This is a genomic window from Prauserella salsuginis, from assembly GCF_024648885.1.
Taxonomy (GTDB): domain Bacteria; phylum Actinomycetota; class Actinomycetes; order Mycobacteriales; family Pseudonocardiaceae; genus Prauserella; species Prauserella salsuginis.
On the sequence record NZ_JANBBF010000001.1, the window covers coordinates 1 to 57,671 of the forward strand.

Consider the following 57,671-nt stretch of genomic DNA (forward strand, 5'->3'; position numbering starts at 1 on the left):
GGTTATTGGTTGTGTGTATTGGGGGGTTGGGGTTTTTTATGTGCTGGTTGTTGCTGTTTTTCGGGGTGGTGGGTGATTGTTGGCGGGTCCGGTTTTTGTGTTTCTTCGGTGAGGAGTTTGTTGTGCGGTTGCAGGTGGCGTTGGATGTTGTGGATTTGCCGTCGGCGTTGACGTTGGCGCATCAGGTGTCTGAGCATGTGGACATTTTGGAGTTGGGTACGCCGTTGGTGAAGTCGGCGGGTATCGGTGCGGTGAGTGCGGTGAAGGCGGCGCATCCGGACAAGTTGGTGTTCGCGGATTTGAAGACTGCGGATGCGGGTGAGTTGGAGGCCGGGTTGGCGTTCGAGGCCGGTGCGGATCTGGTGACGGTGATGGGCACGGCTGATGACGACACGGTGCGGGGTGCGGTGGCTGCGGGCCTCAAGTACGGCAAGAGTGTGGTGGCGGACATGATCACGGTGGTGCAGGGCCGGGTGGATCGGATCCGTGAGGTGGCCAAGATGGGGGTGTCGTTCGTGGAGATCCATGCGGGTCTGGACGAGCAGGCGCGGCCGGGGTATTCGATCGAGACGTTGTTGGCTGATGGTCGTGAGGCCGGGGTGCCGTTCTCGATCGCTGGTGGTGTGGGTCCGGACACGATCGGTTCGGTGCGCGAGGCCGGTGCCACGGTGGCGGTGGCCGGTGGGGCGATCTACAACGCCCCGGACCCGGGCGCGGCCGCCCGCGAACTCCGCAAGCGCGCCAACGCCTGACCCACCACACCCACGTGCCCCCGGGCACCACAACCCGACATCCACGGCCTTCCGGCGGGTGGAGCCGTCCATCCGCCGGAAGTCTCGTGGCAACCGAATCGTGAAATGGATCCGCCGGTTTCACGAGGAAGCGAGTGGGAATTCCGCTCGATCGGTGAGGCGAGATTCGCGGGAAACGATCGCGTGGCGGGGTTCACGCCTGCCGCCTGTTTGTGGCAGTCAAGGAAAACCGAAATCAACAGGAGTGCGTTTCGATGGCAGCAAACGAGTCGGTCTCGGACCACCGGGTGACCCAATCAGCTGACGAGGTTGTTCGCTTGACCACCAAGCGGATCCCCGACGACTGGACCGAGCTGGACCAGCGCGCGGTGGAGACGGCTCGGGTGCTGGCGGCGGACGCCGTCGAGCAGTGCGGGAGCGGGCACCCCGGCACGGCGATGAGTCTCGCGCCCGCCGCGTACGCGCTGTTCCAGCGGGTCATGCGGCACGACCCCGCCGATGCGGAGTGGATCGGCAGGGACCGGTTCGTGCTGTCGGCCGGGCATTCGAGTCTCACCCTGTACATTCAGCTGTTCCTCTCCGGCTACGGTCTCGAGCTCGACGACCTGAAGGCGTTGCGCACGTGGGACTCGCTCACGCCGGGGCATCCCGAGTACGGGCACACCACGGGCGTCGAGACCACCACCGGGCCGCTCGGCCAGGGACTGGCCAACGCGGTCGGCATGGCCATGGCGTCCCGTCGTGAACGCGGGCTGTTCGACCCCGACGCCGAGCAGGGCACGAGCGTGTTCGACCATCAGATCTACGTGGTCGCCTCCGACGGCGACATCGAGGAGGGCGTCACGTCGGAGGCCTCGTCGCTGGCAGGCACCCAGCAGCTCGGCAACCTCACGGTGATCTACGACAGCAACGAGATCTCTATCGAGGACGACACGCACATCGCGTTGTCCGAGGACACCGCCAAGCGCTACGAGTCCTACGGCTGGCAGGTGCTCACGGTGCACGGCGGCGAGGACGTGGCCGGCTTCCTGGACGCAGTCGAACAGGCCGAGCGCGAGACCTCCAGGCCGACCCTGATCGTGCTCCGCACCGTGATCGGTTATCCAGCACCGACGAAGATGAACTCCGGAAAGGCGCACGGTGCGGCCCTGGGCGGCGAGGAACTGGCGGGGCTCAAGCGCACGGTCGGTTTCGACCCGGAGCGGAGCTTCCAGGTCGACGACGACGTGCTGCGCCACACCCGTGCGGTGGCCGAGCGGGGAAGGGCCGACCACGAGAAGTGGCAGCTCGAGTTCGACGCCTGGGCACGGAGCAATCCCGAGCGCAAGGCGCTGCTGGACCGCCTCGGCTCCCGCGAGCTGCCCGCCGGGTGGGCGGACGAGCTGCCGGTGTGGGAGCCCGACGAGCAGGGCGTCGCCACCCGTAAGGCGTCGGCCGCCGTGCTGGCGAAGCTCGGTGACGTGCTGCCGGAGCTGTGGGGCGGTTCGGCGGATCTGGCCGAGAGCAACAACACCACGATCAAGGGCGCGGACTCCTTCGGCCCGGAAGAGATCTCCACGAATGCCTGGAAGGCGCAGCCGTACGGCCGCACCCTGCACTTCGGCATCCGCGAGCACGCGATGGGTTCGATTCTCAACGGCATCGCACTGCACGGCGGAACCCGTCCGTACGGCGGCACTTTCCTGATCTTCAGTGACTACATGCGCCCTGCGGTTCGCCTGGCCGCGCTCATGCGGCTGCCTGTCGTCTACGTGTGGACGCACGATTCGATCGGCCTCGGCGAGGACGGCCCGACCCACCAGCCCGTCGAACAGCTGGCGTCGCTGCGCGCCATCCCCGGCCTGTCGATGGTGCGGCCTGCTGACGCGAACGAGACCGCGCATGCCTGGAAGGCCGTGCTGGAGGACACCGGAGGGCCGGCCGGACTGGCGCTGACCCGGCAGAATGTGCCGACCCTGGAAGGTACCTCGGCCGAGGGGGTCGCCCGCGGCGGTTACATACTGGCCGAGGCGTCCTCGGGCAGTCCCGACGTGGTGCTCGTCGGCACCGGCTCCGAGGTCCAGCTGGCGGTCGAAGCCAGGGACGTGCTTGAGGCCGACGGGGTGGCCACGCGGGTCGTGTCGATGCCGTGCGTGGAGTGGTTCGATCACCAGGACCGGTCGTACCGGGAGCAGGTTCTGCCTCCGTCGGTGCGTGCCAGGGTGGTCGTCGAGGCCGGAATCGCGCAGCCGTGGCACCGGTTCGCCGGGGACGCGGGCGAGGTCGTCTCGTTGGAGCACTTCGGTGCTTCGGCCGACTTCAAGACATTGTTCAGCGAGTTCGGCATCACGGCCGAGGCCGTGGTCGAGGCGGCACGGCGCAGCATGCGGTTGGCGCGCTCGAGCTGAGGTCCGGCGGACCCGGTCGCGGGACTCGCGGGCAGTATTCGTTATCCCAATCACGCGATAATGGTTGTAAATGCCGTGAACCTTGCTGCCCGCCGAGTCGGTGGCAGACCATTGTTATGGCTTTCTTGGCCGTCCGGACGACGGTTCTTGCCGATGACCCGTAATCCATACCAGGCAAGTGTCCGGTGAATGTTGTCCGGTTCCGAAAGTGGAGGGAAATTCCGTTGACGAAGTCGATGCCGAAGAAGCTTGATGACACTCTTTTCTCGGATGCGACACGTGCTGTCGTCGGTGAGGTGGACAGGGTAAGCGCGGCGGTGCAGTCCGCGGCGTGGATCCGTGCCGGTGCCCTGTTGCTCGAGGCGCCGGCGGTGTTCACCATCGGGACCGGACGGAGCGGACTCGCTCTGCAGATGGCCGCGATGCGGTTCATGCACCTTGGGCTCGCCACGCACGTCGTCGGCGAGACGACCGCTCCGGCTATCGGTGCGCGCGACGTCCTGGTCGCGGCCTCGGGTTCCGGGTCGACGAAGCGAGTGGTCCGGGCAGCTGAGACCGCTCGTGAGCAGGGCGCCGAGGTGGTCGCGCTGACCACGGCTCCGGAATCCGCGCTCGCCAGGGCCGCTACCGAGGTACTCGTGGTGCCTGCGGCGGACAAGCAGGACTTCGACGGGAACGCCTCCGTCCAGTACGGCGGCAGCCTGTTCGAGCAGTCGGTGCTGCTGGTCACCGATGCGCTGTTCCACGCTCTCTGGCAGACCAGCGGAACGCAGGCGCGCGAACTGTGGCGCCTCCACGCGAATCTCGAATGAGGGCATAATCGCCGATTTCGCCGCGATTCATCGTTTTCCGAAAGCGGACATGTGCGATTCGTTCGGACGGTGTGCGGCTCGGGCGATCTCGCTGTGCTGATTCTACCCGCAGGAACAGGAGACCATGATGCAGTCTCAGAATGAGATCACCCCGGTGAATCGTGGCGATATTCGAGCGCTGGAGTCCGTGGCGCTGGAGGCGACCCGGAGTGCGGCGGTCGCGAGCTACGAGTGGGTCGGCCGGTACGACCAGGATGCGGCCGACGCCGCGGCCACCAGGGCCATGCGGGAGGCGTTGGCCGGCGCGCCCGGGCGGGGGACCGTCGTGATCGGGGAGGGCGAGAAGGACGACGCCCCGATGCTGTTCAACGGTGAGGTAGTGGGCAACGGGTTCGGCCCCGAGTTCGACATCGCCGTCGATCCGCTCGAGGGAACCTCGTTCTGCGCGAAGGATCTTCCCGGTGCGCTGGCCACGATCGCGTTCGGGGAGCGGGGCACCCTGTGGTCGCCGGGGCCCGGGTTCTACATGGACAAGATCGTGGTGCCGCCGGAGGCGAAACACAGCATCGATCTCGACGACCCGCCGGAGCAGACGCTGGCCAACGTCGCGAAGGCTCTCGGCAAGCAGGTCGGTGAGCTTCGCGTCATGATCATGGACAAGCCGCGGCACAAGACACTGATCGAACGTGTGGTGCAGGCCGGTGCGTCGGTGCAAACGCCGGCGGGAGGCGATGTCGGAGGGAGTCTGGCGGTACTCCTGCCGACGCTCGACGTCGATCTGCTCCTCGGCGTCGGCGGCACCCCCGAAGGTGTCATGACGGCCGCGGCGGTCGGCGCGCTGGGCGGGGGCATGCTGGGTCGCCTGGCTCCCCAACGTGACGAGGAGGCCGATGCCATCCGCGCGGCGGGAATGTCGCTCGACCGCATCTACAGCTGCGACGAGCTCGTGGCCGGCGACGCCTTCTTCGTCGCCACAGGCGTCAGCGGGGGCACCCTTCTCGGGCGGCCACAGACCCGCGAAGGCGCGGCGACCGCCGAATCGCTCCTGATCTCGAGGAACCAGATTCGCCGCATCGCCCACACGACGTTCGACGAAGCCGCGGGTTAGGCCGCATCGGCTTCGCCGTGCAACCCGCCATATTCGATGACGACCAGGGAGCTTCGGTGACGCTGTATCTCGACGACCTCCGCGTTCGTCATCTCGGCGAGTGTCGTTACGATTCGCCGCTCTCCGAGATGCTCACGACGAAACAGACCTCTCCGCACTACGTCGCGGAGGGCGATCGGGTCCTGCTGGAGGACACCGTGTCCATGCTCGCCGGGCACGACGTTCCTCCGGAACAGGTCCCGAGTTTCGAAGCCGCGGGTCCCCGCAAGAAGATCTACTTCGACCCGTCGTCGGTCACCGCCGGAATCCTCACGTGCGGTGGACTGTGCCCGGGGCTCAACAACGTCATCCGAGGGCTCGTGCAGGAACTCGCCGTGCACTACAAGGTGAAGCGGATTCTCGGGTTCCGGAACGGACTGCGCGGCCTGACGTCCGAGCACCGCGACGACACGGTCGAGCTGACGCCGGAGCATGTTCGCGACATCCATAACGCGGGCGGCACCATCCTGGGCAGTTCGCGCGGCAACCAGGACCCCGACGAGATGGTCGACAGCCTCGTCGAACACGGTGTCGACGTCCTGTTCGTGATCGGTGGCGACGGAGGTATGCGGGCCGCGACGTGCCTCAGCAACGCGATCGAGGCGCGGGGACTGGACATCGCCGTCATCGGCGTGCCGAAGACGATCGACAACGACCTGCCTTTCACGGATCAGTCGTTCGGGTTCCAGAGCGCGTTCGCCAGCGCGATGGACTTCATCTCGTCGGTTTCGGTCGAAGCCGCGGCAAGTCCGAACGGTGTCGGACTCGTGAAACTGATGGGCCGGCACTCCGGGTTCATCGCCGCCTACGCCGCGTTGGCGGCCAACGGTGCCGACATCGTCCTGATCCCGGAGATCCCGTTCGCGCTCGACGGGCCAGAAGGGCTGTTGGCCTATGTCGAGCAGCACGTGCGGAAGAAGGGCTACGTCGTCATCGTGCTCGCCGAAGGGGCGGGCCAGGACCTGCTCGAGGACGCGGACCTGTCCCATCGGAACGGCAAGGCGACCGACGCGTCGGGAAACGTCAAGCTCGGCAAGATCGACGATCTGCTCAAGGAGCGCATCACCGACCACCTGACCGCGGTCGGCCTGGCCCCCACGATGCGGTACATCGACCCGAGCTACGCCATCCGCAGCGTCGTCGCGAACGCCTACGACAGCGTCTACTGCCTGCGGCTGGCCCACGCCGCGGCGCACGCGGCGATGGCGGGCAGGACCGAGGTGGCCGTCGCGCGCTGGCGGCGGCGTTTCGTGCACGTGCCGCTGTCGCTGATGACCAGCCGCCGGAACCAGGTCGATCCCGACGGTGACCTGTGGATGTCGGTACTCGAAACCACGTGCCAGCCTGCGGAGTTCGGGGTGCAGCGGGAGGGCGAGAAGGTCCCCTCCGGGTTCTGTTGACCCCGGGACGCGGTTCCACGGCGACGGTTCGGTCCGCCGAGCCGTCGCCGGCGGACGCAGGCACCGGCCGTTTGCGCTCGGTGCCGCGCCGTCGTGGTGCACGGTGACGTCGCGACGACGGCCGGACTGGTGACGGGCGCGTCAGGTGGGGAAGTGGCCGAGCTGGGCTGACAGCTCCATCGCCGCCTCCCGCATCGGGCCGATGATCTGCCGGATGCGCTGCCGGGAAAGGCGATACGACGGCCCGGAGGCGCTCATCGCCGCGATCACCGATCCGCCGTCGCCGTAGATCGGTACCGCCACGGCGTGCAGCCCGAGTTCGAACTCCTCGAAGCAGGCGGCGTACCCGTCGTCGGCGATCCGGCTGAGCTCGGCCGTCAGCTCGTCGGGTGCCGTCGTGGTGCGGGGCGTGTACTCCTCGAGGCGCCCGCGCAGCATGTCGCGCCGCTGCGCGGGCGGCATGTACGCCAGCAGTACCTTGCCGCTGGACGTCGCGTGCAGCGGTGTGCGCCTGCCGGTCCAGTTCTGTGCCGTGATCGACGCCGACCCGACGGCCTGGCTGATGTTGATCGCGATGCCGCCGTCGGCGACCGCGATGTTGACCGTCTCGCCGAGTGAGTCGGCCAGGCCCTGGCAGGTCTGGTTGCCCAGCTTGGCCAGGTCCATCCGGCTGGTCGCGGCGCCCGCGAGCCGGACGATCCCCAGTCCGATCTGGTACTTGCCCCGGTCGCTGACCTGCTCGACGAGGTTGCGCATCTCCAGCGCGGAGACGAGCCGCGACGCGGTGGACTTGTGCACGCCCAGTTCGTCGGCGATCTCGGTGATGCCGGCCTCGCCGTCCTTGGCGAGATGCTCGAGGATGCTCACCGCGCGGTCGACGGACTGCACCGGGCTCTTCGGCTCTTCGGGCTGGTCCGGTTCGGCGACGGGTTCGGGGCCGAGGCCGGTCCGGACCGGTTCGGCGGCGCCCAACGGAGAGTCATCGGAGTTCCGGGCGGCGGGAGGGGCAGCGTCGGAGTTCCGCATAACGCAACAGTAACTCTTACAGCGACGAGAATCGCCCCTTTCGGCGGTAGATGTGAGGTATCACCTTGTCGAGTCCGCCGCAGCCGCTCGCACGAGTAACCGTCCAGCGGCCCGTGGGCCATGTCGTTACGCCAGTCGGAGCAGTGACCGGATGCTGCGGACACGCCGAACCAGGGTCTCCCGCAGTCGCGGGGGACCACAGTGCGAATATGGGCGACATGAAGGCACGTGTGCTGGTCGTCGACGACGACCCCGCTCTCGCGGAGATGCTGACCATCGTGCTGCGCGGTGAGGGCTTCGAGACCGCGGTCGTGTCCGACGGTTCCCGCGCGCTGTCGGCGTTCCGCGAGATGAAGCCCGACCTGGTGCTGCTCGACCTCATGCTGCCCGGGATGAACGGCATCGACGTCTGCAAGGCCATCCGCGCCGAATCGGGCGTCCCGGTCGTCATGCTCACGGCCAAGAGCGACACGGTGGACATCGTGCTGGGCCTCGAATCCGGGGCCGACGACTACGTCGTCAAGCCGTTCAAGCCGAAGGAACTCGTCGCACGCGTGCGCGCCCGCCTGCGCCACAACGACGGGGAACCGGCCGAGTCGCTCGTCATCGGCGACCTCGCCATCGACGTGCCCGGTCACCAGGTGACCAGGGAGGGCGAGCCCATCTCGCTCACGCCGCTGGAGTTCGACCTGCTCGTGGCGCTCGCGCGCAAGCCGAGGCAGGTGTTCACCCGCGAGGTGTTGCTCGAGCAGGTGTGGGGTTACCGGCACGCGGCGGACACCCGGCTGGTCAACGTCCACGTGCAGCGGCTGCGGTCGAAGGTGGAGCGCGATCCGGAACACCCCGAGGTCGTGCTGACCGTGCGCGGTGTGGGCTACAAGGCGGGCCCACCATAATCGGCTCATGAGAGATCGCCTGACCGGACTCGGCGGGCTGCTGCTGGGGCTGGCCCGCCGCGTCGCGGCGTTCGGGCGGCGTAAGAGCACCGCGTTCAGCGAGCTGTGGCGGCATTCGCTGCAGTTCAGGGTCACGGTGTCGACGCTGGCGATGTCGGCCGCGGTCGTGTTCGTGCTCGGTATGGTGCTGCAGAATCAGATCACCGACCGGCTCATGACGACCAAGGAGGACGCAGCCACCGCCCAGCTCGACGCGGTGGTGCGCACCGTCGAGAGCGAACTCGTCGGGGACGCGGGCCAGGACGACGCCCTGCGCGAGCGGCTCACGAACGCGGTCAACCGCATCACGACCAGCTCGGTCGCGGCACAGGACGCGTCCAGCTCGGCAGCAGGCACGTTCGAACCCGTGCTCGCCGCGGGCGACCCGGAACGCCCCGCGAGCCGCACGATCTCCGCAGGGCCCTACGACAAGGTCTCCGACCGGCTGCGCGGGTTCGTCGAGAACAACACGCCGGCCAAGGAGTTCCACACCGCGGACGGCACGACGTACCTCGCGATCGGTGCGCCGATCACGACGACGACCCGCCCGCTCCAGGTCTACCTGCTGTTCCCGCTCACCTCGGAGCAGAACACGGTCGCGACGGTGCAGAACACACTGGTCGTGGGCAGTTTCGCGTTGCTCGCCCTGCTGGCGGGCATCACCAACATCGTGGTGCGGCAGGTCGTCCAGCCGGTGCGCAGGGCTGCCGGTGCGGCGGAACAGTTCGCGCACGGGGAGCTGGACCGCAGGCTCGAGGTCATCGGCGAGGACGATTTGTCGAAGCTGGCCGTCGCCTACAACGAGATGGCGGCGAGTATCCAGCGGCAGATCCGGCAGCTCGAGGAGTTCGGCGAGCTGCAACGTCGGTTCACCTCGGACGTCTCCCACGAGCTGCGCACCCCGCTGACCACGGTGCGGATGGCCGCGGACGTGCTGCACGCCTCGCGGGAACAGTTCCCCGCCGGGCTGGCGCGGTCGACCGAGCTGCTGACCGACGAACTCGACCGGTTCGAGCAGCTGCTGGCCGACCTGTTGGAGATCTCCCGGCTGGACGCCGGGGTGGAGGAGTTGTCGTCCGAACTCACCGACGTCCGGCCGATCGCGCAGCGCGCGGCCGAGCAGGTGAGCGGGCTCGCCGAGTCGATGGGCAGTCCGATCGAGGTCGACCTGCCCGACAGCCCGGTCGAGGCGGAGGTCGACGCCCGGCGTATCGAACGGATCCTGCGGAACCTGCTGGCCAACGCCGTCGACCACGGCGAGGGCAGGCCGGTTCGGCTGCGTCTCGCGGCGACGGAACCCGAGGTTCCCGCGGCGGCCGAGGCCGTGGACGACACCGCCGGCGAAGGCGGGGACGCCGCCGAGTCCCTCGGGCCCGCGGAGTGGCCGGGCGCCGTGGCCATCACGATCCGGGACCAGGGCGTCGGGCTGCGTCCAGGGGAATCCGAGCTGGTGTTCAACCGATTCTGGCGTGCGGACCCGTCCCGGAACCGGCGGACCGGAGGCACCGGCCTGGGGTTGGCCATCAGCCAGGAGGATGCGCGCCTGCACGGTGGCACACTCGATGCGTGGGGTGAGCCCGACCGCGGGTCGTGTTTCCGCCTCACCCTGCCTCGCAGGGTCGGCGGTGCGTACACCGCGAACCCGCTGCCCCTGCCGCCGGAGGACGCCCGCCCCGCGGCCGATGCCGAAGGGGACCGCGACGTCCGGACCGACCTGCGACCAGGGGAGACGGTGTGACGACTCAGGACTCGTGCGCTCGGGCGCGTCCGCGCCGGCTGCGCCCGTGGGCGGCACTGGGCATGGCCGCCCTGCTGGTGAGCGGTTGCGCCGCGATCCCGGCCGAATCGCAGCCGGAGGCCCTGCCGCAGCAGCAGCGGGGGCAGCAGACCGAGGCCGTTCCGGAACCGGCACCCGGACTGGACCCGTTGTCGGTCGTGCGGGAGTTCGTGGAGGCGAGCGCCGAGCCGGCCAGCGACTACGCGGCCGCGCGTGCCTACCTGTCGCAGCGGGCACGGAAGCAGTGGCAGCCCGACCAGTCCGTCGCCGTGATCGAGGACGAGTTCAGCACCGTCTTCGGCTCCGAAGACGAGTCGAGCGGACCCGCCACCACCCGGCCCGACGCGGAACCCGGCGAACGCCGCGAGGAGCGCGGCGGTGACGAGGCAGGCGAGGACTCGGGCGGCGACGGCCCGGACGGCGATCAGGGTGCCGCGCCGCGCAGCACACCCCGGCCGGCGGGTCCCAACGAGCAGGCCCCGACGGCCACGACGTCGCCCCCGGACGGATCGACGGCCTCGCCGCCGCCGGACGAACAAATGGTCACGGTCCGCGGCGGGCACGTCGGCAGGCTGGCCGCCGACAGTTCGTTCATCCCCGCCGACGACGCCGTCGAGCAGAACGTGCGCCTGCGCAAGGAGAACGGGGAGTGGCGGATCATCGATCCGCCGCAGAGCGTGCTGATCACGGTCTCGGACTTCGACGAGACCTACTTCCGTGTGCCGGTGTACTTCTTCGCCCCGGAGTCGAACGTGCTGGTGCCCGACCTTCGGTACGTCGTGGCCAGCCCGCAGTCGGGGCTGCCTGCGCGGGTGGTGGACCTGTTGCTGGCCGGCCCGTCGGACGGGCTGACCGGAGCGGTCCGCAACCCGCTGGGCGACACCGCTTCACTCAAGACGAACGTGACGACCACGCGGGATGGTGCGCTGGCCGTACCGCTCACCGGGGTCGAGGACAAGAGCGACCACGACCGGGAACTCATCGTGGCGCAGCTCGTGCGGTCGCTGCAGACGGTCACGACGAGCCGGGTCAGGCTGCTGTCGAACGGCAGCCCGCTCGTGGAGGACCACCGCGACTGGCGACCAGGTGAGCTGCCGTCCTACCAGGCGGCGGCGACGCCGAGCTCCGACCTGCCCGGTCTCATGACCTCCGGTGGCAAGGTCTTCTCGCTGGGCAACGGGGCTCCGATCCCGGGGCCCGCGGGGTCGGGCAACGCCCAGGTGCAGAGCGCGGCCCAGTCGCTCGGCGGGGACCAGCTGGCCGTCGTCGAACAGGCCGACCGCGGGGTGCGGCTGCGGATAGGGCCGTACGGTTCGCGAGGACAGGCCGTCGAACTCGATGCGCGCTCGATGACCCGGCCGACGTGGGTGCCTGCGACCACGCGCAGCGAACAGTCGCGCGAGGTGTGGACCGTCACCGGCGGTGACCGGGTGGTGCAGGTCGTCACCGACGCCGAGGGCCGGTGGGTCACGCAGTCGGTGAACTCGGCCGAGATCAACCCGATCGGTGACATCGACGAGCTGCGGTTGTCACGCGACGGCACGCGGGCCGCGATGGTCATCGGCGGGAAGGTCGTCGTCGCGGCGGTCGTGCGGGATGCCGACAGCCGGGCGTCGGTGTCGTTGCGTTCGCCGCGGGTGCTCCAGGGCAATGAGCTCGACGACGCGGTCGCACTGGACTGGACGGGGCAGGACGCCCTCGCGGTCGCCACCCAGTCGGAGTCGAGTCCCGTGGTGCGCGTGCCGGTCGACGGGCTGCGGCTCGACCAGTTCAACAGTTCGAACCTCATCGCGCCGATGCGCGGCATCACCGCCGCCCCGGGGCGGCCCACGGTCGTCGCCGACGCGACGGGGCTGTGGACGGCGAGCGACCTCGGCGACGTGTGGCGTCCGCACGATCAGCGTTCGGCGTCAGCGGTGCCGTTCTACCCCGGGTGACGTCCACCCGCTGCGCCCGGGAACCGGCGAGGAACGGGCCGCGGCGGTGGCCCGCAGGCGCCGGAAATGTCGGGCCAGAGCGGCATGCTGCCGGACGTGACGAAACGAGGGATGGCCGCGGGCGCCGCGGCGCTGCTGGACCTGGTGCTGCCGGAGAGCTGTGCGGGCTGTGATGCACCGGGGCAGGCGTGCTGCGGGTCGTGCCTCGCCGCGTTCGGCGCCCCGCGGCCCGTTGCCGTCGACGATTCCGGCGCGTCGGGCGGGCCCACGTATGCGCTCGCGCGGCACGCCGACGTCGCCAGGACGCTCGTCGTGGCGCACAAGGAACGCGGCAGGCGAAGCCTGACCCGCCCGCTGGGCAGCGCCCTCGCCGCAGCCGTGCCGCACCTGCCGGGGGCGAGGCCCGACGCCGCAGGCACCTGGTGGCTGGTCCCGGCGCCGTCCCGGCCCAGCGCCGCCCGCGCCCGGGGCGGTTCACACGTGCTGGCCCTCGCGAGGGCGGGCGCGGCTGTACTGAGCGAGGCGGGCCTGCCGGCCGCGGTCGCACCGGCGCTCCGGCTCGCAGTGGGGGCGCGTGACGCCGTCGGGCTCGACCGTGCCCAGCGCACGGCGAACCTCGCGGGCAGGCTCCGGGTCACGGCGGCGGGCGCGCCGCCGCCCGGCGTTCCGGTGGTGTTGCTGGACGACGTCGTCACCACCGGGGCGACCCTGGGCGCATGCCGTACCGCGCTACGGCGGGCCGGAATCGAACCCTGTGCGGCGCTGACCCTGACGGCGGCCTGATTCGCACGGCCGGTTCGGTGCGGCCGGTTCCTGCGGCCCGGCGCACCCGGTGTGCGTGGCCGGCGGTACCGCTCACCGCAAAGGTCGCGCGATCGGGTGAGTCGGAACCGTGGCGGCCGGCTGTTCGTTGTCCCGGTATGAGCAACCTCCCCGTCACCATCCGCCAGGCGCTCATGTGCTCGTCGTGCGGCGGTCGGGTGTCGTTCACTCCGATGTTGCTCCGATCGAGTCCGGACAAGGGCTTGCATGCCGGTTCGCGGTTTCGGAACGTGACCGTGGTTCACCGTCCGACGTCCCCCGCACCGGGGGCTGTTCTCCGAGCCGGAACCGGGCTAATGTGCACCGCTAACAGCAATTCCCGGCAGCAGGGAGGTGGCCAGTAAATGTCCCTGGCGCCGGCGGAAAGCTGAAATCCCCGAAATTGATCAACACGTCTCATGAATGAGGCATGATCGATTTCTTCTCCCCGGTGCCGGTGTTCGCTGCAATGGACTCGCATTCTGCGAGGGAGGTCGCGTATGGATATCGTCGTCAAGGGCCGCAACGTGGAGGTCCCGGAGCACTACCGGCAGCACGTGAGTGAGAAGCTGGACCGGCTCGAACGATACGACCGCAAAGTCATCCGCTACGAGGTGGAGCTTTTCCACGAGCGCAATCGACGCCAATCCAAGAACTGCCAGCGTGTGGAAATCACGGGTAGGGGTAAGGGACCTGCCATGCGTGCGGAGGCAAGCGCGGGCGATTTCTACGCCGCGCTCGACGCCGCGGTGAGTAAGCTCGAGAATCGGATGCGTCGGGCACACGACCGTAGAAAGGTGCATTACGGACGGCGCGTTCCGGAATCCGTTGCAGAGGCCACCGCGGGCGGGGCCGACGGCCGGTCCGGCGGCGCTACGACCGCCGTCATGGAGGCACCCATGGAGACCGAGGACATGAACGGCGCGGTCATGTCGTCGGCAGCGGACACCGTCAGCGCGGACGGCGCCATCAGGCTCCCGTCCCAGCGGCTCGACGACGGCTTCGACGATCTGGCGATCGACGACCGAGGCGATATCGGTGACGACCACGAACCCGGCCGCATCGTGCGCGAGAAACAGCACTCGGCCAAACCGATCACCGTGGACGAGGCTCTCTCCGAGATGGAACTCGTCGGGCACGACTTCTATCTGTTCAACGACGCCGACGCGGGCAAGCCGAGCGTCGTCTACCGCAGGAAGGGATTCGACTACGGCGTGATCCGGCTGGGCTGATCCGGCCGGCCATGCGCCCAACGGTGGCCCGCGTACACCAGGTGTGCGCGGGCCACCGTCATGCCCGGAGCCCGGAGCCCGGAGCCCGGAGCCCGGAGCCCGGAGCCCGGAGCCATCAGGCGGAGGCGCGCCGGGGTGCTGGTGCCGCCGCGGTCGTGTGCGGCGCAGGCCGGGCGGTGTTCAATCGATGTGAGCCCGGAACGGCACTTTCGTCGCACCCGGCGCACTCGCATGCCGAGCCGTGTGCGCACGGGCCTGCGCATTCCCTACGATGGGCATTGCTGCGTGGTCGCGGGTGTGTGCGAAACGCCGGCCGCCGCGCGGCGGACTCGGCTGCCCAGGCGCGGGCCGGGGTGGCGCACGAGAAACCGAACCAACTAGCGAGGTCGACCCGGATGCTTCTGAACCGCCTGCTCCGTGCGGGCGAGGGCAAGATGGTGAAGCGGCTCAGCCGTATCGCTCAGCACATCAACACCCTCGAAGACGACGTCACAGGCCTCTCCGACGCCGAGCTGGCGGCCAAGACGGACGAGTTCCGCAAGCGGCATCAGGAGGACGGGGAGTCGCTCGACGACCTGCTCCCGGAAGCGTTCGCGGTCGCACGTGAGGGCGCCCACCGGGTCCTGGGGCAGCGCCCCTACGACGTGCAGCTGATGGGTGGTGCCGCACTGCACCTCGGCCAGGTCGCCGAGATGAAGACCGGTGAAGGCAAGACCCTGACCTCGGTGATGGCCGTCTACCTCAACGCCATCTCCGGCAAGGGCGTCCACATCGTCACGACCAACGACTACCTGGCGAAACGTGACGCTGAGTGGATGGGCCGGGTGCACCGCTTCCTCGGGGTGAGCGTGGGCTCGATCGTCGCCGACATGCCGCCGTCGCAGCGCAAGGAGGCCTACGACTGCGACGTCACGTACGGCACGAACAACGAGTTCGGTTTCGACTACCTGCGTGACAACATGGCGTGGAGCCTCGACGACTGTGTGCAGCGCGGGCACAACTTCGCCATCGTCGACGAGGTCGACTCGATCCTGATCGACGAGGCGCGGACGCCGCTGATCATCTCGGGTCCCGCGGACCAGTCGTCGCGCTGGTACGTCGAGTTCGCGCGCATGGCGCCGCTGATGCAGAAGGACACCCACTACGAGGTCGACGAGCGCAAGCGCGCGGTCGGTGTCACTGAGGCGGGCGTCGAGTTCGTCGAGGACCAGCTCGGTATCGACAACCTCTACGAGGCGGCCAACACGCCGCTGGTCGGGTTCCTCAACAACGCCCTCAAGGCGAAGGAGCTCTACAACAAGGACAAGGAGTACATCGTCCGCAGCGGTGAGGTCATCATCGTGGACGAGTTCACCGGCCGCGTCCTTGCGGGCAGGCGCTTCAACGAGGGCATGCACCAGGCGATCGAGGCCAAGGAAGGCGTCGAGATCAAGGCCGAGAACCAGACGCTCGCCTCGATCACGCTGCAGAACTACTTCCGCCTCTACGAGAAGCTCTCCGGTATGACCGGTACCGCCGAGACCGAGGCGGCCGAGTTCCACCAGACCTACAAGCTCGGCGTGGTGCAGATCCCGACGAACCGGCCGATGGTCCGTGCCGACGAGTCGGACCTGATCTACAAGTCCGAGCAGGCCAAGTTCGAGGCGGTCGCCGAGGACATCGCCGAGCGGCACGAGAAGGGTCAGCCGGTGCTGGTCGGCACGACCAGTGTCGAGAAGTCGGAGCACCTGTCGAAGCTGCTGCTCAAGCTCAGCGTGCCGCACGAGGTGCTCAACGCGAAGCAGCACCATCGCGAGGCGCTCATCATTGCGAAGGCGGGTCAGCGCGGCGCGGTCACGGTCGCGACGAACATGGCGGGCCGCGGTACCGACATCGTGCTCGGCGGTAACCCGGACATCATCGCCGACGAGACCCTGCGTGAGCGCGGGCTCGACCCGGTCGAGAACTCCGAGGAGTACGAGTCCGCATGGCCGAAGGTGCTCGAGGAGGTCACCGCGGGCGTGAAGGCCGAGGCGGAGACCGTCCGCGACGCGGGCGGTCTGTACGTCCTGGGTACCGAGCGGCACGAGTCGCGGCGGATCGACAACCAGCTGCGCGGCCGTTCGGGTCGGCAGGGTGACCCGGGTGTGTCGCGGTTCTACCTGTCGCTGGGTGACGAGCTCATGCGGCGGTTCAACGCCGCGATGGTCGAGACGGTGATGAACCGGCTCAACCTGCCCGAGGACGTGCCGATCGAGCACAAGATGGTCACCAAGGCCATCAAGAGCGCTCAGACGCAGGTCGAGCAGCAGAACATGGAGATCCGCAAGAACGTCCTCAAGTACGACGAGGTGCTGAACCAGCAGCGCAAGGTGATCTACGCCGAGCGTCGCCGGGTGCTCGAGGGCGAGGACCTGCGCGAGCAGGTGCAGAACATGCTCCGCGACGTCGTCAGCGAGTACGTCAAGGGCGCCACGTCCGAGGGCTACGCCGAGGACTGGGACCTCGAACAGCTGTGGACGGCGCTGAAGACGCTGTACCCGGTGTCGCTGGACTGGGAGCAGCTGGTCGAGGAAGACGAGGACCTCAGTCCCGAACGGCTGCAGGAACTGCTGCTCGAGGACGCCACCGCTGCGTACGAGGCGCGTGAGGCCGAACTCGACACCACGGTCGGCGAGGGCGCCATGCGCGAGCTCGAGCGGCGCGTCGTGCTGTCGGTGCTGGACCGCAAGTGGCGCGAGCACCTCTACGAGATGGACTATCTCAAGGAGGGCATCGGCCTGCGCGCGATGGCGCAGCGTGACCCGCTCGTCGAGTACCAGCGCGAGGGCTTCGACATGTTCTCCGGGATGCTCGAGTCCCTCAAGGAGGAGACGGTCGGCTTCCTGTTCAACCTCCAGGTCGAGGCGCAGCAGCCGCAGGCCGAGGCGCCCGCGGCCGCGGAGGCACCGGTCTCCGGCGCCGCACAGGGCGCCGGGTCGAGCCAGGGTTCGCAGCAGGCCTCGAACCAGGGGGGCGGTTCGCGGTCGGGCAGGCACGCGAAGCCGGCCCCGCCGCAGCCGGCGGCCGAACCGGCCGCGCTGCAGGGCAAGGGGCTCGATGGCGCCGCCGCGCCGCAGGCACTGACGTACTCGGGACCGTCGGAGGACGGCGGTGTCGAGGCCCGCGGCACCGGTGCGGACAAGCCCAAGAACTCCGCAGCGGGCGGCAGCCGGCGCGAACGCCGCGCAGCCGCACGCGAGGAAGCCAAGAAGAACAAGAAGTCCGCCAAGAAGTGAAGGATTTTGGTTGATCGCTTGATCGGCCGTCCGTTCGGCTGAACTGGTCACTGCGTCGGTGCGCCATGGCCTCGAGTGGGGCCTGTCGGGAACGGTTCCCGACAGGCCCCACTCGTGGTTCGGCGGGACGTGCGCCCTGGCCCGGCGGTGTGTCAGGCCGTCCGCGGGTCGAGGACGGCGAACTGGCTGCAGCGCCATTGCCGGTCGCGGCGTTCGAAGCGTGCTGTCACCGCCACGGTTCGCGCCCGCGCCCGTGCGGTCGCCGCGACTTCGAGAGAATCGTCGGCCGACCGGCACAGATGTGCCGATTGCAGTTGATATCGTGGCCGGTTGCGCGGCGTGTCGTCGCGCATTCGGGTGGCGAGTTCGGACGAGAGCCATGGCGTCAGTTGCGCGACCGCGCGCAGTCCACCGTGCACTTCCAGAAGTGCGCCGATTATCCGTTCCACCTGATTCTTCGACAGGTCCCTGCGAGGTCTGCTTCCGGTGCGCTGATCCGGGATTCCGCTCAACAGAGCGGCAATATCGACGTCCGGGAGTGAACCCGACCCGCCGTGGCCGGTCGCCCCGGCGCCGTGGTGCTCGCGCTCGTCGAGCGATTGAATGCGCGGACGGTCGGTCTGAGTAGTCATACTCATTTCCCCCTCTGGGTAATTTCTCGCAATTCCTGCGGGCTCGTCGTGACCCGCTATGGAATAGAGGTTCACCGTGCCGGAACGGATTCCCAAGACGCCCGGTTTGATGTATTTGAAGAAAATGTCCGCGAATGTCGCAACGATCGGCTAGGGCGCCGTCGGGTTACGCTCGTCGGTGTGACCGGATCGGATACCGACGGCCGCACGCTCAGCGGGATCGTGCTCGACTACGCGGGCGTGCTGACCGACAGCGGCGGCGAGAACCTGCTGGAGCTCGTGGACATCGCGCGGGATCACGGGGTGCGCACCGCACTGCTCTCCAACGCGGCCGGCGGCGGGTCCGTACGGCGGCGACTGCACGGGCGGTTCGACGACCTCGTGTTCTCCGGTGAGGTCGCCGTCATGAAACCGGAGCCCGAGATCTTCCTGCTCACGGCGGAGCGGCTCGGTGTGCCACCGGAGGCGTGCGTGTTCGTCGACGACGCCCCGGGCAACGTGTGGGGCGCCGTCGCGGCGGGGATGGTCGGCATCCGGCACAGCAGCGTCGCGGAGACGATCGGCGAGTTGCTGGCGCTGTTCCCCGACCTGCGGGCGGGCACGCCCCGCGAACCCTCGACCGACGCACCGTTCTGACCCGTTCGGTCCCGGCATCGCCCCGGCACCGTTCGACGCGGTGGCGGGGCGGCCGCTGTCGTGCTGACCCTGCGGGCGAGGCTTGTTCAGCCCGCGTTGCCGCGGCGCACCAGCTCGAAGCAGAGCACGGCCGCGGCGGCCGACACGTTCAGCGATTCGACGTCACCGGGCATGGGGATCGACAGCCAGCTGGCGACGTAACCCGCGACGTCGGCGTCCACGCCCTCGGTCTCGCCGCCCAGTACGAACGCCGACCGGGCCGGCAGCTCCGCATCGAAGAGCGACTCGCCGGTGCCGTGGGCCGCATCGGTCGACGTCGAGTCCGTGGAGCCGAGCGCGTACACGGCGAAGCCGGCGTCGGTGAGCTGCTCCGCCGCGTCGAGCGCGGTGCCGGTACGCAGCACGGGTGCGCGGAACGCGACCCCGGCCGAGGCCTTGACCACGAGCGGGTCGAGTGCGGCGACGCCCCTGCGCGGGACGACGATGCCGCCGAGTCCCGCCGCCGTGGCCGTCCGCAGGATCATGCCGACGTTGGCGGGTGTTGTGATGCCGTCGAGCACGAGCAGTGGCGAGGGCGGGTTGCGGTCGGCCAGGGCCTGCGCGAGAGGTCGCATGCGCGGGGCGACGACGTCGGCGAGCACGCCCTGGTCCTGTTTGCCGTTGCCGGCGAGCACCTTCACCCGGTGTGCGCTGGCGTGCTGCACCGCCACCCCCGCGTCGGTCGCCGCCCTGCGGATCTCCGATGCGGCGGCGCCCCGCGCCGTGTCGGCGAGAATCACCTTGTCGACCTCGAGCTCCGGGTCGGTGAGTGCTTCGAGAACGGGCTTGCGGCCGTAGACGGTGAAGAACCGGTCCTTCGGCGATACGGCGTTCGGGTCGGTCACGCTCGTGAGTGTTCCACGTGCCCGGCGGGGTCTCTGTGCCAGGATCGGGGCATGCCCGACCGTCTGCCTGCGCTGGACGCCGCCCTGCTGTACGGCGAACAGCCCTCGACGCCGATGCACGTCGGCAGCGTGGCCGTGTTCGAGCGCCGAAGCGGTGATTTCGACTTCGATACGGCGATGCAGGTCATCGGGCAGCGACTCGACTACCTGCCGCGCTACCGCAAACGATTGCTGCCGGTGCCGGGGCACTTGGCGCCGCCGGTGTGGACCGACGACGTCGACTTCGACCTCGGCTATCACGTGCGCCGGTCGGCGTTGCCCGCTCCCGGCAGCGACCACCAGCTGTTCGACCTGGTCGCCCGCCTGATGCAGCGGCCGCTGGACCGGGAACGCCCGCTGTGGGAGGCGTACTACATCGAGGGTCTCGAAGGTGACCGTGTCGCGTTGGTGACGAAGGCGCATCAGGTGCTCGTCGACGGTGCGCGCACGGTCGACCTCGCCCAGGTGCTGCTCGACGAGGGCGCCGCCGACCGGACACCGGCCGAGGGCGAGTGGACGCCGCGGCGCATGCCCGGCTGGTCGCGGCTCGTCACCGATGCGATCACCGACGCCGCGACCAGGCCCGCCGAGCTGGCCAGGAACGTGCGGTTCCTGGCGGAGGACGTCGTGTCGGGTCTCGGCAGGACCGCACGGACGGCGGGCTCGTTCGCCGCGGCCGCACGGTCGGCCACGGCCCCGGCCCGCACCGGGCCGGCGCGGCGGCTCAACTCGCGCGTCTCGGGCGGGCGCGTGTTCGCCGGTGTCCGCACCGACCTGGACTCCTTCAAGCTCATCCGGGCCGCCCGCGACTGCACCGTCAACGACGTGATCTTCACCGTATTGACGGGTGCGCTGCGCAAATGGCTCGAATCGCGGGGTCAGCACGTGCCGCCATCGGCCTCGGTGCGCGCACTGGTGCCCACGGCGCTACAGCACGAGGACGCCGAGTTCTCCCCGGCGGAACTGACCACCAGCAGGCTGGTTCCGTACTTGATCGACCTCCCCGTCGGCGAGCCCGCCCCGATGCTGCGGCTGCAGCACGTGGCCCACGAGATGGCCGAGCAGTTCGGCTCGGACCGGCCGGTGACGGCCAGGACGATGGTGAAGATGGGAGGATTCGCACCCGCGACGATGAACGCGCTCGCCGCCCGGGTCGCCGGCTCGCTGCCGCGGCGCGGGTTCAACGTGCTCATCGCCAACACGCCGGGCCCGCAGGAATCGTTGTACGCGGGTCCGGGACGGTTGTCGGCGATCTACCCGGTGCTTCCACTCGGGCGGGATCAATCGCTCGCGGTGGGCGTCACCTCGTACCAGGGTGACGTCTACTTCGGACTGAACGGTGACCGGAAGGCCATGCATGACGTCGACGTCCTCGCCGACATGATCGAGGAGTCGCTGGAAGAGCTGAGGGGTAACAAATGGTGAGGGTGTACGTGCCCGCGACGATCGGCATGCTGCGGCATCTCGTCTCCGAAGGGCAACTGGCCCCCGTGCGGGGGACGGCGTTCTCGCTGACCCCTGCGCTGCGTGAGGCGTACGTCAGCGGGTCGAACGAGGAGCTCGAGTACGCCGCGCTGCTCGACGCTGCGAGGGCGTCGCTGCGGTTGTTGGCTTCGCACGACGACGCCGAGCAGGACTCGGGGTCGGGGATCGACGAGAAGGAGCCGCCTCGCCGGGTGGTGATCGCCGCGGACGTCGAGGAATCCGACGTCACGCCGCGGCCCGACCTGGACAGCGCCGTGGTGCGCGTCGCCGGTTCGGTGACGTTGGACGACATCGCCGCGGTCCACGTCGACGCGGTGGAGGCCGAACAAGCCGTGGTGGCCGCCGCCGATGCGATCGACCGGGCCGACCTGGGCGATCTCGACGCGGATTTCGTGCTGGGAGAGGCCGAGGACCACGAGCTCGCCTGGTACGCGCCGCAGGAGGTGCCGTTCTTCCTCGAGCTGTTGTGACCGCCCGGTGCCCGGTGCCGCTCGGGTGACCGCGTTGGGCCCGCCGGGGCTGTATTGCGTGTTCCTCCCGCCGGTCACCCGACCGCCGACCCTCAGGGCGGGTTGCCGCGCGCCCTGGGCCCGCTCCACTCCCGAGGGCCTCGCCTCACATGGGCGCTGACGCACGGTGGCGCCTGTCGACTCGCCGTGACCGCGGGCCGTCCGGTGCCGTACCCGGCGCCGGCGCAGGCGGATGCGCACCGAACGGATGTCGCGGTTGTTCTCCCCTCACGGCCCGGTGCGGCGGCAGAATCGGCACCAGAGGAAACCGCCCACAAGGCAGCAGAGGAGAGCGTCATGACCACCATGGACGCCGTGACATCCGTACCGGTGCCGGCGAACGAGCCTGTGTACACGTACGCCCCCGGCAGTGCCGAACGTGAGAGTCTGCAGCGCAGGCTGGCCGAACTCGAAGGGGAGAAGGCCGAGCTGACCCAGACGATCGCCGGGAAACGCCGCATGGCGGGCGGTGACCGGTTCGACGTCGTCCAGCCGCACGACCACGGCCATGTGCTCGGCGTGAGTGCGCAGGCCACGCGTGAGGACGTGGGCGATGCGGTGACGGCGGCGAAGGACGCGGCCCGGCAATGGAGCGAGCTGCCGTTCGACGAGCGGGCCGCCGTTTTCCTGCGCGCCGCCGACCTGCTGGCGGGGCCCTACCGCGCCACGATCAACGCCGCCACGATGCTGGGCCAGTCGAAGTCGATCCAGCAGGCCGAGATCGACGCGGCATGCGAGCTCATCGACTTTCTGCGGTTCAACGTCCACTACGCCCGGCGCATCCTGGCTGAGCAGCCGAACTCGGTGCGCGGCGTGTGGAACCGGATGGAGTACCGGCCACTGGACGGCTTCGTCACTGCGATCACGCCGTTCAACTTCACCGCGATCGCGGGCAACCTGCCGAGCGCGCCGGCTCTCATGGGCAACACGGTGGTGTGGAAGCCGACACCGACCCAGCAGCTCGCGGCGCACTACACGATGCGGGCGTTCGAGGAGGCGGGCCTGCCGCCGGGCGTGATCAACCTGGTCACCGGCGACGGACAGGCCGTCAGCGACGTCGCCCTGACCGATGCCGGGTTCGCGGGCCTGCACTTCACCGGCTCGACCGCGACGTTCAAGAAACTGTGGCGCACGATCGGCGACAACCTCGACTCCTACGGCTGCTACCCGCGGATCGTCGGGGAGACCGGCGGCAAGGACTTCATCGTCGCCCACCCCAGCGCGGACTCCGACAAGGTCGCGGCTGCGCTCGTGCGCGGCGCGTTCGAGTACCAGGGTCAGAAGTGTTCGGCTGCCTCGCGGGCCTACCTGCCGCGTTCGCTGTGGGAAGGCGGACTGCGGGACCGCGTCGCTGATCTGACCCGCAGCGTCACCTACGGCGATGTCACCGACCTGTCGAACTTCGGCGGAGCGGTCATCGACGGGCGCGCGTTCGCCAAGCACCGCGAGCTGTTGTCGAGTGTGGACGGAGACGCCGCGCTCGAGGTGCTCGTCGGCGGTGGATGCGACGACTCGGTGGGCTACTTCGTCGACCCGACCGTGCTGGTGACGACGGACCCACGGCACGAGGTGATGTCGACCGAGTACTTCGGCCCGATCGTCGCCGTCTACGTCTACGACGACGCCGAGTACGAGCGGGCGCTGGAGCTGTGTGACACGACGGCGGGCTACGGGCTGACGGGCGCGGTGTTCGCCGACGACCGCGCGGCGATCGGCCAGGCGCACCGCGCGCTGCGCCACGCGGCCGGCAACTTCTACGTCAACGACAAGCCCACGGGGTCGATCGTCGGGCAGCAGCCGTTCGGCGGCAGCCGTGGCTCGGGCACGAACGACAAGGCCGGGTCGATGTTCAACATGCTCCGCTGGGCCAGCCCGCGATCGGTGAAGGAGACGTTCGACGCGCCGACGTCGATCGGCTACCCGCACATGGGCTGACCGGTCTCGGTCTCAGCTCGACCTGCAGGCGGCCCCTGCGCAGCCGAAAGCCCCGGGCTTTCGCGCGACGGCGAAAGCCCGGGGCTCGTCGGACGCCGGAGACCGGCAGGGGTGTGTCAGTTCGGCATGCCGCTCGACGGCATCTCCTGAACCTGGTCGGCCGGAGGCTCCTCGACGTTCACCGGAGTCCCCCAGTCGGTGTAGTTCATCTCCATGGTCATGCCGCCCTGGGCCATCTGCGAGGCGTTGCCGCCTGCCTTCTCGGCGACCTGCTTCATCATCTCGCTCATGTCCATCGTGACCTTGACGGGCAGGTCTTCGCTGTTGAGCCAGATCTCCATCGGGATGGTGGCTTCGACGCCGTCGAACATGGCCTTGTTGGCGCCGGTCATCTGGCCGACCTCTTCGGCGAGCTTCGCGAAGTCGAGGTCGAGCGTGTAGTGCGTGGTCGGCTCGCCGTCCAGCGTGGTCTCTTCGCTGTCGGTGATCTCGCCGGCCTTCTGCGCGAACTCGAGCATCTTGGTCGGGTCGTTCATCTCGGCGCTCTGCGCCCCGCCCTGACCGAGCTCGGCCATGTCACCCTTCATCCAGGTGCCGCCCATGTTCATGTACATGGTCTGGCCGATCATCCGGGTCTCGATCTCCTGGCCGCCGCCGGGCATCGACATGGTCATGCTGACCTTCGGCTCGCTGCCGAACTCGCCCTCGCCCTTGTAGGTCATGTCCTGGCCGCCGAGCGACATCGTCCCGTCGAACTTGGCGGTCTTCTTCTCGGACGTGCTCTGCGAGGCGGCGTCGGCCAGCGTGCTGGCGTCCTTGAACAGGTTGCCGACCGAGGTGCTGCCGTTACCGTCGTCGCCCGAGCCGCCGTTACCAGCGGCGTTGTCGTCGCCGCCACCACAGGCCGACAGGGTGAGCACCAGGGCTGCGAACCCGGCGACCAGAGAGGTCTTGCGCATGTGAGATCCCCAAAATCGTCGATGCAGGCGCTGCTGCGCCGCTTTCCACTTCGATGTGCCGATCACGGTAGCGGTTCCGTGGCCTGTGCCACGCTTCGCGGGTGCCTCGACGCGAGGAGGTCACGGCCTGCACGACCCCGCGTGATTCAGCCGTCGCGGTTCGTCACGGTTCGAGGCCCGCACGGGAGGCCAGCAGCCGCCGCAGGGAAGCCAGCCGCGCGCCGGTTCCCTCGACGTCGTCCAGCGCGCAGTCCGGGTCCGCGGGCGGGCCGAGGTGGCCGCAGCCCGAAGGGCATTCCTCAGCGGCTTCGGCGAATCCGCTGAACGTGCCCACGATGTCGTCGGCCGTGACGTGTGCGAGTCCGAACGAACGCACCCCAGGGGTGTCGACGACCCAGCCCGCGTCGTCACCGGGCAGCGGCAGCGCGATTGCGCTCACCGACGTGTGCCTGCCCTTGCCGACCGCGCTGACCTCGCCCGTCGCGAGCTCCGCCTCCGGCACGAGCCGGTTGACGAGCGTGGACTTGCCGACGCCGGAATGCCCGACGAACGCCGACACCCGGCCGGCCAGCCGTTCGACGAGGTCGTCGATGTCGCCGTCACGGCTGGTCACGACGGCGGGTACCGCCAGGTCGGCGTACTCGGCCAGCAGCTGGTCGGGGGAGGCGAGGTCGGCCTTCGTCAGGCACAGCACCGGGTCGAGTCCACCCGTGTAGCAGGCGACGAGGCACCGGTCGATGAACCCGGTGCGCGGCGGCGGGTCGGCGAGTGCGGTGACGATGAGCAGCTGCTCGGCGTTGGCGACGACCACCCGCTCGTACGGATCGGTGTCGTCGGCGGTGCGCCGGAGCAGACTGGAGCGCTGCTCGACGCGCACGATCCGCGCGAGCGTGTCGGGTTTGCCGCTGACGTCGCCGACGAGTTGCACGCGATCGCCGACGACGATCGGCGTCCTGCCCAGCTCGCGGGCGCGCATGGCGGTGATGGCACGGTCCGGATCGGACTCGACGGCGCACCGCCAGCGGCCGCGGTCGACCGACGTGACCATCGCGGGTACGGCGTCGGCGTGGCTGGGGCGGCGTTTGCTGCGCGGACGGGTGCTCTTTCCGGGGCGCACGTGCACGTCGCTCTCGTCGAGCCTGCGCCAGTCGCCACGGGCCACGGACGTTCACCTTCCTGCCGGTTCACCTACCGAGGATCGAGCCCGCGCCGCCGCGGCGCACGGCGTTGCCGCCGGGCTCGTCGGTGGGTAATGATCCCTCATCGGCCTCGCCCGGGGTCGGCAGGCGTGCCACGCTGGGTGAGGAGTCCGTCGACGAACACAGGGAGACGCCATGTGCGGCCGTTACGCCGCCACGAAGAGCCCGGCCGCGTTGATGCAGGAGTTCGAGGCGGCCGACGGCACGGAGGGGCACGCACCCGCGGAGAACTACAACGTCGCACCGACCAAGGACGTGGTCGGTGTCGTCGAGCGGCACCCTCGTGACGCCGAGGGCAATGTGGACGCCGACGCGCCGGCCGAGCGTGCCCTGCGGGTGCTGCGCTGGGGTCTGGTGCCGTTCTGGGCGAAGGACGCCGCCATCGGCAACCGCATGATCAACACGCGTGCGGAGACCGCGGCGGAGAAGCCCGCGTTCCGCAAGGCACTGTCGCGGCGCCGCTGCCTGATCCCGGCCGACGGCTGGTTCGAGTGGAAGGTCGGGCCGGTTCCGGACGGACAGCCGAAGAAGAAGGCGCCGAAAGAGCCGTTCTTCATGACCAGCGGGGACGGATCGTCGCTCGCGTTCGCGGGCATCTGGGAGACCTGGCGTGACCCGAAGGGCGATCCGGATGCTCCGCCGCTGGTGACGTGCTCGATCATCACCACGGAGGCGCGTGGCCGGCTCGTCGAGGTCCACGACAGGATGCCGCTGCTGATGCCGCCGGACCGCTGGCACGACTGGCTCGACCCCGACCGCACGGACGCGACGTCGTTGCTGGAACCGCCGGGCCTCGACGTCGTCGACACGCTCGAGCTGCGTCCGGTGTCGACGTTGGTGAACAACGTGCGCAACAACGGCCCGCAGCTGCTCGACCGCGCCGACGAGGCGGTCGAGCTCGACGGCGAGGGTGCGGCGGCCTCGGAGGCCGCCCTGTTCGACGTGCCGGGTGCGCGATGACCACGGCGCAGGTGGACACGCCGCACGGCCCGGCGCGGGTCGAACTGCACCTCGCCGACGAGGCCGGCGCGGGACTGCTGCTGGGACACGGTGCGGGAGGCGGGATCGACGCGCCGGACCTCGTCGCCGTCGCCGGAGCGGCGCGGAAACAGGGTGTGCACGTGGCGCTCGTGGAGCAGCCGTACCGCGTGGCCGGACGGAAGGCGCCTGCGCCCGCGAAACAGTTGGACGCGGCGTGGCTGGCGGTCGTCGAGGAGCTGTCCGGCCGCTGGTTCGAAGGACTGCCGCTGGTGTTCGGCGGGCGGTCGTCGGGAGCGCGCGTGGCGTGCCGGACCGCCGAGCAGGGACAGGCGGATGCGGTGCTGTGCCTCGCCTTCCCCGAGCACCCGCCGGGCAAGCCGGAGAAGTCGAGGCAGGCCGAGCTGGACGGCGTCCGGGTACCCACCCTCGTGGTGCAGGGGGAGAAGGATTCGTTCGGCAGGCCGGTGGCGGGACCGCACCGGGAGATCGTCATGGTGCAGGGCGATCACAGCCTGAAGGCCGACCTCGACGGCGTCGCGCGGGCGGCTTCGGAGTGGCTTGCCCGCGTGACCCGCCCGCTCGTGTCCTGAGACGGACCATGACCGGCCCACGGGCTCTGCATGCCGACCGATAGCCCTACGGAGTGCTCACCCGCACGGGTGAGTCAGGACGTGATAGATGCCACGGTCGCTGCAGTCAGCGCGATGAGGTCGGCCGGGGCGAGTTCGATCTCCAGGCCCCTGCGGCCGCCCGAGATCAGTACCGTGGTGAACGTCTCGGCGGAGGCGTCGACGACGAGCGGCAGCCGCGAGCGGTGGCCGAGCGGTGAGATCCCGCCGACGACGTAACCAGTCGCCCGCTGCGCCAGGGTCGGGTCGGCCATCTTCGCTTTCTTACCGCCCGTGGCTGCGGCGAGCGCCTTGAGATCGAGTTGGCCCGTGACCGGCACGACCCCGACGGTCGGCGCGCCGTCGACGGTCGCGACGAGCGTCTTGAACACCCGCTCCGGTTCGACCCCCAGCGCTTCGGCGGCCTCCAGTCCGTACGACTCGTGGCGCGGGTCGTGCTCGTAGGTGTGGAGTCTGTGCTCGAACTCGCGCTTGGCCAACAGTGCCGTCGCCGGTGTCCCCTTGCCCGCCATGAGGTGCAGGCTAAGCGACCCGCGGAACGCAGCCGCCGGGGGTGGGAATACCCGATCGAGGGTCGTCGTTGCAGGGGGTGTGCCGACGATTCTGACCAGACCCGAGAGCGCCCGAGGCGTATCCTCGAACGAGACATATGTGCCGTCGGTGGCGGGGACCCGAAGCCGGCGTGAGAGGCACAGCACGAGCGCCGAGATCATCGTCGACCCGGCCACCGATCTGGAAGGGAACGGTTTGCCGAGCACGCAGAACTCTGCCGAGCCCGCAACCGCCGAGACAACCGAGCGACCGAGCGCCGAGACGGCGACGGCCGTGCCCGACCGTGCCGCGGAGGCCGAGAGCCCCGAGGACGAGCAGGCTCGCATCGCGCGGTTCGAGCGGGACGCGATGCCGCTCATCGACCAGTTGTACTCGGCCGCGCTGCGCATGACCCGCAACCCCGCCGACGCCGAGGATCTCGTCCAGGAGGCCTACCTCAAGGCGTACTCGGCGTTCTCTTCTTTCAAGAAGGGCACGAACCTCAAGGCGTGGATGTACCGCATCCTCACCAACACGTTCATCAACGGCTACCGCAAGCGCCAGCGGCAGCCGTTGCAGCAGCCCACCGAGGAGATCACCGACTGGCAGATTGCCCAGGCGGAGAGCCACACCTCGACGGGACTGCGGTCGGCCGAGGTCGAGGCCATGGACAAGCTGCCCGACACGGACGTGAAGGCGGCGCTGCAGCAGCTGCCCGAGGAGTTCCGGCTGGCGGTGTACCTCGCCGACGTCGAGGGTTTCGCCTACAAGGAGATCGCCGAGATCATGGACACGCCGATCGGCACCGTGATGTCGCGGTTGCACCGTGGTCGCAGCCAGCTCCGGAACCTGCTCGCCGACGTCGCCACCGACCGTGGTTTCATCCGGCCCGCGAACGCGACGCGGGAGGTGGCGGGCCGATGAGCACCCTGGAACATCCGGACCACAAGCCCGAGCAGGGCCGTGACGTGTGCTGCGACGAGGCGCTCGCCGAGATCTACCTGCTGCTCGACCGCGAGTGCAGCGCCGAACGTGACGCGCAGCTGCGCAAGCACATCGAGGACTGTCCGCCGTGCCTCGAGGAGTACGGCATCGACGACCAGATCAAGCAGCTGCTGCACCGCAAGTGTGGCGGGGAGCAGGCGCCGGTGGACCTCAAGGAGCGGCTGCGGGCGTCGATCCGCAGGACCGTCGAGGAACGCGGCGGTGTGCGGCTCAGCGAGACGGAGCTGACGATCGAGCAGATCCGCGGAGGCTCCGACGGCGCCTGACCGGAGCCGATGCGGACGTCGTGTTCCGCGACACGGGCCCCGTCACGGCACTCATGACGTCGCAGCACCCATGACACGGTCACAGCACCCATAGCACAGCAAGACCCCGGCACTTCCGCGGAAGTGCCGGGGTCTTCGCCGTTGCTGACGGCCGCTCGGGGCGGCGGATCAGCAGTTGGGCTTCTTGCCGTGATTCGCTTTGTTCTTCTTGCGATCGCGGCGCTTACGTGCACGCTTCGACATGTTCATTCCTCCATGACTTGCTGACTCCAGTGTCGCATGTAGGCTCCGCGGTCCCTTCGGCTGGGCGGGAAGGCTCCCGCCGGAGGCCGTCGGCTGTGATGCCTGCTGCCGACAGGTGGGAGCCGGGCGGGCCGGGTGGGAGTATGGCAGAGCGGATCACGACCGGTCCGCGTACGAATCCTGACGATGTGCGGTGGTCGATAACCGATGTCCACACTTGCGGAGCTGCTCGCCGACAACACAGGCCTGCCGGGCGAGGCGGTCGACCATCTGCAACTCGTGGTGGCCGAATGGCAGTTGCTGGCGGATCTGTCGTTCGCGGACTTCCTCATGTGGGTTCCCGTCGCGGGCGGGGACGGCGACTTCGTGTGCGTCGCGCAGGTGCGGCCGACGACCGGTCCGACGGCGCACGTCGAGGACGTGGTGGGCACGCGGTTCACCCCGGAGGAGCATCCGCAGCTCTCGCGGGCCGCGCGGGAGCTGCGGCTGTGCCGTGAAGAGGAACCGCACTGGTACAACGACCTGCCGATGCGCAGGGAAGCGATCCCGGTGCGGTTCGGCGACCGGGCGGTCGCCGTGCTGAGCCGCGACACGAACCTGGCGTCGCCGCGGGTGCCGAGCCCGCTCGAGATCGCCTATCTGGGAAGCGCGGCCGACCTGTGCCAGATGCTCGCCGACGGTACGTATCCGAGCCCGGACGGCGGCACCGACGTGCACACGAGCCCGCGGGTGGGTGACGGGCTGATCCGCGTCGACCAGCACGGCACGGTCGTGTTCGCCAGCCCCAACGGCCAGTCCGTGTACCACCGCATGGGGTACGAGTCGGATCTGATCGGTGCGCGGCTGGCACCGTTGACGCGATCCCTGATCCGCGACCCGTTCGACGCGACCGAGATCTCACACCGCATCCTCGATGCCATTGCGGGCAAGCCGAGCACGCGCGCGGAGGCGGAGTCGCGTCGCGGCGCCGTCGCGTTGTTCCGCGCCCTGCCGCTGCGCCCTGCCGGAAGGCCGGCCGGTGCGCTCGTGCTCGCCCGCGATGTGACCGAGGTCAAGCGCCGCGACCGGGCGCTGATGTCGAAGGACGCGACGATCCGCGAGATTCACCACCGGGTGAAGAACAATCTCCAGACCGTCGCCGCCCTGTTGCGATTGCAGTCCCGCCGGACGCCCAGTGGCGAGGCGCGGCAGGCGCTGACCGAGTCGGTGCGCCGCGTGTCGTCGATCGCCATGGTCCACGAGGCACTGTCGATGTCGGTGGACGAGAAGGTCGATCTCGACAAGTTGTTCGACAACGTGTTGCCGATGGTCGGTGAGGTCGCCACCGCGGAAGCGCACGTGAAGCTCTCGCGCAGCGGTTCGTTCGGCGTCGTCGCGGCCGATATCGCCACGCCGCTGGTGATGGTGGTCGCCGAACTGGTGCAGAACGCCGTGGAGCACGCGTTCGAACCGGGAAAGGCCGGCGAGGTGGAGATCGCGGTCGACAGGTCGGCCGGACGGCTCGACATCGCCATTCGCGACGACGGACGTGGCCTGCCACCCGGGTTCTCGTTGGAGCGCGCCGACGGACTCGGGCTGCAGATCGCGCGGACGCTGGTGGAATCCGAGCTGCGCGGGTCGCTGTCGTTGCGGGGCGGCAGCGACGGCGGCACCGAGGCAACGCTACGGGTGCCGCTCAACCGTCGCGGCTGAATCGGATTCCGCGAAAGCGTCCGGATTTCTGCCGCCGGGCGTTTCCGGCGTGAGTCCGTAGCCGGTGAGCAGGCACGACATCGGCGGCAGGGAACTGCTGGAACGGCGCGAGAACGCGCTCGACGACGCCGTCGGAAACCGCGCACATTCGCGGTAACCGGGCAGCCGAATGCATTCGCCCGACCTGCCCCGGACACGCTTGAGGGCCGGCACCCGAATAGGGATGCCGGCCCTCAAACCTTTTGCCACGGCCCCAGTAAAAGTATTTACGTCAATCCGGGCAAAAGGCAGGTCGTATTGCCTGCGACGGTCTGCTCAGGCGTTGCTGTGCTGACCGACCTGTGCGCGGCGACGCTTGAGCGCACGACGCTCGTCCTCGTCCATGCCGCCCCACACACCGGCGTCCTGGCCGCTGGCCAGGGCCCAGGCGAGGCAGTCGGAAGCGACAGTGCAGCGGTGGCATACTGCCTTCGCGGCGGCTACTTGCGAGAGAGCGGGGCCACTCGTCCCCACGGGGAAGAAGAGTTCCGGGTCCTCGTCTCGGCAGGCCGCGCGGTTGCGCCAGTCCATTCTTGAGCTCCTTCTCAAGACGCGGGGGTGCCGCGCCAACGTCGTCTTGGCGGTCGTTTTCGGGGTGCTTGTGAATGCTTTCACGAGTCCCGGGCTTCGACAAGTGTTTTCGGCGGATCGGTGAGTCAGGTCACGGCCGCAAAACGCCGATCTGACCTGCGGCTTTGCGTTTCAGCAACGCCGCCCGTCGACCGAACTTTGCGGCGAGTGGAGCCTCAGCGTCGATAAGCGGCAACCGGGGTTTGCCGGAGGTGATCAGCTGGTTGCTGTTCACCGGCTGCGACCAGTCATACCGCGACGGTGAGCGCCCGTGGGACGCTCCGGAACTCCACCCTGGTGCGCGTTCCGACCAGGTCTCCGTCGACCTGAAAGTTTACGGGTTTTTCGGCTTTCACGCAGACGGATGACACGTCGTCATGGCGAATCAGCCGTCGACCTCGGTGTTTGCCCTGGTGCAAGGCCTGCCTGAGGTAGCGCAGCACCGTCGCCATACCCATCCCGCGCAATGCGAAGAGCCCCAGTCCGGTGTCGAACGAGCTGGTCGGGTTCAGGTGCACCGGGCGAGAACCGAGGTAGCTCCACGGGTCGGTGTTGGAGACGAACACGGTCCGCACGTCCGCCGGATCCTCACCGGGCAGGTCGAGGCTCATCGCGGGCCTGCCGTGCGGCGGCTTCAGATAGGCGGAGACGGCCGTACGGGTGTACAGCGCGGGGCTCGTGCGCTTGCCGCGCTTGGCGTCCACGCCTGCGACGACGTCCGCGTCCCAGCCCAGGCCCGCGTTGAACGTGAACCAGCGCGCTCCGCTCGCGACGGCGCCCGTGGTGTCCTCCGCGCGTGCGGTGCCTCCGCTGTCGGCGATGCCGAGCCCGACTCGCCGGGTGGAGCCGGTGTCCACGGCGTGCAACAGCCGGTGGGTCGCCTCGACGGGGTCGCGGGGCAGGCCGAGCGCGCGGGCGAAGACGTTCGCGGAACCGCCGGGGACCACACCCAGCATCGGCGCGGGCACCGGCGACGTCCAACCGGGGCCGGCCGGTGACTCCGGCCGAACGATGTGCCCCAAGTCTCTGTGCCCCACGTCTCCGCGCGCCGTGTCCCTGTGCGCCGTGTCGTCGTGCGCAGTGTCCCTGTGCGCTGAGGGGTCGCGGGCATCGCGCAGGCCTCCGGAGGCGTAGCGCGCAGCGCGTCCTGCACCGTCCATGAGGCCGTTGACGACCTCGTTGACCGTGCCGTCCCCGCCGTGCGCGACGACGAGGCCGACGTCCCCGAGTTCGCCGCGCGCGGCCGCACGGGCGACCGTCATCGCGTGACCACGGTGCTCGGTCTCGACCACCTCGAGCTTCACCTGACTGGCGAGGGCGTGCGCCAGAACGTCACGCCCTCCCGGTGAGGTGGCGGTGGCCTGCGGATTCACGACGAGAACTGCGCGCACTCGTCCAGCGTAGGTGAATCGTCAGCCCGTTCTCCTCGCCTGCTGCCTCCTGCATGGTCGGCGAACGTGTCGACTTTCGCCGTGACGAGTGCACCCCGGACGACCGCCGGCTCATCGACGACACCTCGAATCCTTGTCCCGATGGTGGGCACCGGAAAACGGCCGTCCGGGTGGCATACCATCGAAACCGTTCACGCACGGTCACATCCGAGGGAAGGCCCGCTCGTGGCGCTCGCCGACAAGATCTCGCCCGCGCCCCGCGAAGTCCGGTACGCGGGGCTGCTGACGGCATTGCCGGGCATCGCACTGATCGCGATCGGAATCATGCTCGCGGTCACCGGCAGGAGCCCCGACCTGGCCGCCGAGGTGAGCTACTACGTCGTGCTCGGGGTCGCCGTGCTGGCCTGTGCGACGGGGCTGCTGCTGGGCAAGACCTGGGCGCGGTCGCCGTCCCTCGTCGTCGCGATGATCCTCGTGGGTGTCGGCTGGTACGCGGCAGGCCCGTCGGACCAGTCGGCGTTCGGGGTGCCGATCATGATCGCCGGTGTCGCCGTGATCGTGCTGCTGTTCCGCAGGGACTCGCGCGCGTGGGTGCTCGGCCAGCGGCCCGACGAGACGGAGGATGAGGCGGCCCGGCGCGGCGGCGTGTCCGGACGGGCTGCCGAACGTGAACGCGACGAACCCGGTGACAGCTGAGGCGCTCCCAACTCACGAGCTGCGCCGGACGTGAGGTCGGCGGGAGGTCAGCTCGCTTCGTCGGCGAGTTTCCGCAGCGGGGCGTCGGTGAGGCGGTAGACCGTCCACTCGTCCATGGCCACGGCGTCCAGCGATTCGTAGAACACCCTCGCCGGGTTCCAGTTCAGCACCCACCATTCGAGGCGCGCGTACCCGCGCTCGACGCATTCGGCGGCCAGCGCGGCGAGCAGCGCCTTGCCGAGGCCCGAACCGCGGTGCTCGGGACGGACGAACAGGTCCTCCAGATAGATCCCGTGCACGCCGCGCCAGGTGGAGAAGTTGAGGAACCACAGCGCGAAGCCCACGACCTCCCCGTCAGCCTCGGCGACATGGCCGTAGAGGGCGGGCTTGTCCGCGAACAGCGCGATGTGCAGCTGCTCGGAGGTCAGGTGGCACTCGTCGGGAGCCTTCTCGTACTCGGCGAGCGCGTGGACCAGGTCGACGACGGCATCGACGTCGTCGGTGCGGATTCGGCGGATCGTCATGACCTCGAGCTTCGCACCGCGGGTGTGAGGTGCGGGGCCGCGGGTCGGTGCCGGTTCAGGTGGGCGGGACGTTGAGGTGGCGGATCTGCGGCGCGCCTCGGTCGTAGCCGAGCGCGGAGATGCTCGCCGGGTCGACGCGGAAGCCCTCCCCGAGCGCGGCGTCGAGGCCGAGCCAGCGGGCGATCAGTACCCGGCTGAAGTGGCCGTGGCCGATGAGCACGACATCGCCGTCGGTCAGCGTCTTACGGGCGCGCTCGAGTACGCGGTCGCCGCGGGCAGCGACCTGAGCGGGGGTTTCGCCGTTCGGCGCGCCGTCGGTCCACAGTGTCCAATCGGGGACGTTGCGGTGGATCTGCTCGGTCGTGATGCCTTCGTACTCGCCGTAGTCCCACTCGGCGAGCTCGTCGCAGGTCTCGTCGACGTCGATGCCGGCCAGTCGGGCCGTGTCCTGTGCGCGTACCCGCGGACTGCACAGCACGAGAGCGGGGGCCGTGCCGCCGTGCAGGACGGCGTAGGTGCGGCCCGCGGCGTGCGCCTGGCGCTCGCCGACGCCGGTCAACGGGACGTCGGTGTGGCTGGTGTGCTTGCCCGTGGCGGACCATTCGGTCTGGCCGTGCCGGAGGAGCAGGATCGAGTGTTCGGACACGGGGGAACCGTATCTCGGCACCGTGCTCACCGGCCGGTTACTGGCGGGTAATATGCGGGTATGACCTCTCAGGATGTGGCGAGCCCGGCGATCAACCCGACCTATGCGATGTGGCGGAAGCTGTCCGGCTCGGCGATCGGCAAGGGTGTGTTCTCCGCGGCGCTGTGCCTGCGTGTGCCGTACTTCGGTTCGGTGCTGCCGCGGGTACGGGACATGCGGCCGGGGCGCTGCGAGGTGGCGGCACCGAAGTGGTGGGGCGTGCACAACCACCTCGGGACCTTCCACGCCATCGCAGCCTGCAATCTCGCCGAGATCGCGATGGGCATGCTCGCGGAGGCGACGGTCCCGGCCACACACCGGTGGATTCCGAAGGGGATGTCGGTGTCGTACGTCGCGAAGGCGGGGACGTCGCTGACGGCCGTCGCCGAACTGCCGGAGCTGCCACAGCTTCCCGAGAGCGGCGACGAGGGCGTCGAGGTGCTCGTGCCGGTCGCCGTTCAGGACCGGTCCGGCCGGACGGTCGTTACCGCCGACATCACCATCTGGGTGACCGCGAGGAAGTGACCCGGGCGGCGGCCGGGTGTGATGCCCGGACCGTTCCGTTCCTGGTGTCCTCGGGTCTCGACGTCCTCGGGTTTCGGTGTGCCCGGGCGTCGGTGCGGTCGGGCCTCGGCGTGTTCGGGACCCGGTGTGTTCGGACTTCGGCGTGTTCGGGCCTCGGCGTGTTCGGACTTCGGTGTGCTCAGGTTTCGGCGTGCCCCGGTTCCGAGGTGTTCCGGCTTCGAGGTTCGTGTCGGTATCGGTGAGGCCGCGGGCACTCGTTGTTAAGTCAACCGAGTGAACTTCCGTCTCAATGTGAAGTGTCTTCGCGTTTTTGCTTGTCTACTCGCGCGTAGGCGGTTCAGCATTCCGATCCATGACACAGTTGTCCCGCCGGAAGTTCCTCGGGTACGCGGCTCTGAGCTCGGCCGCCGCCTACGGCCTCACCACCATTTCCACTCGGCCAGCGCACGCGGCCGACGGCCGTGACGGCCTGCCGGACTTCTCCCCGGCCGTCGTGATCGGCACGGGCTACGGCGCTGCGGCGACGGCGCTGCGGCTCGGCGAGGCCGGCATTCCGACGGTCATGCTCGAGATGGGGCAGCTGTGGGACACGCCGACCGCGGACGGCTCGGTCTTCTCGCCGATGCTCTCGCCCGACAAACGGTCCATGTGGCTCAAGGAACGCAGCGAGATGCCGCTCGCGTCGTTCCTGTGGATCGACATCAACACGAACATCGAGCGCTACGCCGGTGTGCTCGACCGCGTGCACTACGGGGACATGTCCGTCTACCTCGGCCGTGGAGTCGGCGGCGGGTCCCTGGTCAACGGCGCCATGGCCGTGACGCCGCGGCGGTCGTACTTCGAGGAGATCCTTCCCGACGTCGACGCCGACGAGATGTACGGCACCTATTTCCCGCGCGCCAACGCGGCACTCGGCGTCAACGAGATCGACCGGGACTGGTTCGAGGACTGCGACTCGTATCGGTACGCGCGGCTGTCGCGGAAACACGCCGAGAAGGCCGGCTACCGCACGGCGTTCGTGCCGAGCGTCTACGACTTCGACTACATGCGTCGCGAAGAGGCGGGGGAGGTGCCGCGATCCGCGCTCGACTCCGAGGTCATCTTCGGTAACAACCACGGTAAGCGCTCGCTCGACAAGACCTACCTCGCCGCAGCCCTGGGCACCGGCAACGTCACGATCAAGACGTTGCAGGAGGTGCGTGACATCCGCCGCAGCGCCGACGGTACGTATCGGCTCACGGTGCGCGAACTCGACGAGACGGGCGGCACCGTCGCGCGGCGGGAGATGGGCGCGAGGCATCTGTTCCTGGGTGCGGGCAGCATCGGGTCCACCGAACTGCTCCTGCGCGCCAGGGACACCGGCACGCTGCCCGGTCTCGGCGAGGAGATCGGGCAGGGCTGGGGCCCGAACGGCAACGTCATGCTCGGGCGCGCCAACCACGCGTGGGACCTCACGGGGACGCTGCAGTCCGGGATGCCCGCGCTGGGAATCGACGCCTGGGACGACCCCGACAACCCGGTGTTCGCCGAGATCGCACCCATGCCGGCGGGTGTCGAGCTGTGGGTCAGCCTGTACCTGGCGATCACGAAGAACCCCGCGCGCGGCCATTTCACCTACGATGCGGCGTCCGACTCGGCGAAGCTGCACTGGACCGCCGAGCAGGGGCAGGCATCGATCGACGCGGCCAAGGTGCACTTCGACCGGATCAACGGGGTCAACAACACGGTGTACCGCCACGACCTGTTCGGCGACACGCGGGCGTTCGAGAACCGGTTCACCTACCACCCGCTCGGCGGTGCGGTCCTCGGCGAGGCGACCGACCTGTACGGGCGCGTCAAGGGCTACGACAACCTGTACGTCATCGACGGCGCCCTGGTTCCCGGCAGCACCGGCGTGAACCCGTTCGTGACCATCACCGCCCTGGCGGAGCGCAACGTCGACCGGATCCTGGCCGAGGACATCCGCAGCTGACCGCAGTCACGACCGTGGTGGCGGTGGCGTGCCCAAAGAGAACAATTGGGGCTCCCGTCCGCGGGCCCGGCCACCGCCCCTCATCGGCACGCTGGTGCGTGGCTGCGTTCGATGCCCCAACGGTGCCCTTGGGCGTCACGCGTTCGCGCGTAGCTCCGCGTAGCGGGCGAGGCAGTCCTCGTACCGGGGCAGCAGGCCGGAGTCGCGGGCCTCCGCGAGCGAAGGGGCGGCGCGGTCCTTGTCGGAGAGGAGGTACTCGACGTCGCCGGGCCAGGGCAGGCCGAGGTCCGGGTCGAGGGGATCGATGCCGTGCTCGGCGGGCGGGTTGTACGACGTGGAGCACAGGTACGACATGATCGTGTCGTCCTCGAGCGCGATGAAGCCGTGCCCCAGGCCCTCCGCGAGGTAGACGCCGCGGAAGGTCCGGCTGTCGAGCGTCACCGTGTCCCATGCGCCGAACGTGGGAGAACCCGTGCGCAGGTCCACGACGACGTCCAGCAGGGAACCCTTCGGGCAGTAGACGTACTTGCCCTGGCCAGGTGGGACGTCGGCGAAGTGGATGCCGCGGATCGTGCCACGCCGGGACACGCTGTGATTGGTCTGCGCCACGGTCATCGGATGCCCGACGGCTTCGAGGAACGTCGGCTCCTGGAACGGGGCGGTGAACAGGCCGCGCTGGTCACCGAAGACCGGCGGGGTGAACTCCACGGCGTGCGGGACGGCCAGCGTGCGGGCTTCCATGCCGGGATCCTATGCAGCCCCGCGGAGCGGGTCCGGTCGGGTGGCGGTGGGTGACGGGTGGGCGGTCGGGCAGCCACCCAAGTCGGACGTCCGTCTTGCTATCGGTGACGTGACCTGCGCAAATGGGTCGATATCTGTGATCCGGGCCGCACCGGCACGGCCGATCGCCGCAGAAGATGTCACACTGGACGAACCGCCGCGTCCGCGGCTACGCCTGAACCAAGGGCCTTATGACGGACACCTTGCCGGCAGTACGGTGCTACCGCGCCGAGTCGCCGGGACCAAGGAGCCCACGAGCCAGCGGAGTGTCCGCTGGCAGTTCCCTTTTTCAGCCCTGGAGATAGACGTGTCCCAAGCTCAGGTGAGTGACGACGACATCTTCGGCGGACACGAGGGCGGCAAGCTCTCGGTGTCGGCCACCCGGCCCATCACGCAAGCACGTGACCTGTCCATCGCCTACACCCCCGGGGTAGCGAAGGTCAGCCGCGCCATCGAGCAGGAGCCCGCGCTCGCGAAGCGCTACACGTGGGCGGACCGGCTCGTGGCAGTGGTCAGCGACGGCACGGCGGTACTCGGACTCGGTGACATCGGCGCGAGCGCTTCGCTGCCGGTCATGGAGGGCAAGTCGGTTCTGTTCAAGACGTTCGCCGGGCTGGACTCGATCCCGCTCGTGCTGGACACCAGCGACGTCGATGAGATCGTCGAAACGCTGGTGCGGCTGCGCCCTTCGTTCGGCGCGGTGAACCTGGAGGACGTGTCGGCGCCCCGGTGCTTCGAGCTCGAGGACAAGCTCAAGGAGGCGCTGGACTGCCCGGTCATGCACGACGACCAGCACGGCACGGCCATCGTGGTGCTCGCCGCGCTGCGTGGTGCGAACCTGGTGGCCGGCCGTGACATCGCCGACCAACGGGTCGTGATCTCCGGCGCGGGTGCCGCGGGTGTGGCGTGCGCGAGGATCCTGCAGGCCGCAGGTGTCGGTGACGTGACGATGCTCGATTCGCGAGGGATCATCCACGCGGGCCGGGACAACCTCAACGCGATCAAGGACGAACTCGCCGAGACGACCAACAAGGCGGGCCTGCGCGGCGGGATCGACGAGGCCATGGCCGGCGCGGACGTGTTCATCGGCCTGTCGAGCGCGACGATCGACGAGAACCTGCTCGCGACGATGGCGCCGGAACCGATCGTGTTTGCACTGTCCAACCCGGACCCGGAGGTGCATCCGGACGTCGCGGCGAAGTACGCGTCCGTGGTGGCCACCGGTCGCAGCGACTTCCCGAACCAGATCAACAACGTGCTGGCGTTCCCCGGTGTGTTCCGCGGGGCGCTCGACGCCGGTGCGCGGGCGATCACGGAGAACATGAAGCTCGCGGCGGCGGAGGCCATCGTGTCGGTGGCGGCCGATGAGCTCTCGGCCGACCGCATCGTGCCGAGCCCCCTCGACCCGAGGGTCGCCGAGGAGGTCGCCACCGCGGTCGCCAAGGCCGCGGAAGCCGACGGCGTCGTCGGCTGACCTCCGGCCGGTCACGCTCTCAGCACTGCGAGGGCCCCGTGGTCAGGCGTTCCCGGCCGACCACGGGGCCCTCGCAGTTCGTCGGAAGAGTCAGTCGCCCAGCTCGTTGCGGACCTCGGCGACGCGGTGCCGCGGCAGGTCGATGAGCCGGTCGTCGGAGACGTCGTCGGGGGCGTCCGGCCAGATGTTGCCCAGCCGGCCGTGCGCCCGGGTGAGCAGGGCCCGTGCCGCCGCGTCGGTGTGACCGGTGGCGCTGGCCGGCGGTTCGGCGACGACCACCGCGTGCGTGTTGTCGGGCGTGCTGCGCAGCAGACGGAGGCGGTACTTCGGGCCGATCAGGTCGGTGAGCCCGCGCTGTGATGCCGCGTCGACGAGGTCGGGATGCGAGTTCGGCAGCAGCACCGCCACCCGGTCGGCGTTCACGGCCAACAGCGTGCGCAGCAGCCACGGCCCTGGATCGGCACCGAGGTCCACGGCCACGGCCGTGCCGGGCTTCGTCGTGACCGGTTTCGTCCAGTCGGCGCCGCGCTCTTCGACGTCGAGTCCGTTGTGCCCCGCGATACTCCGCAGCGCGGTCAGCAATTCGGCCGTGGTCTCGCCCGCCTCGAGCGACTGTGCCCCGCGCGTGTAGATGGTCTGCTTGCTGGTCTTCCTGCCGCCTTTGCGCGCCTTCGTGGTGGGCTGGCACACGTACAGGTCGGCCGCGCTGCCGATCGCCTGCGCTCCGCTGTAGCGGTGGAAACCGGGCACGATCGACTCGAACGCGAGGCCCAGACCGACGAGCGCTCGCTGCGTGCGGTGGCCGAGTGCCGGATGCCGAGGGCTGTAGCCGTAGGCGAGCACCAGGCGTCCCGCAGGCGGATCGGCGAGGCATTCGAGCCCCCTGGTGGCGAACAGCCCCATGCCCTCCGGGGTGTACGGCGGGTCGCTGAACACGATGTCGGCCTTGCCCATCACCGACAGCGGCAGGCCGAACCGCAGGTCGGCGTGGACGGTGCGGATCGTCCGGGAGCTCTGCCGGTCGACGTAGTCGAGGATGCGATCGTCGACGTCGATGACCGTCAGGTCGGCCTCGGGGCGCAGCGCACGCACCGCCAGGGAGGTCAGGTCGTGATCGCCGAGGAACGTCAGTCGGGTGGTGCGCAGGTCGTAGTGCTCGTCGAGCCAGCGCGCGCGGCGCACCACGGTGTCGGCGGTCGCCTGCACGTGGTCGAGCGCTGGCAGCGGCGGCGGCACGTGCGCGATGTGGCGCGCGACTTCCGCCTCGAGGCCGTCGGTGGTGTGCGGACTGCCCGCCTGCTCCCGGTGGTCGTCGACGACGTCGGGACGCAGCCGTACGCGGTCGCCGTCCCGTTCGAGGTCGTCACCCAGGGCCTGGAGCAGTTCCTCGACCGTGCGCCGGGGAGCGGCCAGTTCGCGCACGAGGTCGTCGAACTGCCAGCTGCGCTCGGCCAGTAACGCGATGGCATGTCGCAGTGACTTCGCGTCCACGCCGAACACCTGACGCACCGAATTCATGGCGCCTACCCTAGAGGCCCTGAGCAGCGGAGCGGACGCCCGGCCGACCTCGAGGCGCGATTCTGTCGGCCTCCTCGGTTACTGTCGTGCAGACCTGTCACCCGGGTCACAGATCCGGTTCACAGCGTCACGGGTACGGCTGGCAGGTCCCGGTGCCGAGGGAGCAGGGAGACGACCATGACGATCGAGTTCCGCGGCGTCACCAAGCGGTACGGGGGTGGGGCGGCAGCGGTGGACGAGCTGTCGCTGACCGTGCCGGACGGCAGCATGACGGTGTTCGTCGGTCCCTCCGGATGCGGCAAGACGACGTCGCTGCGCATGGTGAACCGGATGGTCGAGCCCACCGACGGCGACGTGCTGTTGGACGGGCGCAACGTGCGTGACATCGATCCGGCCGAGTTGCGGCGCGGAATCGGCTACGTCATCCAGCACGCGGGTCTGTTTCCACATCGGACCGTGCTGGGCAACATCGCGACCGTGCCGATGCTGTCCGGGTGGAGCAGGAGGTCGGCGCGCCGCCGGGCCGGTGAGCTGCTCGACACGGTCGGCCTGCCCGCCGAGCTGGGTTCGCGATATCCGGCCCAGCTGTCCGGGGGTCAGCAGCAGCGGGTGGGGGTCGCGCGCGCTCTCGCGGCGGATCCACCGGTGCTGCTCATGGACGAACCGTTCTCGGCCGTCGACCCGGTCGTGCGGGAGGGGTTGCAGGACGAGCTGCTCGACCTGCAGCGGCGGCTCGGTAAGACGATCGTGTTCGTCACGCACGACATCGACGAGGCGGTCCGGCTCGGAGACCGGGTCGCCGTCCTGCGGGTGGGCGGCAGGTTGGCGCAGTACGGCACGCCCGCCGACGTGCTGCGCCATCCGGTCGACGACTTCGTCGCGGAGTTCGTCGGCAAGGACCGTGGCTACCGGGGGCTGTCGTTCCTGTCGGCGGGCGCTCTCGAGGTCGGCGAGGTCGTCACCGTGGAGATCGGTTCGGTGCCCGGAGAGTCCGGCGAATGGCGGCTCGCGATCGACGACGAGCGCAGGCCGCGCGGCTGGCTCGCACCCGGCTCCACAGTGGACGGATCACTGGCGGAGGCGGATCTCGTCGCGGGCGGCTCGCTGTACCGGCGGGGCACATCCCTGCGCGGTGCGCTCGATGCCGCGTTGTCCTCGCCCGCGAGCCTCGGCGTCGTGGTGGACGACGACGGCGCGGCCGTCGGGGTCGTCACTGCGCGCCACGTGCTCGACGTGATCGAGCGGCACCCTGCCAGTGCGACCGCGACAAGCCGCACCGCGAGAGCGTGACCGCGACATGAGTCTCATCGACGAGCTCGGCACCTACCTCGGCAGCGCGAACACCCGCGCCCAGCTGTGGGCTGCGCTGGCCGAGCACGGCTACCTGGCCCTGCTGCCGATCCTGTTCGGTGTCGTGCTGGCCGTCGGTGCGGGGTGGCTGGGGCAGACGTGGCCTCAGGTACGCGGAACGCTCGCCGTCGTGGCGAACCTCGTCTACACGATCCCGTCGCTGGCGTTGTTCGTCGTCATCCCCGGCGTCATCGGCACGACGATCCTCGACAGCATCAACGTCGTCGTCGCGCTGTCCCTGTACACGGCTGCATTGCTGGTGCGCCCGATGCTCGACGCCATCGCCGCCGTGCCGCAGGCCGTGACGGCGTCCGCCACAGCCATGGGATACCGGCCCGCACGCCGGTACTTCGGTGTCGAACTCCCGCTCGCCGTGCCGGTACTCGCCGCGGGGGTCAGGGTCGCGGCGGTCAGCAACATCAGCCTGGTCAGTGTCGGTGCGCTCATCGGGGTGGGCGGGCTCGGCAGGCTGTTCACCGACGGCTTCCAGCGCGAGTACTACGCGCCGATCGTGGTCGGTGTCGTACTGACCCTCCTGCTCGCACTCGTGGTGGATCTGTTGCTGGTGTTGCTGCGCCGGGTGCTCACCCCGTGGCAGCGTCCGGCTCCCACGAGGCGGGCTGACGAGGAGGTCGCAGCATGATCGCCGAGACTGTCGCGTGGTTCGGCGACGCTGCGAACTGGAGCGGCCCAGGGGGCGTGCCGGCCCGCGTGCTCGAACACGTGGGCTATGTCGCCCTGGCACTGGCCATCGCACTGGTCATCGCCGTTCCCTTCGGACTGCTGGTGGGGCACACCGGCAGAGGTGCCGTGCTGCTGGTCGGGGCCGGCAACATCGTGCGTGCGTTGCCGACGCTCGGTGTGGTCACGCTGTTCTTCCTGTTGTTGGCCGAGAGCACGCCTGCGGCGGTCGTGGGACTGGTCGTGTTGGCGGTGCCACCCGTCATGGCGGGCACGTACGCGGGCGTGCAGTCGGTCGATGCCCACGTCGTCGATGCGGCGAGTGGGGTCGGTATGCGCGGGATGCAACGGCTGTGGCAGGTCGAGGTGCCCATCGCACTGCCCATGGTGCTCGGCGGGGTGCGCAACGCGGTGCTGCAGCTCGTGGCGACGGCCGCAGTCGCGGCGTACGTCGGGCTGGGCGGCCTAGGCCGTTATCTCATGGACGGACTGGCCATTCTCGACTATGCCGAGGTCGTGGCCGGTGCGGTGCTCACCGCGGCACTCGCGGTGGTGCTGGATCTGCTGCTGGCGGGGTTGCAGCGGATCGTGGTGCCGCGCGGCGTGCGGTTGGCCGAACTCACGAGGTCGAAGGGGCCCGCATGATCGGTGCGTCGAGCCACGGGGTCATCGGTCGATGGCGACGGATCATCGCCGTGTGCGCGGTACTGGTGTTGGCCACCGCCTGCGGCAACCCGTTGCGCGGAGGGGCCGAGGGAGGCGACGACGGGCGCATCGTCATCGGCGCCTCCGACGTCGGGGAGAGCCTGCTGCTCGCGGAGATCTACGCCGGTGCATTGCGCGGCGCGGGGGCCGATGACGTCACGGTGCGGCCGCCGGTCGGTGGTCGTGAGGTGCTGGTCCAGGCATTGCAGGACCGCTCGCTGACGCTCGCACCCGACTACAGCGGCAATCTACTCCGGTACTTCGACCAGGACACGTCCGCGACGACGTCGGACGAGGTCTACCGGGAGCTGCCCCGTGCGCTGCCGGAGGGGCTGGAGGTGCTGGACCAGTCCCCGGCAGAGAACACCGACATGCTCGTCGTGCGGGAGGAGCTGGCAGCACAGGGCGTGCGCACGATCTCGGATCTTGCTCCGCGCTGCGACCGGCTCGTGTTCGGCGGGCCGGGCCAGTGGGGCGAGCGCTGGCGTCGGGAGATCCGTGAGCTGTACGGCTGTGAGTTCAAGGAGATCCGCACGACGGACACGGGCGGGCCGGTGACGGTGGAGGCGCTGCGGTCCGGCGAAGTGCAGGTGGCGAACATGTTCAGCACGTCGGCCTCCGTGTATGCCAACGGGTTCGTGCCGTTGGAGGACGATCGCGACATGTTCCCCGCGCAGAACATCGTGCCGTTCGCCGTCGAAGGATCGCTGTCCGAACGCGAACGCGATGCGCTCGACCGTGTATCGGCAGCCCTCACGACCGAGAAACTGACGGAGTTGAACGTTGAGTTCTCGGAGCGGAAACGCAATCCGGCCGACATCGCCGACGAGTTCCTGGCGCAGGCCCGGAATCGGTGATTCCACTCCCGTCGCACGACGGCAGGGGTGCGACCTTGGTAGCAGACCTTCGTCGGGGGCTGAACGATGGTTCTTGCCGCGGCGGTGCAACGCGAATTGCACCTGCTGGTCACGGTTTGAACGCATTTTCCCGGAACGTATGGACCATTGCGCCGCCGTGATTGCGTCGAACGGAGTAGGAATACTACTTTCGTCGCCATTCTGGGAAACTTTTCCTTGATGTGATCTCGCCGCTTTCTCGCTTACTGTTCGGCCCATTCCGGACAAAGTTCGAACGGAAGGGAAAAGCGTGCGTACCGACAAGCGAAGGATCGGCACGGCCGTCGGGGTGGGCACAGCCGCCGCGGCCCTCGTGCTGGGCATGGCGGGCACCGCGGGCGCCGTACCGCAGGAAGGCACCATCATCGGTGCCAATGCGGACACGGCGGTCGCCGGCAAGTACATCGTCAAACTGAAGGACGGCGTGACGACCACGGCCGCCGACCTGGGCGGCAAGGTCGAGCACAGGTTCTCGAGCGCGCTGAACGGCTACTCGGCCGAGATGTCCGAGGCGAAGGCCAAGAGCATCGCGGCGGACCCTGCCGTCGACTACGTCGAGCAGGTGCAGACCATGCACACCACCGCGGACCAGGCGAACCCGCCGTCGTGGGGGCTGGACCGAATCGACCAGCCTGAGCTGCCGCTCGACGACAACTACTCCTCGCCGAACGACGGTGACGGTGTCACGGCCTACATCATCGACACCGGCATTCTGACCTCGCACGAGGACTTCGGCGGCCGGGCCACACACGGTGTGGACACCGTCGACAACGACGACGACGCGACCGACTGCAACGGCCACGGCACGCACGTCGCCGGCACCGTCGGCGGCACCGACTACGGCGTCGCCAAGAACGTCGATCTGGTCGGCGTCCGGGTGCTGAACTGTCAGGGCAGCGGCACCAACGCGGGCGTCATCGCCGGCATCGACTGGGTCACCGAGAACGCCTCGGGTCCGTCGGTCGCCAACATGAGCCTCGGCGGCGGTGCCTCCGACGCGATCGACGAGGCCGTGCAGAACTCCATCGCCTCCGGCGTGACCTACGGTCTGGCCGCGGGCAACGACTACGGTGCCGACGCGTGCAACTCCTCGCCGGCCCGTACTCCGGAGGGCATCACGGTCGGCTCCACGACCAACACCGACGCCCGTTCGAGCTTCTCGAACATCGGCTCCTGCGTGGACATCTTCGCCCCGGGCAGTGACATCACCTCCGCGTGGATCGACAGCGACACCTCGGAGAACACGATCTCGGGCACGTCGATGGCGACCCCGCACGTCGCTGGTGCGGCCGCGGTGTACCTGTCGGCGAACCCGGACGCCACTCCGCAGCAGGTCGGTGACGCGCTGGTTGCGGGCGGTTCCGAGGGTGTCGTGTCCGACCCGGGCACGGACTCGCCGAACGTGCTGCTGAACGTGGTGGGCGACGGCTCGACGCCGCCGGACGAGCCGGACCCGGAGCCGGGTGACTGTGAGGCCGTGACCAACAACGACACGACCGACATCCCGGACGCCGGCTCGGTGACCAGCACGGTCACGGTCTCCGGCTGTGAGGCCGCCTCGGCCGACGCCACGGTCGACGTCGGCATCACTCACTCCTACCGCGGTGACATCGCGCTGGACCTGGTTGCCCCGGACGGTTCGGACTACAACCTGAAGACGTCGGGGTACGACTCCCGCGACGACATCAACGAGACCTACACGGTCGACCTGTCGGGTGTTTCCGAGCCGAACGGCGAGTGGACGCTGAAGGTGACCGACGCCTACTCGTGGGACACCGGTTCGCTCAACAGCTGGACCCTCACCCTGTAAGTCCGGCGTGACGCACGCCCGCCCGGTTTACACCCCCGACCGGGCGGTCACGTGAAAACCCCCAAGGGCACCTTCGTGGCACTCAACGCCCCTAAGGTTCCCTTGGGGGCATCGTGTGGTCACGTCGCGTGTTCGCCCAGGCGTCACCGGTGGGTGATACAGAAAACCGGCCCGGCGGAGTCGAACTCCGCCGGGCCGGTCTTCTGCTTGCCGTGGTTCTCGGTCTACTCGAAGGCCTTCGTGATGAGTGCCTTCTGCTCGACCTCGTGCACCTTCGACGAGCCCGCCGACGGTGCGGCCATCGGCCTGCGCGCCACCACGTCCAGGTTCGCCAGCACCTCAGGCAGCTTGCGCGGCAGGTTCAGGCCGAAGTACGGCCAGGCGCCCTGGTTCTCCGGCTCCTCCTGCACCCACACGACCTGCTGGGCGTTCGTGAACCGGCTGAGCGTCTCGGCCAGCTTCTTCTTGGGCAGCGGGTAGTACTGCTCGACCCGCACGATCGCGACGTCGTCGATCTCGCGCTTGGTCCGCTCGGCCACCAGCTCCCAGTAGAGCTTGCCCGAGGTGAGCAACACCTTGCGCGCCTTGGCGGGGTCGACGTCGGAGTCGTCGATCACCGACATGAACTTCGAGTCGCCGGTGAAGTCCTCGACGTTCGACGTCGCCGCCTTGTTCCGCAGCATCGACTTCGGCGTGAAGACGATCAGCGGGCGCTTGACGCCGTCGAGGGCGTGGCGGCGCAGCAGGTGGAAGTAGTTCGCGGGGGTCGAGGGCACGGCCACCGTCATCGAGCCTTCGGCGCACAGCTGCAGGAAGCGTTCGATGCGGCCGGAGGTGTGGTCCGGTCCCTGGCCCTCGTGGCCGTGCGGCAGCAGCAGCACGACGTCGGAGAGCTGGCCCCACTTGGCCTCGCCGGAGGAGATGTACTCGTCGATGACGGACTGGGCGCCGTTGACGAAGTCGCCGAACTGGGCCTCCCACATCACCAGCGCGTCGGAGTTGGCCACGGAGTAGCCGTACTCGAAGCCGACCGCCGCGTACTCGGACAGTGCCGAGTCGTAGATCATCACGCGGCCCTGCTCGTCGGCGAGGTGCTGCAGCGGTGAGTATTCCTTGCCGCTGTCGCGGTCGATCAGCACGGAGTGGCGCTGGGTGAACGTGCCGCGGCGCGAGTCCTGGCCGGACAGCCGCACGAGCCGCTGTTCCAGGGCGAGCGAGCCGAACGCCAGCAGTTCGCCGAAGGCCCAGTCGATGCCGCCTTCGCGGGCCATCTTGGCGCGCCGGTCCATGACCGGCTTGACGCGCGGGTGCGGGTTGAAGCCCTCGGGCACGTTGACGAACGAGTCGCCGATGTGCTGGACGGTCTCGCGGGAGATGGCGGTGGGCAGGTTCGCGGGGACCTGCTGTTCCTCCTCGACCGACGGGCTGGGCGTGACCGGGTGCTTCTCGAGTTCGCGCACCTCGTTGAAGACGTGTTCGAGCTGGCTGGAGAAGTCCCGCAGCGCCGCTTCGGCCTCTTCCATCGAGATGTCGCCGCGGCCGATGAGCGCCTCGGTGTAGGTCTTCCGGACGCTGCGCTTCTTGTCGATGATGTCGTACATCCCCGGCTGCGTCATCGAGGGATCATCGCCCTCGTTGTGACCGCGCCGCCGGTAGCAGATCATGTCGATCACGATGTCCTTGTTGAACGCCTGGCGGTAGTCCACCGCCAGCCGCGCGACCCAGTAGGCGGCCTCCGGGTCGTCGCCGTTCACGTGGATGATCGGCGCGCCGATCATCTTGGCGACATCGGTGGCGTACTTCGACGACCGCGCGTGCTCGGGCGCGGTGGTGAAGCCGACCTGGTTGTTGATGATGACGTGCACGGTGCCGCCGGTGCGGTAGCCGCGCAGGAGCGAGAGGTTGAGCGTCTCGGCGACCACGCCCTGGCCGGCGAACGCGGCGTCGCCGTGCAGCAGGACGGGCAGCACGGTGAAGCCGTCGACGTCGCCGCCCTTGTCGAGGATGTCCTGCTTGGCGCGGACGATGCCCTCGAGGACGGGGTCGACCGTCTCCAGGTGCGACGGATTCGCCGTGAGCGACACGCGCGTCTCGCCGTCGCCGAACATGCGGAAGTACTTGCCCTCGGCGCCGAGGTGGTACTTCACGTCGCCGGAGCCGTGTGCCTGACCCGGGTCGAGGTTGCCCTCGAACTCGCGGAAGATCTGCGAGATCGGCTTGCCGACGATGTTGGCCAGCACGTTCAGCCTGCCGCGGTGCGGCATGCCGACCACGACCTCGTCGAGGCTGTGCTCGGCGGCCTTGTCCAGCAGCGTGTCCAGCATCGGGATGACCGTCTCGCCGCCCTCGAGCGAGAACCGCTTCTGGCCGACGTACTTGGTCTGCAGGAACGTCTCGAACGCCTCGGCCGCATTCAGCTTGCTGAGCACGTACTTCTGCACCGTGGGCTCGGGCTTGTCGTGCGGGATCTCGACGCGGTCCTGGATCCAGCGGCGCTCGTCGGGGTCGAGGATGTGGGTGTACTCGACGCCGACGGTGCGGCAGTACGAATCGCGCAGCACGCCGAGGACGTCGCGCAGCTTCATCTTCTCCTGGCCCGCGAACCCGCCCACGGCGAACTCGCGGTCCAGGTCCCACAGCGTCAGGCCGTGCGAGAGGATGTCCAGGTCCTCGTGGCGGCGCTGGCGGTAGTTCAGCGGGTCGGTGTCGGCCATCAGGTGGCCGCGCATCCGGTAGGCCTCGATGAGCTCGAGCACCCGGGCGGTCTTGTCGATCTCGCCCTCGGGGATGTCCGAGACCCAGCGCACCGGCTCGTACGGGATCCGCAGCGACGTGAAGATGTCGTCGTAGAACCCGTCGCCGCCCAGCAGCAGCTCGTGGATGCGCTTGAGGAACTCACCCGACTCGGCACCCTGGATGATGCGGTGGTCGTAGGTCGACGTGAGCGTCATGATCTTGCTGACGCCCAGGTCGATGAGGGTCTTCTCGCTGGTGCCCTCGTAGTGGGCCGGGTACTGCATCGCACCCACGCCGATGATCGTGCCCTGCCCGGACTGCAGCCGCGGCACCGAGTGGTTCGTGCCGATGCCGCCCGGGTTGGTCAGCGAGATCGTGGTGCCCGCGAAGTCGTCGGCGGTGAGCTTGTTGTTGCGCGCCTTGCGGACGATGTCCTCGTAGGCCTGCCAGAACTGCAGGAACGTCATGCTCTCGCAGTTCTTGATCGACGCCACGACGAGATTGCGGGCACCGTCCTTGCCCGGCATGTCGATCGCCAGACCGATGTTGACGTGCTCCGGCGTGACCGAGTGCGGCTTACCGTCGATGACCTTGTAGTGCCGGTTCATGTTCGGGTAGGCGTGCAGCCCCCGGATCATCGCGTAGCCGATGAGGTGCGTGAACGAGATCTTCCCGCCGCGCGAACGCTTCAGATGGTTGTTGATGACGATGCGGTTGTCGGCCATCAGCTTCGCCGGCACCGCACGCACGCTCGTTGCCGTCGGCACGCTCAACGACGCGTCCATGTTCTTCGCGATCGCCGCAGCCGGGCCCCGGAGGACCTTCGACTCGGGTTCGCTCTTCTCGGGCTTGGCCGCCTGGCCGCTCTTCGCCTCGCTGGTCGCGGCCTTCTTCTCGCCGGCAGTGGAGGGCTGAGCAGCGGGTGCAGCGGCCTCGGCGGGCGCCTTCTTCGCGGAGCCGGACTGGGCAGGAGCGGACTGAGCCGAGCCGGACTGAGCCGAGCCGGACTGAGCCGAGCCGGACTGGGCGGGAGCCGAGGGAGCTGCGGACTTCGGGGCCTGCGACGGGCTGGGCCGGCCGTTGCCTTGCGTCTGCGCCGGAGCCTGCGGCTGACCGTTGGCCGACGGATCGGCCTCCGTCGTGTCCGGCTTTCGCTCTTGCGTGGGGGAGAAGTCGGCAAAGAACTCATGCCACGCGGAGTCGACGGAAGAAGGGTCGGCGAGGAACTGGTCGTACATTTCCTCGACGAGCCATTCGTTGGGGCCGAACTGTGACGCAGGGCTGCTGCTGGACACGGCTGGGACTCGCCTCTATCTGTCTCGATGTGCCAATTACGCGCGTACCAGGCTAACCCCCGTGCCGGCGGGACAGTCACCGAACTCGCACTTGGTGGCCGGATCCGCAGGCGCGGGGCAACCCGGATTTCTCACTGAATCGATACCGGTCGCTGGGCGTACACCCGAGACTCGTCGACGGTGGCGACCGGCGCCGGTTTTCGTGACCGGAGTCATGGCGGCGCCGGGCGGTGGGACCCGGCCGGGTCGTTCGGCGGTCGGGTCACTCGGCGGCAGGCGCGCCGGCCAGGGGAGTCCCGGCCGCGGGAGGCCGCTCCGCGGCTCCGTCACCGAGGCGCCACAGCCGGGCGTACGCCCCGTCGGCAGCGAGCAGTTCGGAGTGTGATCCCTCCTCGACGACCCGCCCGTGGTCGAGGACGACGATCCGGTCGGCGCGTGCGGCGGTCGCCAGCCGGTGCGCGACGACGAACGTCGTGCGTGTGGCAGCGAGCCGGTCAGTGGCCCGCAGCACGGCGTCCTCTGTGGCGGGGTCGAGTGCGGCCGTCGCCTCGTCGAGGAGCAGCACGTCGGGGTCGACGAGCTCGGCCCTGGCCAACGCCACGAGCTGCCGCTGGCCCGCCGACAGCGCACGCCCGCGTTCGCCGACCTGCTGGGCGAACCCGTCCGGCAATGCGGCGACGCCCTCGAGCGCGCCCACCGCGCGGACGGCGGCCTCCACCTCGGCGTCGGTCGCGGCCGGGCGGCCGTAGCGGACGTTGTCGGCCACCGAGCCCACGAACAGGTGCGGCTCCTGCGGCACGACGCCCACCCGGCTGCGCAGCTGCGGGAGGTCGTAGTCCCGCACGTCGACGCCGTCGATCCGCACCGTGCCGGTCGTGGCGTCGTAGAACCGCGCGAGCAGCTTGACGGCCGTGGACTTGCCCGCGCCCGTCGCGCCGACGAACGCGATGGTCGTGCCTGCGGGCACGGCGAGCGAGAGGCCGGCGAGCGCGGGCGTGTCGGCACCCGGGTAGTGGAAGCCGACGTCGTCGAGCTCGACGTCCCCACGCAGCCGCTCGCCCGTGGTGACCGGGTGCTCGGGCTGCGGCACGGACGTCGGCGTCCGCAGCAGGTCACCGATCCGGCGGAGGCCGACCTTCGCCTGCTGGTAGCCGTCGAACACCGTCGAGAGCTGCTGCACCGGCGAGAAGAACAGCCCGAGATACAGCAGGAACGCCATCAGCACGCCGGGCGAGAGCTCTCCGGCCGCCACTCCTGCCGCCCCCGCGGTGAGCACGAGGACCTCCGCCACTCCCGACAGCAGCGTCACGAACGGGAAGTACGTCGCCACATATCGCTGTGCGCGCAGACGGGAGCGGCGGTATGCGTCACTGCGGGAGGCGAAATCGCGGGCGGATCGCTCTTCGCGGGTGTAGGCCTGGGCGACGCGGAGCCCGCTGACGTTCTCCTGCATGTCGGCGTTCACGGCGCTGACCCGTTCGCGCGCCTCGGTGTAGGCGGCCGAGGCGCGTCTGCGGAACAGCACCGTCGCGACGATCAGGACCGGCAGTACGGCGAACACGTACAGCGACAGTCCCGGCGCGGTGACGATGAGCGCGGCGCTGATGCCCACCAGCGTCAGGACGCTGACGACCGCGGTGGCGAGACCGGTCTGGAGGAACGTCGACAGCGCATCGACGTCGGTGGTCATCCGCGTCATGATCCGGCCCGACAGTTCGCGCTCGTAGTAGTCGAGGCCGAGTCGTTGCAGTTGGGCGTAGCTGCGGACCCGCAGCAGATACAGCACGGACTCACCGGTACGGGCGGTCAGCCGGGTCTGCAGCGCGATCGCGAGCCAGTCGAACGCGATGACCACGACGCCGACGGCCGCCGCGATGAGCACGACGGACTCGGCGCCGGTCCGCACCCCGTCGTCGACACCGCGCTGGTAGAGCGCGGGTACGGCGATCGTCGCCAGCGCGTCGATCGCCACGAACGCGATGACCGCGGCCAGCAGTCCCCGGACCGGGCGCAGCAGGCTCGCGAGGCGGAACCGCGGGTCCGGTGCCGTCGGATCGAGGTCGCCGAGATCGGGCCGGTCGGTGGCGGGAGGGAGCGCGCGAACCCGGTCGAGCAGTTCGGGCGTGGGCGGCAGGTCGAGCGACGCATGGCCGCCGGGGCCGCCACCTCGGCCGGTCGCGGCGGCGGGCCTCGTCGTCGAGACCGATGGTATCGACGAGGAACCGGCCGCGGACGTGGCGGCGGCCGGTGCGGCGGTGCCCTCGTGGTCTGTGCCGTCGTGGTGTGGGCCGTCGTGGTGTGGGTCGTCGCGGTCGGCGCTGGCGGCGTCTCCGTCGTCGGTGTCGTGGCGCGGCCACAGTTCCGGGGTGACACCGCCCGGTGCGGGTTCGGCCGGCACGGGGTGACCGGGCTCGTCGACGTCGTCGCCGGGGCCGGACACGAGGTCGCGGTACAGCCGGCAGCGCGTCTCGAGCTCGGCCGCCGTGCCGATGTCGACCACCCGGCCCTCGTCGAGCACGGCGATCCGGTCGGCCAGTGCCAGGGTGGAGCGGCGGTGGGCGATCAGGAGCGTGGTGCGCTCCCGCATCACCTCGCGCAGCGTGTCGTGAATGGCGGCTTCGGTCGCGGTGTCGACGGCGGACGTGGCGTCGTCGAGGACGAGCACGCGCGGATCGGTCAGCAGTGCGCGCGCGAGGCCGAGGCGCTGCCGCTGGCCGCCGGACAGCGTGAGCCCGCGCTCGCCGACCTGCGTGTCGTAGCCCTCGGGCAGTGCGGAGATGAACTCGTGGGCCTCGGCGGCCTTCGCCGCGGCGATCACCTCCTCGTCGGAGGCGTCCGGTCTGCCGTAGGCGATGTTGTCCCGGACCGAGGTCGAGAACAGGAACGCCTCTTCGAACACGACGCCGACGGTGCGCCGCAGCTCGGTCAGGCCGAGATCCCGGACATCGGTCCCTCCGACGCGGACCGCACCCTCGTGGACGTCGTAGAAGCGGGGCAGCAGCAGCAAGATCGTCGATTTGCCGGAACCGGCGGTTCCGACGAGTGCGAGGGTCTCGCCTGGTCGGGCCCGCAGCGACATGCCGTCGAGTACCGGTTCGGACAGGGTGTAGCCGAACCGCACGTCCTCCAGTTCGACGTCCAGCGATCCACCGGGAACCGGGTCCGGGTCGGCACGCTCGCGTACCTCGGGCTGGGCGTCGATGAGCTCGTGCACGCGTTCCGCACCCGCGCGCGTGAGCTGGGCCTGCACGACGAGGCTCGCGAGCATGCGTGCAGGCCCGGTCAGCGACGAGACGTACGTGGCGAACGCCAGGAACGTGCCGAGGCTGATCTCGCCCCGCAGCGCGAGGATGCCGCCGACCGCCAGTACCGCGATCTGGCCGGCTGCGGGCAGTGCCCCGGTCGTCGCCGTCGGAACTGCCGACAGCTTGGCGGCGCGGAGCCGTTCGGCGAACAGCGTGCGCGCCGAGCGGGAGAGCTCGGCCGTCTCGCGCTGTTCCTGGCCGAAGCCCTTGACCACGCGCACGCCCGTGACCGTCTCCTCGACGTGCTGGGCGATCTCGGCGGCGCGCTGCTGGGCCGACCACGTCGCGGGGAACAGCTTGCGCCTGCTGACCGCGAGGACGATCGCGACCGCGGGGCCGACGATCAGTGCGATCACCGTCAGCAGCGGCGACATCCACAGCATCGCCCCGAGCGCCAGGAACGCGAACACCACCGACCCGGCCGACAGCGGCACCTGCATCAGGAACCCGGTCACGAGCTGCAGGTCGGTGATGGCACGCGAGACGATCTGCCCGGTGCGCAGCGAGTCCTGTTTGCCGCCGTCGAGCCTCGAGACCGCCGCGAACACCGACTGCCGCAGGTCGTGTTGGACGTCGAGGGCCAGCCTGCCGCCGACGTAGCGCCTGCCGAATGCGGCGCCGAACGCCAGTAGGTGCAGCGCGAGGAGCGCGACGGCCAGCCACGGGAGGTTCGCCGTCGAGCCCGCGACGGCGCCGTCGACGCCCTCGCGGATGAGCAGCGGGCTCACCGCTTGTACGCCGACGCCGAGGACGGCGGCACCGAACGCGAGGACGACGAGCGCCGGGTGCCGCCAGCACGCGGCGGCGACCCGACGCACCCAGCCGTTACGGCGGCCGGACGGTCCGGGAGTGCCGGGCGGATCGGTTTCGTTCGCGGTGTCGCTCTCCGCGCTGCCGATCCGCCCCGACACTCCCGGCTCCTCCTCGTCGACTTGCTGCTATGTGATGTCGCGCTTCTGATTGGCCGCCCAGCCGCCGCCGAACAGCAGCATCGCCCAGGCGAAGAAGATCAGCGCGGAGGCCCACCACGAGAACGCACCCGGCGCACCCGCGGTGAACTGCATGAGCCACACCGCTTCGTCGTCGATCGCGTCGGGAACCGCCGTGCCCGCTGCGCCGAACGCCTCGGCGCCGATCGCACCGACGATGCCGTTGAGCGTGCCGTTGGGCAGGACACCCCCGAGCCACGATATGCCGCCCCAGCCCCACATGACGAGCACGAGGAGGTTCTCGACGATCAAGATCCAGATGATGGACGTCACGGTCGCACCGGTGGTGCTGTTCCACAGCGCGCCGAGGCCCACTCCGAACAGCGTAGCCAGGATGGAAGCCAGCACTCCCGCGCCGAGGATGCCGAACCAGTACCCGGCGTCCGGGATTCCCGGCGAGTCGACCGTGATCACCGTGCCGAGGCTGGCGAAGCCGACGATGACCACGCCGTAGATGGCACCCCACAGGATGTAGGTGAGCATCTTCGCCGTCAGGGCGGAGACCCGGTTCGGCGCAGTGAGGAACGTCGTCGTGATCGTCTTCTTGCCGTACTCGCCCGCGATCGCGAGGATCCCGAGGATCAGCGGGAACAGCAGCCCGATGTTGATCCCGTGGGCGAGCGCCAACAGGCCGACGGGCAGTGTCGTGACCTCCACACCCGCCGCGCGCCCGAGTTCCCGCGCGTCGCTGCTGCCGAGGTAGTCGTTGATGTCGTTGGTGATCGCGCCCCAGCCGAGTGCGAACAGCAGGGCGAGCACCACCGTCGGAATGAGCAGGCCCCACCAGCTCTTCGTGGTGACGATCTTGCGCATCTCGGCCTTGATCAGGTTGCCCATCACTGGCCACCTCCCCAGCCCTGCTGGCCCGGCTGCTGGTAGCCCGGGGCCTGGTACGGATTCTGCGGCTGACCGGCCGGCGGCCCCTGCTGGAAGCCGGGTGGCGGCCCCGGTGGTTGCTGCGGCGGCCCCGGTGGCGGCTGCGGCGGTTGCTGCGGAGGCTGACCCGGCGGCATCGCGCCCCCGGCGTACTGCGGGCTCGTCATCTGGAAGAACAGCTGCTCGAGGTCCGCCTTCTCCTCTTCCATGCCGTAGACGGCCACGCCCGCCTTCGCCGCGACGTCACCGATCTGCTGCACGCCCGCGTTCGTCACGGCCACCCGGCCGTCGTGAGCGGGCTGGACCTCGCCGACGCCCGCCTCGCGCAGTGCCGTCACCAGCGCGTTCGCGTCCGCGGGCTGCACCAGCACCCGGGAACGCTGCGAGGCGCGCAGCTGCTCCAGCGGGCCGTAGTAACGCGTCATGCCCGCGCTGACGATCACGACCTGGTCGATCATCTGCTCCACCTCGGACAGCAGGTGGCTCGACACCAACACCGTCCGGCCCTGCTGGGCGAACGACTGCAGGAACCCGCGCAGCCACGCGATGCCCTCCGGGTCCAGGCCGTTGGACGGTTCGTCCAGCACCAGCACCTGCGGATCGCCGAGCAGCGCGGTCGCCAGCGACAGCCGCTGCCGCATGCCGAGCGAGTAGCCGCCCGCAGGGCGGTCCGCCGCCGGGGAGAGTCCGACCAGCCCCAGCAACTCGTCCACCCGCTGATCCGGAACGCCGATCGCGGCCGCGTACACCCGCAGGTGGTTCCGCGCCGTGCGCTTCGCGTGGAAGCCCTCGTTCTCCAGCACCGCCCCGACGATCCGCGCCGGGTTGCCGAGCTGCGTGTACGGGCGTCCGTTGATCGTCGCCGCACCCGATGTCGGTGTCACCAGTCCGAGCAGCATGCGCAGAGTCGTCGTCTTCCCTGCGCCGTTCGGCCCGAGGAACCCGGTGACCGAACCCGGTTCCACGGTGAAGCTCAGGTTCTGGACCGCCGTCACGGCCCCGAACTGTTTGGTGAGGTTCTGCACCGCGATGCGGCCACTGCCGTCGTGCATTGTCCATCCCCTTTTGGTGCGCTGTGGCCCCTGCGACCGCGCCTGGCGTGCGGTCGCGCCGCGTGACGGCGATGCGCATCCCTCGTCCTTCTGGTGGGTGAGGGCGTTCGCGGCGCTCGCGAACGGGCGCCCGTCACGGTGGCGGTCGCCATCCTGCCGTATGCCCTGTGATGCAGGTGGGGAGGTTGCGAGATTCACGGTCGTCGACAGCGAACCGATGCCCGAAATCGGCGACTCTGGGTGTTGCTGTCGGCATTCACCGTGTGTGAAGTCAACCGTTGGCCGGGCCTGCGCCGGGCATGTGAACAAAAAACCTGAAGACTTGCCGACCCCGGGGCGGCGAACCGCCGACCGACGACTTAAGCTGGTACGTGGCGGCCCGCTCCCGGTGACCCCCAGGCTGGTTGAGCGGGCCGCCCCTAGTCGTGTGGCACTTCGCGCCGGCACTCCCTCCGCCGCTCAACCTCGTCTTTTCCGGGGTCCAACCCCGGGCCCGGCCGGAGGGCTTCGCCCCCGGACCCCGGGTAGGTGGGCGGATGCGTTCGGGTGGGCCGGTGCCGGGGCGGTGGGTTCTGGTGTCACTCATCGGTGCCGATTCACCACGTCGTCGCTGTCCTCGTCAGCAGCGCACCGAGAACCTGCGGCCGTGCGAGTTGTCGGCCCGCCGCAAGTGACTTCGTCACGTTTCGACGAGGTCGTGTGGCGCTTCGCGCC

At 69.4% G+C, this 57,671-nt stretch carries 46 protein-coding genes; 29 read left to right on the plus strand and 17 right to left on the minus strand.

Annotated elements, in window-relative coordinates; genetic code table 11:
• The 5 genes from hxlA to LY40_RS00025 all read left to right on the plus strand — a co-directional run.
• Nucleotides 1-752 (plus strand): 3-hexulose-6-phosphate synthase (hxlA, locus tag LY40_RS00005; protein ID WP_307876495.1); only part of this gene is annotated, 752 nt, incomplete at its 5' end.
• Between the two features lie 254 nt (nucleotides 753-1,006).
• Nucleotides 1,007-3,139, plus strand: coding sequence for a transketolase (tkt, locus tag LY40_RS00010; RefSeq protein ID WP_258935535.1), 2,133 nt, complete (start codon nucleotides 1,007-1,009; stop codon nucleotides 3,137-3,139).
• 236 nt (nucleotides 3,140-3,375) lie between these two features.
• Entirely contained in the window at nucleotides 3,376-3,951 is a 576-nt protein-coding gene (gene hxlB / locus LY40_RS00015; protein WP_183785530.1) for a 6-phospho-3-hexuloisomerase, read from the plus strand.
• Nucleotides 3,952-4,078: 127 nt separating this feature from the next.
• Entirely contained in the window at nucleotides 4,079-5,059 is a 981-nt protein-coding gene (glpX, locus tag LY40_RS00020; protein ID WP_258935537.1) for a class II fructose-bisphosphatase, read from the plus strand.
• Nucleotides 5,060-5,115: 56 nt separating this feature from the next.
• Nucleotides 5,116-6,498: an ATP-dependent 6-phosphofructokinase gene (locus LY40_RS00025; RefSeq protein ID WP_183783339.1), complete on the plus strand. Its 1,383-nt coding sequence runs from the start codon at nucleotides 5,116-5,118 to the stop codon at nucleotides 6,496-6,498.
• A gap of 141 nt (nucleotides 6,499-6,639) precedes the next feature.
• On the opposite strand, the gene LY40_RS00030 is transcribed toward LY40_RS00025, so the two are convergent.
• The gene (locus tag LY40_RS00030; RefSeq protein WP_258935589.1) at nucleotides 6,640-7,386 is read right to left on the minus strand and encodes an IclR family transcriptional regulator; all 747 of its coding nucleotides are present in this window, start codon (nucleotides 7,384-7,386) and stop codon (nucleotides 6,640-6,642) included.
• Nucleotides 7,387-7,742: 356 nt separating this feature from the next.
• Here LY40_RS00030 and mtrA point away from each other — a divergent pair, with 356 nt between their 5' ends.
• From mtrA to secA, 6 genes are all read left to right on the plus strand, one after another.
• Nucleotides 7,743-8,420 (plus strand): MtrAB system response regulator MtrA, encoded by a 678-nt coding sequence (mtrA, locus tag LY40_RS00035; protein WP_221213272.1) that lies wholly within the window; start codon nucleotides 7,743-7,745, stop codon nucleotides 8,418-8,420.
• Between the two features lie 7 nt (nucleotides 8,421-8,427).
• A complete protein-coding gene (locus LY40_RS00040; RefSeq protein ID WP_183783345.1) occupies nucleotides 8,428-10,197 on the plus strand; it encodes an ATP-binding protein in 1,770 nt (589 codons plus the stop codon).
• Nucleotides 10,198-10,259: 62 nt separating this feature from the next.
• Nucleotides 10,260-12,173, plus strand: a complete 1,914-nt coding sequence (locus LY40_RS00045; RefSeq protein ID WP_258935590.1) for an LpqB family beta-propeller domain-containing protein — start codon at nucleotides 10,260-10,262, stop codon at nucleotides 12,171-12,173.
• Between the two features lie 96 nt (nucleotides 12,174-12,269).
• Complete coding sequence (locus LY40_RS00050) at nucleotides 12,270-12,956, plus strand: ComF family protein (protein WP_308216699.1); 687 nt, start codon at nucleotides 12,270-12,272, stop codon at nucleotides 12,954-12,956.
• Nucleotides 12,957-13,474: 518 nt separating this feature from the next.
• The gene (gene hpf, locus LY40_RS00055; RefSeq protein ID WP_183783347.1) at nucleotides 13,475-14,206 is read left to right on the plus strand and encodes a ribosome hibernation-promoting factor, HPF/YfiA family; all 732 of its coding nucleotides are present in this window, start codon (nucleotides 13,475-13,477) and stop codon (nucleotides 14,204-14,206) included.
• 395 nt (nucleotides 14,207-14,601) lie between these two features.
• Nucleotides 14,602-17,463 (plus strand): preprotein translocase subunit SecA, encoded by a 2,862-nt coding sequence (gene secA / locus LY40_RS00060; RefSeq protein ID WP_258935538.1) that lies wholly within the window; start codon nucleotides 14,602-14,604, stop codon nucleotides 17,461-17,463.
• A 152-nt stretch (nucleotides 17,464-17,615) separates the two neighbouring features.
• Here the strand turns inward: secA and LY40_RS00065 are convergent, their stop codons facing one another.
• The gene (locus LY40_RS00065; RefSeq protein WP_258935539.1) at nucleotides 17,616-18,170 is read right to left on the minus strand and encodes an Rv3235 family protein; all 555 of its coding nucleotides are present in this window, start codon (nucleotides 18,168-18,170) and stop codon (nucleotides 17,616-17,618) included.
• 105 nt (nucleotides 18,171-18,275) lie between these two features.
• Between LY40_RS00065 and LY40_RS00070 the strand changes: the two genes are divergently transcribed.
• Nucleotides 18,276-18,731 (plus strand): HAD-IA family hydrolase, encoded by a 456-nt coding sequence (locus LY40_RS00070; protein WP_258935540.1) that lies wholly within the window; start codon nucleotides 18,276-18,278, stop codon nucleotides 18,729-18,731.
• An 86-nt stretch (nucleotides 18,732-18,817) separates the two neighbouring features.
• On the opposite strand, the gene LY40_RS00075 is transcribed toward LY40_RS00070, so the two are convergent.
• Complete coding sequence (locus LY40_RS00075) at nucleotides 18,818-19,615, minus strand: TrmH family RNA methyltransferase (protein ID WP_258935541.1); 798 nt, start codon at nucleotides 19,613-19,615, stop codon at nucleotides 18,818-18,820.
• Between the two features lie 51 nt (nucleotides 19,616-19,666).
• On the opposite strand from LY40_RS00075, the gene LY40_RS00080 reads away from it, so the two are divergent.
• The 3 genes from LY40_RS00080 to pruA all read left to right on the plus strand — a co-directional run bounded on the left by LY40_RS00080 (nucleotide 19,667) and on the right by pruA (nucleotide 23,583).
• On the plus strand, nucleotides 19,667-21,079 hold the full coding sequence (locus LY40_RS00080; RefSeq protein ID WP_183783353.1) for a WS/DGAT/MGAT family O-acyltransferase: 1,413 nt from the start codon (nucleotides 19,667-19,669) through the stop codon (nucleotides 21,077-21,079).
• A complete protein-coding gene (locus LY40_RS00085) occupies nucleotides 21,076-21,609 on the plus strand; it encodes a DUF6912 family protein (protein WP_183785538.1) in 534 nt (177 codons plus the stop codon). Before LY40_RS00080 ends, LY40_RS00085 begins: the two co-directional genes overlap by 4 nt.
• A gap of 345 nt (nucleotides 21,610-21,954) precedes the next feature.
• On the plus strand, nucleotides 21,955-23,583 hold the full coding sequence (pruA, locus tag LY40_RS00090) for an L-glutamate gamma-semialdehyde dehydrogenase (protein WP_183785540.1): 1,629 nt from the start codon (nucleotides 21,955-21,957) through the stop codon (nucleotides 23,581-23,583).
• 116 nt (nucleotides 23,584-23,699) lie between these two features.
• On the opposite strand, the gene LY40_RS00095 is transcribed toward pruA, so the two are convergent.
• On the minus strand, nucleotides 23,700-24,542 hold the full coding sequence (locus tag LY40_RS00095; RefSeq protein WP_183783355.1) for an SCO4651 family lipoprotein: 843 nt from the start codon (nucleotides 24,540-24,542) through the stop codon (nucleotides 23,700-23,702).
• A 163-nt stretch (nucleotides 24,543-24,705) separates the two neighbouring features.
• Nucleotides 24,706-25,704: a ribosome small subunit-dependent GTPase A gene (gene rsgA, locus LY40_RS00100; RefSeq protein ID WP_183783357.1), complete on the minus strand. Its 999-nt coding sequence runs from the start codon at nucleotides 25,702-25,704 to the stop codon at nucleotides 24,706-24,708.
• Nucleotides 25,705-25,876: 172 nt separating this feature from the next.
• Here rsgA and LY40_RS00105 point away from each other — a divergent pair, with 172 nt between their 5' ends.
• Both LY40_RS00105 and LY40_RS00110 read left to right on the plus strand, forming a co-directional pair.
• Entirely contained in the window at nucleotides 25,877-26,701 is an 825-nt protein-coding gene (locus LY40_RS00105; RefSeq protein WP_258935542.1) for an SOS response-associated peptidase, read from the plus strand.
• On the plus strand, nucleotides 26,698-27,312 hold the full coding sequence (locus LY40_RS00110; protein ID WP_183783361.1) for an alpha/beta hydrolase family protein: 615 nt from the start codon (nucleotides 26,698-26,700) through the stop codon (nucleotides 27,310-27,312). The genes LY40_RS00105 and LY40_RS00110 overlap by 4 nt, the downstream gene beginning before the upstream one ends.
• Before the next feature lie 74 nt (nucleotides 27,313-27,386).
• On the opposite strand, the gene ybaK is transcribed toward LY40_RS00110, so the two are convergent.
• On the minus strand, nucleotides 27,387-27,863 hold the full coding sequence (gene ybaK / locus LY40_RS00115) for a Cys-tRNA(Pro) deacylase (RefSeq protein WP_258935543.1): 477 nt from the start codon (nucleotides 27,861-27,863) through the stop codon (nucleotides 27,387-27,389).
• 235 nt (nucleotides 27,864-28,098) lie between these two features.
• On the opposite strand from ybaK, the gene LY40_RS00120 reads away from it, so the two are divergent.
• Together LY40_RS00120 and rsrA are read left to right on the plus strand one after the other, a co-directional pair.
• Nucleotides 28,099-28,806, plus strand: coding sequence for a sigma-70 family RNA polymerase sigma factor (locus LY40_RS00120; protein ID WP_183785542.1), 708 nt, complete (start codon nucleotides 28,099-28,101; stop codon nucleotides 28,804-28,806).
• Entirely contained in the window at nucleotides 28,803-29,153 is a 351-nt protein-coding gene (rsrA, locus tag LY40_RS00125) for a mycothiol system anti-sigma-R factor (protein ID WP_183783364.1), read from the plus strand. Before LY40_RS00120 ends, rsrA begins: the two co-directional genes overlap by 4 nt.
• Before the next feature lie 168 nt (nucleotides 29,154-29,321).
• Here the strand turns inward: rsrA and LY40_RS26460 are convergent, their stop codons facing one another.
• Nucleotides 29,322-29,396, minus strand: a complete 75-nt coding sequence (locus tag LY40_RS26460; RefSeq protein WP_369299109.1) for a 50S ribosomal protein bL37 — start codon at nucleotides 29,394-29,396, stop codon at nucleotides 29,322-29,324.
• 207 nt (nucleotides 29,397-29,603) lie between these two features.
• Between LY40_RS26460 and LY40_RS00130 the strand changes: the two genes are divergently transcribed.
• Entirely contained in the window at nucleotides 29,604-31,088 is a 1,485-nt protein-coding gene (locus LY40_RS00130; protein ID WP_183783366.1) for a sensor histidine kinase, read from the plus strand.
• 315 nt (nucleotides 31,089-31,403) lie between these two features.
• Here LY40_RS00130 and LY40_RS00135 read toward each other — a convergent pair whose 3' ends face one another.
• Both LY40_RS00135 and LY40_RS00140 read right to left on the minus strand, forming a co-directional pair.
• Complete coding sequence (locus LY40_RS00135; protein WP_183655860.1) at nucleotides 31,404-31,658, minus strand: WhiB family transcriptional regulator; 255 nt, start codon at nucleotides 31,656-31,658, stop codon at nucleotides 31,404-31,406.
• Between the two features lie 287 nt (nucleotides 31,659-31,945).
• Entirely contained in the window at nucleotides 31,946-33,088 is a 1,143-nt protein-coding gene (locus LY40_RS00140) for a diacylglycerol/lipid kinase family protein (protein ID WP_258935544.1), read from the minus strand.
• A gap of 225 nt (nucleotides 33,089-33,313) precedes the next feature.
• On the opposite strand from LY40_RS00140, the gene LY40_RS00145 reads away from it, so the two are divergent.
• Entirely contained in the window at nucleotides 33,314-33,784 is a 471-nt protein-coding gene (locus LY40_RS00145) for a hypothetical protein (protein ID WP_183783370.1), read from the plus strand.
• A 47-nt stretch (nucleotides 33,785-33,831) separates the two neighbouring features.
• Here the strand turns inward: LY40_RS00145 and LY40_RS00150 are convergent, their stop codons facing one another.
• Nucleotides 33,832-34,308: a GNAT family N-acetyltransferase gene (locus LY40_RS00150; RefSeq protein WP_372497749.1), complete on the minus strand. Its 477-nt coding sequence runs from the start codon at nucleotides 34,306-34,308 to the stop codon at nucleotides 33,832-33,834.
• A gap of 55 nt (nucleotides 34,309-34,363) precedes the next feature.
• Nucleotides 34,364-34,954: a histidine phosphatase family protein gene (locus tag LY40_RS00155; RefSeq protein ID WP_258935545.1), complete on the minus strand. Its 591-nt coding sequence runs from the start codon at nucleotides 34,952-34,954 to the stop codon at nucleotides 34,364-34,366.
• A 60-nt stretch (nucleotides 34,955-35,014) separates the two neighbouring features.
• Here LY40_RS00155 and LY40_RS00160 point away from each other — a divergent pair, with 60 nt between their 5' ends.
• Both LY40_RS00160 and LY40_RS00165 read left to right on the plus strand, forming a co-directional pair.
• Nucleotides 35,015-35,518: a hotdog fold domain-containing protein gene (locus tag LY40_RS00160; RefSeq protein WP_258935546.1), complete on the plus strand. Its 504-nt coding sequence runs from the start codon at nucleotides 35,015-35,017 to the stop codon at nucleotides 35,516-35,518.
• Nucleotides 35,519-35,870: 352 nt separating this feature from the next.
• Nucleotides 35,871-37,490, plus strand: coding sequence for a GMC oxidoreductase (locus tag LY40_RS00165; RefSeq protein WP_183783378.1), 1,620 nt, complete (start codon nucleotides 35,871-35,873; stop codon nucleotides 37,488-37,490).
• A gap of 135 nt (nucleotides 37,491-37,625) precedes the next feature.
• Here the strand turns inward: LY40_RS00165 and LY40_RS00170 are convergent, their stop codons facing one another.
• A complete protein-coding gene (locus tag LY40_RS00170) occupies nucleotides 37,626-38,231 on the minus strand; it encodes a dTDP-4-dehydrorhamnose 3,5-epimerase family protein (protein WP_183783380.1) in 606 nt (201 codons plus the stop codon).
• 346 nt (nucleotides 38,232-38,577) lie between these two features.
• Between LY40_RS00170 and LY40_RS00175 the strand changes: the two genes are divergently transcribed.
• Nucleotides 38,578-39,744 (plus strand): NAD(P)-dependent malic enzyme, encoded by a 1,167-nt coding sequence (locus tag LY40_RS00175; protein WP_183783382.1) that lies wholly within the window; start codon nucleotides 38,578-38,580, stop codon nucleotides 39,742-39,744.
• Nucleotides 39,745-39,834: 90 nt separating this feature from the next.
• On the opposite strand, the gene LY40_RS00180 is transcribed toward LY40_RS00175, so the two are convergent.
• Nucleotides 39,835-41,262, minus strand: coding sequence for a bis-aminopropyl spermidine synthase family protein (locus tag LY40_RS00180; protein ID WP_183783384.1), 1,428 nt, complete (start codon nucleotides 41,260-41,262; stop codon nucleotides 39,835-39,837).
• Between the two features lie 177 nt (nucleotides 41,263-41,439).
• On the opposite strand from LY40_RS00180, the gene LY40_RS00185 reads away from it, so the two are divergent.
• The 5 genes from LY40_RS00185 (at nucleotide 41,440) to LY40_RS00205 (ending at nucleotide 46,704) form a co-directional block, all read left to right on the plus strand.
• Nucleotides 41,440-42,552, plus strand: a complete 1,113-nt coding sequence (locus LY40_RS00185; RefSeq protein WP_258935547.1) for an ABC transporter ATP-binding protein — start codon at nucleotides 41,440-41,442, stop codon at nucleotides 42,550-42,552.
• A gap of 7 nt (nucleotides 42,553-42,559) precedes the next feature.
• Complete coding sequence (locus LY40_RS00190; protein ID WP_183783388.1) at nucleotides 42,560-43,255, plus strand: ABC transporter permease; 696 nt, start codon at nucleotides 42,560-42,562, stop codon at nucleotides 43,253-43,255.
• Nucleotides 43,252-43,938: an ABC transporter permease gene (locus LY40_RS00195; RefSeq protein WP_183783390.1), complete on the plus strand. Its 687-nt coding sequence runs from the start codon at nucleotides 43,252-43,254 to the stop codon at nucleotides 43,936-43,938. Before LY40_RS00190 ends, LY40_RS00195 begins: the two co-directional genes overlap by 4 nt.
• Entirely contained in the window at nucleotides 43,935-44,855 is a 921-nt protein-coding gene (locus LY40_RS00200; RefSeq protein ID WP_183783392.1) for an ABC transporter substrate-binding protein, read from the plus strand. Before LY40_RS00195 ends, LY40_RS00200 begins: the two co-directional genes overlap by 4 nt.
• Before the next feature lie 361 nt (nucleotides 44,856-45,216).
• Nucleotides 45,217-46,704, plus strand: coding sequence for a S8 family peptidase (locus tag LY40_RS00205; RefSeq protein ID WP_258935592.1), 1,488 nt, complete (start codon nucleotides 45,217-45,219; stop codon nucleotides 46,702-46,704).
• A gap of 224 nt (nucleotides 46,705-46,928) precedes the next feature.
• Here LY40_RS00205 and LY40_RS00210 read toward each other — a convergent pair whose 3' ends face one another.
• The 4 genes from LY40_RS00210 to LY40_RS00225 all read right to left on the minus strand — a co-directional run bounded on the left by LY40_RS00210 (nucleotide 46,929) and on the right by LY40_RS00225 (nucleotide 56,957).
• Complete coding sequence (locus LY40_RS00210) at nucleotides 46,929-50,735, minus strand: multifunctional oxoglutarate decarboxylase/oxoglutarate dehydrogenase thiamine pyrophosphate-binding subunit/dihydrolipoyllysine-residue succinyltransferase subunit (protein WP_258935548.1); 3,807 nt, start codon at nucleotides 50,733-50,735, stop codon at nucleotides 46,929-46,931.
• A 262-nt stretch (nucleotides 50,736-50,997) separates the two neighbouring features.
• Entirely contained in the window at nucleotides 50,998-54,858 is a 3,861-nt protein-coding gene (locus LY40_RS00215; RefSeq protein ID WP_258935593.1) for an ABC transporter ATP-binding protein, read from the minus strand.
• A 120-nt stretch (nucleotides 54,859-54,978) separates the two neighbouring features.
• Nucleotides 54,979-55,866, minus strand: a complete 888-nt coding sequence (locus LY40_RS00220; protein ID WP_183783396.1) for an ABC-2 transporter permease — start codon at nucleotides 55,864-55,866, stop codon at nucleotides 54,979-54,981.
• Entirely contained in the window at nucleotides 55,866-56,957 is a 1,092-nt protein-coding gene (locus tag LY40_RS00225) for an ABC transporter ATP-binding protein (RefSeq protein ID WP_183783398.1), read from the minus strand. Before LY40_RS00225 ends, LY40_RS00220 begins: the two co-directional genes overlap by 1 nt.
• Nucleotides 56,958-57,671: the final 714 nt, after the last annotated feature.

What these genes read in the sequence shown, in the direction of transcription:
- tkt (WP_258935535.1), top strand. Translation starts at nt 1,007, where the DNA reads ATGGCAGCAAACGAGTCGGTCTCGGACCACCGGGTGACCCAATCAGCT.
- hxlB (WP_183785530.1), top strand. Translation starts at nt 3,376, where the DNA reads ATGCCGAAGAAGCTTGATGACACTCTTTTCTCGGATGCGACACGTGCT.
- glpX (WP_258935537.1), top strand. Translation starts at nt 4,079, where the DNA reads ATGCAGTCTCAGAATGAGATCACCCCGGTGAATCGTGGCGATATTCGA.
- mtrA (WP_221213272.1), top strand. Translation starts at nt 7,743, where the DNA reads ATGAAGGCACGTGTGCTGGTCGTCGACGACGACCCCGCTCTCGCGGAG.
- LY40_RS00040 (WP_183783345.1), top strand. Translation starts at nt 8,428, where the DNA reads ATGAGAGATCGCCTGACCGGACTCGGCGGGCTGCTGCTGGGGCTGGCC.
- LY40_RS00045 (WP_258935590.1), top strand. Translation starts at nt 10,260, where the DNA reads ATGGCCGCCCTGCTGGTGAGCGGTTGCGCCGCGATCCCGGCCGAATCG.
- hpf (WP_183783347.1), top strand. Translation starts at nt 13,475, where the DNA reads ATGGATATCGTCGTCAAGGGCCGCAACGTGGAGGTCCCGGAGCACTAC.
- secA (WP_258935538.1), top strand. Translation starts at nt 14,602, where the DNA reads ATGCTTCTGAACCGCCTGCTCCGTGCGGGCGAGGGCAAGATGGTGAAG.
- LY40_RS00080 (WP_183783353.1), top strand. Translation starts at nt 19,667, where the DNA reads ATGCCCGACCGTCTGCCTGCGCTGGACGCCGCCCTGCTGTACGGCGAA.
- pruA (WP_183785540.1), top strand. Translation starts at nt 21,955, where the DNA reads ATGGACGCCGTGACATCCGTACCGGTGCCGGCGAACGAGCCTGTGTAC.
- LY40_RS00095 (WP_183783355.1), bottom strand. Translation starts at nt 24,542, where the DNA reads ATGCGCAAGACCTCTCTGGTCGCCGGGTTCGCAGCCCTGGTGCTCACC.
- LY40_RS00105 (WP_258935542.1), top strand. Translation starts at nt 25,877, where the DNA reads ATGTGCGGCCGTTACGCCGCCACGAAGAGCCCGGCCGCGTTGATGCAG.
- LY40_RS00110 (WP_183783361.1), top strand. Translation starts at nt 26,698, where the DNA reads ATGACCACGGCGCAGGTGGACACGCCGCACGGCCCGGCGCGGGTCGAA.
- ybaK (WP_258935543.1), bottom strand. Translation starts at nt 27,863, where the DNA reads ATGGCGGGCAAGGGGACACCGGCGACGGCACTGTTGGCCAAGCGCGAG.
- rsrA (WP_183783364.1), top strand. Translation starts at nt 28,803, where the DNA reads ATGAGCACCCTGGAACATCCGGACCACAAGCCCGAGCAGGGCCGTGAC.
- LY40_RS00130 (WP_183783366.1), top strand. Translation starts at nt 29,604, where the DNA reads ATGTCCACACTTGCGGAGCTGCTCGCCGACAACACAGGCCTGCCGGGC.
- LY40_RS00135 (WP_183655860.1), bottom strand. Translation starts at nt 31,658, where the DNA reads ATGGACTGGCGCAACCGCGCGGCCTGCCGAGACGAGGACCCGGAACTC.
- LY40_RS00150 (WP_372497749.1), bottom strand. Translation starts at nt 34,308, where the DNA reads ATGACGATCCGCCGAATCCGCACCGACGACGTCGATGCCGTCGTCGAC.
- LY40_RS00160 (WP_258935546.1), top strand. Translation starts at nt 35,015, where the DNA reads ATGACCTCTCAGGATGTGGCGAGCCCGGCGATCAACCCGACCTATGCG.
- LY40_RS00165 (WP_183783378.1), top strand. Translation starts at nt 35,871, where the DNA reads ATGACACAGTTGTCCCGCCGGAAGTTCCTCGGGTACGCGGCTCTGAGC.
- LY40_RS00170 (WP_183783380.1), bottom strand. Translation starts at nt 38,231, where the DNA reads ATGGAAGCCCGCACGCTGGCCGTCCCGCACGCCGTGGAGTTCACCCCG.
- LY40_RS00180 (WP_183783384.1), bottom strand. Translation starts at nt 41,262, where the DNA reads ATGAATTCGGTGCGTCAGGTGTTCGGCGTGGACGCGAAGTCACTGCGA.
- LY40_RS00185 (WP_258935547.1), top strand. Translation starts at nt 41,440, where the DNA reads ATGACGATCGAGTTCCGCGGCGTCACCAAGCGGTACGGGGGTGGGGCG.
- LY40_RS00190 (WP_183783388.1), top strand. Translation starts at nt 42,560, where the DNA reads ATGAGTCTCATCGACGAGCTCGGCACCTACCTCGGCAGCGCGAACACC.
- LY40_RS00195 (WP_183783390.1), top strand. Translation starts at nt 43,252, where the DNA reads ATGATCGCCGAGACTGTCGCGTGGTTCGGCGACGCTGCGAACTGGAGC.
- LY40_RS00200 (WP_183783392.1), top strand. Translation starts at nt 43,935, where the DNA reads ATGATCGGTGCGTCGAGCCACGGGGTCATCGGTCGATGGCGACGGATC.
- LY40_RS00205 (WP_258935592.1), top strand. Translation starts at nt 45,217, where the DNA reads ATGGCGGGCACCGCGGGCGCCGTACCGCAGGAAGGCACCATCATCGGT.
- LY40_RS00220 (WP_183783396.1), bottom strand. Translation starts at nt 55,866, where the DNA reads ATGGGCAACCTGATCAAGGCCGAGATGCGCAAGATCGTCACCACGAAG.
- LY40_RS00225 (WP_183783398.1), bottom strand. Translation starts at nt 56,957, where the DNA reads ATGCACGACGGCAGTGGCCGCATCGCGGTGCAGAACCTCACCAAACAG.